This is a genomic window from Methylobacterium sp. WL9, assembly GCF_008040035.1.
Classification (GTDB): domain Bacteria; phylum Pseudomonadota; class Alphaproteobacteria; order Rhizobiales; family Beijerinckiaceae; genus Methylobacterium; species Methylobacterium thuringiense.
Genome location: NZ_VRVE01000033.1, coordinates 1 through 40,410, shown reverse-complemented (window position 1 = coordinate 40,410; position 40,410 = coordinate 1). Strand labels below are relative to the sequence as shown.

Sequence of the window (40,410 nt, the reverse complement as noted above, 5' to 3'; positions counted from 1 at the left end):
CCTCCTGCCTCCTCCCCACAGGGGGGAGGGGAGACGCCCCTGCGCCCGACAGATTCACGCGGACAGCGGCCCACCTGGCACCCGCGCTTCGCCATCCGCCCCTATCCGGTTGAGTGGGAGCGGGAGATGAGCCTGAAGGGCCGCGCCATCCGCGTGCGCCCGGTGCGCCCCGAGGACGAAGGGCTATTTGCCGCCTTCTTCGCCGAGATCGACCCGGAGGACGTGCGCCTGCGCTTCTTCTCCCCCATCCGCCACTTCAACCACGCCTTCCTCGCCCGCCTGACCCAGCTGGACTACGCCCGCGCCATCGCCTTCGTCGCCCTCGATGCGGACGACGGCGAAAGGATGCTCGGCGCGGTCCGCCTCCACGCCGACGCCAACCACGAGAGCGGCGAATTCGCCATCCTCGTCCGCTCGGACATCAAGGGCGTGGGGCTGGGTTATGCGCTGATGCGGATGATGCTGGACTGGGCGAAGGCGGAGGGAATTTTGCGGGTGGAGGGAAGTGTGCTGGCAGAGAATCGGGCGATGTTGGCCGTTTGTCGGCGGCTGGGATTCAACTTGAGCGTCGACGAACAAGATTCTGGTTTGTTTTTCGTAATTATAAAAATAAACTAATGCACGTTTTACAGTTGGTCGATTTGTTTGTATTTTGTTGCAATGCTATCTAGAGAACACCATGACATAAACTCAAGCAAAACCACTATTATAAAGTAATAAAATGACGAAATAAAAATTATCATATTTTGAAATATTTCGCTAATTACGGTTTGAGCGCTCGTTGAGGCCTTAATTAATAAAATTAGGTTGGTGACAGAACCAAGCAAAGCCAACATCAGGAAGGGTTTTTCAAATATTTCTAATTTTTGTCTTTTAATTGTCAATCTTACCGCTAGGAGATTGAGCTGACTGATCTTGTCGTCAGCTATCCGACTAGGGACGCCTCGGATAGCGGCGAGATCTCGGTCAATCTGTCGCATCAGCCGGTTTGCGCGTCGGAGAATCGGTGCACGAAAGACCGAAAGCCCCGCTCCTATCCCAAAACCCAGTTGCAATAAGCTTCCAAACTCGCCCATAGTGGCCACAGGCAACCTCCGTTATTTTTATGCAGATTTACAATATACTCAAACAGGTCAGAGAGCAAAGAAACTTCGAGATCGCGGATGTCGCGAATGCCTCGAAGATAAGCTTGTCATCTCTTGAGAAAATTGAATCTGGGGAAAAAGATCCAAGCTTTAATCAGATTGAGAATTTGGCGAAGACATATGGAGTCCAGCCGTATTTATTTTACGACGCAAATTCTCCAAATATACCAGAAGGTCTGACCGATTTCCGGCGGACGACCCCCAGCCCAGCTAAAATTTCTCCTGCTGGATTCCGGCGGATCTGGACCTCGGAAGCGATTGCTGGTTTCGCCAACCAACTCCTGGAGGTTACGGGATATCAAAGGCCGCCATGGACGAATGAACCACTGCGCGGAAACATAAGCCTCGAACGCGCGACTAAGCTACGAAATTTCTTTGACAGTTGGTTTTCAAATAAAGAGTTGGGATTTGGATTTCTCGGCTCCGATGAACATTGCTTTTTGAGCGGCCTTAGAATTTTTATTGAATTAACAGGAATAACTATAAACATAAATGATGCGCCTCCAGAGGATTTTATAGGTTTTTACAACAGTAACCCAAATGAAACGCCATCAATTTTTGTAAATAGAAAGATAGCTTCAAAAAAAGCTCAGTTATTTACCCTTGTCCACGAGCTAGCTCACCATCTTCTGGACAAAGATGGGATTTCGAATCCGTTTCGGGCGAAAAATCAAATTGAGCGGCGTTGCAATGAATTTGCTGCAGAATTTATAGCTCCTATGGAGAGCTTTCAGCTTTTGGTTGAAAAGCATATTTCTAGATCAAATCAAAATGCCATAGAATTAATAAACATTATATCCAGTAAATCTCTTCTAAGCCGGTATGCTACAGCTATTCGGCTAAAGGAAGCGGGCTATTTAAAAGATGCAGACTTAAAACAATGGATAAAAATAAATAGCAATCTATACTTTGCACTAAGGGAGGAAAAATTAGAAGAAAGTGAGTCGGCAGGCTCAGGCGGACAAGTGCATGCAAAACGTTTGAGCGAATTAGGGTACTTACCCACTTATTTAGCTGCCACTGCTGTAAGAAAAAAGATCATTGATCGAATCGATGTTCAACAAGGAATGTTTTTAGCTGAAAGCATTCAAGATAAAGCTTTTTCGCTTGCCAAGCGCCGCGTAGAGGTGGCTGAGGCATGACTTCTTTCTCCTATGTGAAGGGCTGGATAATCGACTTTCGTACTGCGAGCAGCGTATTTGCCTCGGGAAGCAATGCTCGCATTAATGCTTTTATTGAGATGGTCGAAAACTCTCAGTTGTGGATTGCGCACTGTGAAAAAGACCTATTCAAAAAAGATACTAAACTTCAACCCGTTTTCGTCGATGGACAATAATGTATAATAGTACCAGATAGCGACATATATACTAGAAGTCTCGCTATCACGAAAAAGAAAATTAGCAAAAAATTGCTCAATGGAAACAATTCAGCAATTATGCTTGGTGCCACAGCCGCATCATATCAATATGGAATACTGTCGGACCACAAATCAGGTGACTTTCTTACAGTATCGGACATCTGTGATAAGTTAGGCATACCAACGTCTTCTACTGATAAATTTTTCGGAAATTAGCAGTTTGTTATGTTTGACTGGAGGCATGCCGACTATGCCTTATAAAATAAGGAATAACTCCCATTAGGGGATACGCTTCCTGCATGTTGCGTCATGCACAATCGGAATGAACTCGGTAGCTTCTCCTTGCCTTCCCGCCCCAGCACCCCATCTCCTACCCATCGATCTGTGGCCGGACTTTCCGGGCCGTGACTCCTTCGCAGGGCGGTTCCGTCGTTTCCACCCCTATCGGTATCTCCGGCTTTCCGCGTTCGCGCGGGGCGCTTACACGTTGCAAGCCTGCGAAGATTCTAAGGATTCTACATGACCACCGGTACCGTGAAATGGTTCAACGAGACCAAGGGCTTCGGCTTCATCCAGCCGGATGACGGCGGACAGGACGTGTTCGTGCACATCTCGGCCGTCGAGCGCGCCGGCATGCGCAACCTCGTCGAGGGCCAGAAGCTCTCGTTCGAGCTCGAGACCGACAAGCGCTCCGGCAAGAAGGCTGCCTCGCAGCTCCAGTCCGCCTGAACCGCGAAACCGCGCCGAACCCCTCGGGGCTCGGCGCACGACAAGAAAGCCGCCCCTCCGGGGGCGGCTTTTTTCGTTTCGGGGGTGAGGTCGGTCTCCCAGGCGGGGAGGGGCCCCTGCGAGCGCCCATGAAAAAGCCGCCCGGTGAGGGGCGGCTCCTGATTGTCCGGTGGTCCGTCGCAGGCGGGGGCCTGGATCGCGCCGCCGCGCCCGCGAGGACGGGGAAGCGGCTCAGCTCTCGCTTGATTCTGCGCTCTCGCCGGATTCGGCGCCCTCGTTCGTCTCGGTCTCGGGCTCACTCTCGGCCGGCTTCGGGGCGGCGGGGACGCCGCCATTGGTGTCGCGGCGGAAGCGCGAGGGCGGCGAGCGGCGGGCGGAGCCCTTCTCGACTTCGCCGGTGGAGAGGGCGATCTTCTTGGCGCGGGCGTTGAACTCGGCCATCGAGAGGCCCGGCGTCCGACCGTTCGGGGTGTTCTGTGCCATGGTCAGTCCTCCAGGCGCCGTGCGGCGCGCGCTCATCCGGAGCGTCGCGTGACGGCGCGGCAAATCAAAAGCCGTGAAGCCGCGGATCCGAGCGTGGCGGATGGTGGCGGTCCCGGCGTCGCCCAAGGCGCCGAATTGCGCAGAGGGTGCGTGGAGATAACACGTCCGGCCTGCGATGTGCCGATAAAATCCCACAGGGTTGCGGGCAACCTTCCCCTCGCTCTTGCCGCGCGGAGCACAAAGGTCTACTGATCCACCATCGATCTAAGCCCGAAATTTGGGCCGTGTACGCCTTCGCAGGGCGGTTCGGAATTTCTCGACTTCTATCGGTTATCGGACGGTTCGCCCCCCTCGGGTGGCCGATGCACTACGCATGATTTCCTGCGAAGCGACAAGGACGACTATGAGCACCGGCACCGTCAAGTGGTTCAACGATCAGAAGGGCTTCGGCTTCATTCAGCCTGACGACGGCTCCAAGGATGTGTTCGTGCACATCTCCGCCGTCGAGCGCGCCGGCATGCGCAGCCTGGTCGAAGGCCAGAAGATCTCCTACGAGATGGAGACCGATCGCCGCTCGGGCAAGCAGTCGGCCGGCTCGCTCCAGAGCGCCTGATCCGACAGCCACTCCGAAGCCGCTCCGTCCGGGGCGGCTTCTTCGTTTGTTGCAACCGTTCCATTCCAGGTCGGGCCATCCGGGCCGCGGCCGCTACAAGGACCCTACGTGAGCTTCATCAGCCAGAACAAACTCGACGACCGTCTCTCGGCGCAGCAGAAGGCCCGCGAGGCCATGGTGGAACGCTTCCGCAAGCGCCCCAGTGCCGACGATCCTGCCGTCATCGCTCGGAACGCCGAGCGCAAGGCGATCGCCGAGGCCCGCGAGGCCCGCGCCGAAGAGCGCGAACTGGCCCGGATCGCCGAGGAAGAGCGCAAGGCCGCAGAGGTCGAAGCCGCCCGTCAGGCCGAGATCGCCCGCAAGGCCGCCGAGATCGAGGCCGCCGCCGAACGCGCCCGCGAGGCCCAGGCCGCGCAGAAGGCTGAACGCGACGCCCGCTACGCCGCCCGCAAGGCCAAGATCAAGCTGCGCCGCTAAGGCGCTGTGATGCGCCGCTTCCGGGCGGCGCCCGAACCATGTTGGAACAAGAAAGCGAGGGCTCCGTGCCCCACAAATTCAAGCTCGGCCAGCGCGTGAAACGCACGCGCCCGTCGTTCTCCGACGACAAGGCCGGCTTCGGCGACATTTCTGAGGTCGTGCGCCTGATGCCGGCGGACCAGACGGGCGAGGTCTCCTACCGCATCCGCTCCGGCTTCGCCGAGCGCGCCGTGCGCGAAGACGAGATCACCGAAGCCCACTGAGACGAAAGAAGCCCCGCATCACCGATGCGGGGCTCTTTTTTATCCGGTCGCTCATCCCGCTGGGGGAGGGTGGCTCAGTGGCCGCCCTGCGTCCCGTCGCGGGTGGATTCGAAGAGGAACCACGTGCGTTCCTCGGACTGATCGATCCACTCCTCGAGGAGGCTCGTAGTCGAGCAGTCGCCGGCCTCGTCGGTGACGCCGTGCAGCTCCCGCATATTGGCGGTGAGGTTCTTGTTGTCGTCGCGCAGCTCCTTGAGCATGTCGAGCGGCGAGACGTAGTCGGCATTATTGTCGGCAACCCGCTTCAGACCCTCGGCCTGACCGAGCGAACGCAGCGTGGTGCCGCCGATCTTGCGGGCGCGCTCGCCCACGGCGTCGATGATCCCGAAGATCTGCTCGGACTGCTCGTCGAGCAGCAGGTGATAATCGCGAAAATTCGGGCCGCTGACGTGCCAGTGGAAGTTCTTCGTCTTGATGTAGAGCGCGAAGAGATCCGAGAGCAGGACGGTCAGGCCCTCGGCGATCTTCTTGGTGTCGGCCGGATCGAGATCGGTCGGGGTGTTGAGGCGGTCGCTGGCGACGCGCAGGTCTGGCTTGGCCTTGGCCATGTATCGCTCCATTCGGGTTGCGGTGTCGGGTTCGGGGCGCCCGCCGTCTACGTTCCGGCGCGGCGCTTCATCCCAAAAAATGACCGGCAAAACCGAATGTTCCCCGTTGCATGCCCGCACCGCACAAGGCGCACAGCTTAGAGTCGTTCTAATAATCTCAACCGTTCGAGACCGCCCTGTCGTCCGGCCGCGGCATCGCGCCCGAGACGAGGCGTAGGCTGTCGACGGTCAACTCCGCGCTCGGGCGGGCGAGGGCGGCGAGGCGCTCCGGTGTGGGGGCAGGCAGGCGCACCATCACGATGGTGCCGATGCCCTCGTCCGAGCGGATGCGTAGCGAGCCGCCATGCAGCTCCGAGGTCGAGCGGGCGATGGCGAGCCCGAGGCCCGACCCGCGATGGCTGCGGGTGAGATTGTTCTCGACCTGCTCGAAGGGCTGCCCGAGCTTGGCCAGCGCACTCTTCGGGATGCCGATGCCGGTATCCTCCACGAAGAGGTGGACGAAGCTGCCGCAACTCCGGCCCCGGATCGAGACGCGGCCGCCGGCGGGCGTGAACTTCACGGCGTTCTGCAGCACGTTGCCGAGGATCTGAGTCAGGGCCCGGTCGTCGGCCAGCAGGCGCAGGCTCTGCTGCATCTCCACGCAGATGCGCAGATTCTTGGCCTTGGCCTCAAGGTCGATGAGCTTCACCGCGTTGCGCACGGCGTCGGCGGCGGCGATGTCGCGGCAATCGAGGCTGACACGCTTGGCCTCGATGCGGGCCATGTGGAGGATGTCGTCGATGACCGAGAGCAGGTAAGTGCCGCCCTCGCGGATGTCGCGGCAATAGGTGGCGTAGCGCGGGTCGCCGAGTCGGCCGTAGACCTCGCTCTCCATCAGGTCGGCGAAGCCCATGATGGCGTTGAGCGGCGTCCTCAATTCGTGGCTCATGTTGGCCAGGAACTCGGATTTCGCCTGGTTGGCGATCTCGGCCTTGGCCTTCTGGTCGAGATGTCGCTCGGCGAGGTCGGCGAGCTGGTGGGTCTGGAGTTCGAGGGTCCGGCGCGAGCGCTTGAGATCCTTGACGGTGGCGATCAGCTCGCGCTCGGAGACGACGAGCTTCTCCTGCTGGCGCTTCAGCCCGGTGATGTCGGTGCCGACCGAGACGTAGCCGCCATCCTTGGTGCGGCGCTCCGAGACCTGGAGCCAGCGACCGTCCGTAAGTTCGACCTCGAAGGTGCGCGCAGAGAAAGAACGATCCTGCGGGCTGGCGCGGCCGACGTCGGGGAGTTCGCGTCGCACCGGCGGCAGCACGCCCCGGCCCATGATGTCGGCGTAGCGGCGGCCCGGGATCGCGTCCTCGGCGGCGAGCGCGTGCAGGTCGCGGAACTTCGAGTTGCAGAGGACGAGGCGGTTCGAATCGTCCCAGAGCACGAAGGCTTCGGAGATGGCCTCGACGGCGTCGCGCAGTCGCATGTCGGCGGTTGCGGTGGATTCGGCAAGGCGGCGCTGTTCCGTGACGTCGACGGCGATGCCGACGAGGTGGCGGCTGCCGTCGGCCTCGTCGTGCACGATCTCGGCGCGGGTGCGCAGCCAGATCCATTCGCCGGAGGCTCCGCGCATGCGAAATTCGTGATCGATGGTGGCCTGGGCGGCGGCGAGGTGGCGCGCGAGGCTGTAGAGGTCGCCGTCGTCGGGATGCACCATGGCGTTGACGTCGCCGAACGAGAGCAGGCCCGTCTCGGCCGGATAGCCGAGCATCGCGTACATCGAATCCGACCAGAAGATTTCGCCGCGCGGGATGTCCCAGTCCCAGAGGCCGCATCGGCCGCGTCCGAGCGCCGTGTCGAGCCGGCGGCGGACCTCGTCGCAGACCCGGTCGGCAGCGTGGGCACGGCGCGTCTGCAGGGTGTAGGCGGCCCCGATGCCGACCACGACGAGCGCCGTGGCGCCGAAGAGTACCGCGAGCGTACAGAGCCGTTCCCACCAGGCGGCGGTGACCTGCGCGATCGGCCGGATCACCGCGACCTGTCCGGTGCCGTCGGGCAACCGATGCACGGCGGCGATCGCCTCCGCACCGTCGGCGAGCCGCAGGATCATCGCGCCGGCGGATTCGGCGAGGGCAGTGAGCACTTGGTCGGCGCCGAGGACGGCGGTGAGCGTCGCCGGGATGCGGACCGGGGCTGGATAGGCCGCGACGATCCGGTCGTCGCGCCCGACGACGAAGATCTGGCGGCCGGGCTGCGTGCCGGCAGGCATCAGGCGATCGAGGCGGTTCTGGGCGGTGGCCCATGTGCTCTCGCCAGTGATGCCGTTCTCGCCGAGGGCCGCGGCAGAGAGCCGTGCGAACCCCTCGACCTCGGCATGTGCCGCGCGCACCACATCGGTGTGCTGGAGCCGCAGGTGCAGGGCGATGACGCCGAGCAGGCAGAGCAGGAAGCCGGCCAGCATGCCCGGGACGGCGAAGCGCAGCCAGGTCTCGGCCCGCATCATCCGTTCGTGAGCTGCGGTTCGCGGTCGCCGGATCCCGAGGATCGTATCGGCGCGCACGCGCGCGGCCAGGGAAGCGGAAACCGCCTCCGGCATGTCGAACTCCTCATGTGTACGGCTGGTACGGCCCGAAGCGGTCACGAACGCTCGCTTCGATTCGCATCCATATTGAGCACTCGGAGCCCCGATTTGTCCACGCCTTTTACGCGTGTTTTTATTGACTCCTTAACTGGGATGAGACTCACGGCGAGTCGTGGGGTCGCGAGAGAAATCGGTTATCCGACAATATGTTAGGTTGTATTTTTCCGGGCCTGTCGCAGGGATGTCGCATACAACCGTCAGATTCCGGGAAAGCGATCGCGGGAATCAGCTCGGAGGCGTGTCATCGGCGCCGCGTGGCGACGGGATCGCGGCCGATTACACCACGCTGTTGCCGCTCGGTTCTGTACGCCGCCGCCGGGATTTTTTCGCGGAGTTCGGCGCTGCCAAACCTCTTGTTTCCGCCGCGTCGAAGGCGGGACAGCATCTCCGCCAGCCGGATCGCCGAATTTCAGGAGTAGACGATCGCGCATCGCCTGGCCGGCGACGAGGAGGCATCGCCGCGGGCAGGCCGTCATCATAACGGTCTTCTACCCGCCGCGCCGGCTTCGATCGGCGAAACCCCGTACGCCCCGGCATCAGCGCCCTACGGCCGCATCCCCCTCAGCCGGCGAGGCTGCGTCCCGCGATGTCGGCGACGTCCCGCGAAAGGCCGCCCGCCGACGCGATCCCGCGCAGTGCGGCTTCGGCTGCCGCGCGGCGCACCGGCTCCAGCTGCCGCCACGAGCCGAAGGCCGTGAGCAGGCGTGCGGCGATCTGCGGGTTGCGCTTGTCCAGCGCAAGCACGGTGTCGGCCACCAGCGCGTAGCCGGCCCCGTCGACCCGGTTGAACTGGGTCGGGTTGGCAAGGCTGAAGACGCCGACGAGCGAGCGCACGCGGTTCGGGTTGGTCATCGAGAAGGCCGGGTGCCGTTGCAGCCGGCCGATGCGCGCGATGGTGTCGTCCTCCGCGATCGCGGCCTGGATCGCGAGCCACTTGTCTAGAATCAGCGGCTCGTCGGCGTAGAGTTCGGCGAAAGCCGCGAGTTCGGCCTCGCGGGCCTCCCCCGGGATCTGCGCGAGGGTAGCGAGGCCGGCGAGCCGGTCGGTCATGGTGGCGGCCGTCGCGATCTGTTCGCGGGCCAATGCGGCGCCGCGCTCGGGATCGGCGACCGCGATCAGATCGAGGGCGGCGTTGCGGAAGGCGCGTCGGCCGGCGGCAGCCGCGGCGGGGCTGAAGGCCGCGCCCGCCGGATCCGCGAGTTGCTCGCGCAAGACGGCGAGCTGGTCGCGAAGCCGCGCGGCGAGGGCCTGACGCAGGCGGCGGCGGGCCGAAAAGATCGCGTCCGGATCGATGTTCGCGCCGATCTCGCTGGCGACCTCGCCCTCGCTCGGCAGCGCCAGCATCAGCGCTGCGAAGGCCGGATCGCGCAGGGCCTCGCCGTCGAGGAAGGCGGCGAGGGCGGCGGCGAGCCCCTCCGAGCCGTCGAGAGTCTCCGATCCGCTACGGGCGGCCTCGATCAGGATGCGGAGCGCCACGCGCTGCGCCGATTCCCAGCGGTTGAAGGCGTCGGTGTCATGGCGCAGCAGCGTCAACTGCTCAGCGTCGCTCAGCGCCATCTCGACCCGCACCGGCGCCGAAAAATCGCGGAAGAGCGAGGGCAAGGGCTGCGCTGCGATGTTCTCGAAGGTCAGGCTGTCCTCGGCGCTTTCGAGTACGAAAACGCCGTCCCGCACCCGCGCATTGGTAGCCGTGAGCGGACCGTCCGGCCCGATGAGGCCGAGCGCCACGGGGATCACCAGCGGCGGCGCATCGGCACCCGCGCCGGGCCGGGTCTGGCGGAAGTCGAGGCGATAGGTTTTCGCGGTCGCATCGTAGTGGCCGGAGACGGCGATGCGCGGGGTACTGGGGCGCTCGTACCACTGGGCAAAATGTGCGAGGTCGCGGCCGGTCTCCGTGGCGAAGGCCGCCAAAAAGTCCTCGACCGTCGCGGCGGTGCCGTCGTTCTCGGAAAAATAGCGGTCCATTCCGTTGCGGAAGGCCGCTTCGCCGATCAGCGTCTTCAGCATCCGCACGATCTCGGCGCCCTTCTCGTAGACGGTCGCCGTGTAGAAGTTATTGATCTCGGCATAGTGCTTCGGCCGCACCGGATGAGCCAACGGCCCGGCATCCTCCGGAAACTGGCGCGCCCGCAGCGTCCGCACCTCACCGATGCGGTGGACTGCCCGCGAGCGCATGTCCGACGAGAATTCCTGGTCGCGGAAGACGGTGAGGCCTTCTTTCAGGCAAAGCTGGAACCAGTCGCGGCAAGTGACGCGGTTGCCCGACCAGTTGTGGAAGTACTCGTGCGCGATGATCGCCTCGATATTCGCATAGTCGGCGTCCGTCGCCGTTTCGGGGGAGGCGAGCACGTATTTGTCGTTGAAGATGTTGAGGCCCTTGTTCTCCATCGCGCCCATGTTGAAGTCGGACACGGCGACGACGTTGAACACGTCGAGATCGTAGGCGCGGCCGAAGACCTCCTCGTCCCAGGTCATCGAGCGGGCGACGGCATCGAGGGCGTAATCGGCGCGGGCCTCCTTGCCGGGCTCGACATAGACGCCGAGGGCGACCTCGCGGCCTTCGGACGTCACGAAGCTCCGCCCGACATGGCCGAGGCGTCCGCCGACGATGGCGAAGAGGTAGGCGGGTTTCGGGTGTGGGTCCTGCCAGATGGCGTAGTGGCGATCCGTGCCGGGGACATCCCCGGTCTCGACCGGGTTACCGTTGCCGAGCAGCACCGGGGCTTCCTCCCGCGCCGCCTCGATGCGCGTGGTGTAGACCGAGAGGATGTCGGGCCGGTCGAGGAAATAGGTGATTCGCCGGAAGCCGTCGGCCTCGCATTGCGTGCAATAGACCCCGCTGGAGCGATAGAGGCCCATCAGCTTGGTGTTCGCGGTTGGGTCGACCACCGTCTCGACGGTCAGCGTGAACGGGCCCTGCGGCGGCGCATGGAGCGTCAGCCCCGCGGGCGTCGCCGCATAGGCCTCCGCCGGGAGTGCTTTACCATCAAGGGCCAAGCCGACGAGGCCGAGTTCGTCCCCGTCGAGCACCAACTGCGCGCCCGGCGTCCCGGCCGGGTTGGGGCGCAACGCCAGCACGGCCGTGATCCGGCTCGCATGCGGATCGAGGCGGATGTCGAGGTCGACGCGGTCGATGAGGTGATCGCTCGGGCGATAGTCTTGGAGACGGATCGTCGGGGGCGTCTCGGTGCGCATGGCGGCTCGACCTCGGGCTCGGACGGTACGGACAGCCCTCTATCGGGGCCGCCGCCGCCGCACGCAACCGCCCCGCGCCGTTGAAACCCGCCGGCCCGGGCCCGATAGTCGGTCCATGAAATTCGCCAATCCGGCTTATATACCAAATATTTAGCTCTGGTAAAATCTACGGTGCGGAGATCAAAACTGCATCACGGCCTACCGCTCCCGCCACGCCTTCGCGATCTGATCGGTGAGGGGTTTGACGAGATAGCTCAGCACGGACCGGTCGCCGATCTGCATGTAGGCTTCCACCGGCATGCCGGGGACGAGCCGCAGGCCACCCAGGCGCTCGGTTTCGCCCGGCGCGATCTTGATCCGGGCAGTGTAGTAGGTCGTCCCCGTCTTCTGGTCCTGCGTCACGTCGGCCGAAACGCGTGAGACCTCCCCGCCAAGTTCCGGCGTGGTGCGGGCGTTGAAGGCGGGAAAGCGCAGCATGGTCAGCTGGCCGACGCGCACATTGTCGATGTCCTGGGGCTGGACCTTGACCTCGACGAGAAGCTGGTCGGCATCTGGCACGATCAGCATGGCCGGCTCGCTCGGGGTCACGAGTCCCCCGATGGTGTGCACGGTCAACTGGTGGACGGTGCCGTCCTGGGGCGCACGCATGTCGATGCGCTTGAGCTGGTCCTCGGCGGCGACACGCTTCTCGACGAGTTCGGACCACTTGCCGCGGATTTCGGCAAGGTCCTTTCCGACGTCGCTGCGCATCTCCTGGTCGATCTGCAGGATCTGCAGGTTGGTCTCGGCAATCTTGCCGCGCGTCGAGGCCGTCGTCGCGATGAGCTGGCCTCGCTCACCCTGGAGCCGAGTGCTGTCGCGTTCGAGTGCCGTAACCCGCTGGAACGGTACGAGGTTCTTGGCGAACAGCTCGCGGATCCCCTTGAGCTCCGTGGCGATCAGCGCGATCTCGCGCTCCTTGGCCGTGGCCTGCTGGGTCAGGCCGTCGATCTCTTCGGTGAGCTGGGCGACCCGCTCACGCAGCTGCGCCTTCTGCCCTTCGCGACCGGCGATTCGGGAGATGAACAGTCTGGTCTCGCCGTCGACGAGATGGGCGACGGCCTTGTCCTCGTTGGCACGGGCGAGCAGATCCGCGGGGAAGTTTACGAACTTGGCGCTTTCGCGCTCGGCCTCGTCCCGGGCGCGACGCGCCGCAAGCTCGTCGAGCGCCTTGAGCACGATGTCGAGATTGGCTCGGGTCTGGGTCTCGTCGAGGCGGATCAGCACGTCGCCGGCTTTCACATGCGCGCCCTCACGCACTAGGAGCTGGCCGACCACGCCGCCGGTGGGGTGCTGCACCTTCTTGACGTCGGACTCGACCACGAGCTGTCCCGACGCGATCACCGCGCCGGCGATCATGGTGTAGGTAGCCCAGCCGCCGACACCGAAGACCAGCACCGCCGAAAGGCCGGCCGCCACCCTCAGATTGTCACGGATCGAGCCGAGGGCGGTCTTGTGCAGCTGGGCGGGAGCGAGGGGAGCAGTCCCGGCGCTCAATGCTGACGACATCAGGCGCTTTCCTGGAGGATGATCGCGCCGGCTCCCGGACGCGATCCCCCGATCTGCATGGAGTGCGGCACGGAGGCAGGGCGCAGCACCTGCTTGAGAATTTCGTCTTTCGGCCCGAAGGCCTGGATACGGCCGTCGGCCATCATCAGCACGAGGTCGACGGCGGCGAGCGCGCTCGGCCGATGGGCGACCACCACGCAGATGCCGCCACGCCGCCGGATACCGCGGATCGCCTCGGTCAGGGCACTTTCACCATCGGCGTCGAGGTTGGAATTCGGCTCGTCGAGGACGACGAGGAAAGGATCGCGGTAGAGCGCACGGGCGAGGCCGATCCGCTGGCGCTGGCCAGCCGACAAACCAGCGCCGCCCTCGCCGATGCGGGTGTTGTATCCGTCGCTCAGCCGCAGGACCATGTCGTGCACGCCAGCGGCGCGTGCGGCGGCGATCACCGGCTCGAACGGGGCGTTCGGTTCGAAGCGGCCGATGTTGTCGGCAATGGTTCCGGCAAAGAGTTCGACCTCTTGCGGCAGGAAGCCGATATGCAGGCCGAGTTCGCTCTTGGGCCATTGGCCGAGCGCGGCGCCATCGATCCGCACCTTGCCCCGCAGCAGCGGCCAGACGCCGACCAAGGCCCTTACCAGCGAGGACTTGCCCGAGGCCGACGGCCCGATGATTCCGAGGCCTTGTCCGGCCTGAAGCGCGAAGGTCGCATCCTGCACGACGAAGCGCGACGTGCCCGGAGGGGCGACGCTGATGCCTTCGATCGACAGCGAGCGCGTCGGCGCCGGCAGCACCAGGGAATGACCCGCCTGAGGAAACTTGGCGAACAGATCGGAGAGCCTGCGCCAGCTCTGGCGGGCTCCGACGAATCCCTTCCAGTTGGCGATGGCGAGTTCGGCCGGCGCCAGCGCCCGCGAGACCAGGATCGAGGAGGCGATGATGATGCCGGCGCTCGCCTGGTTGTTGATGACCAGCCAGGCTCCGAGGGCGAGGACGCCCGATTGAAGCGCCATTCGAAACACCTTCGAGCCGGCACCGAAGCCGCCTGCGATGTCGGCGACGCGCTGCTGGGCGATCATATAGTCGCGGTTGGCCATGCCCCAGCGGGCCGCCAGACGCCCCTGCATGCCCATGGCGGCGAGCACCTCGGCGTTGCGGCGGCCCGCATCGGCCAGCGCGTTGCGGCGCAGCCCGTGGGCGGTGGTTGCCTGGGAGGGCGCACGCGTCGCGCGATCCGTGATCAACGTCACGACCACCAGGACCATCGCCCCGGCGATCGCTGCACAGCCGATCAGCGGGTGGAACAGGAAGCAGATCAACACGTAGATCGGCATCCAGGGCAGATCGAACATCGCTGACGGGCCGCTGCCGGACAGGAACCCCCGCAATTGGTCGAGATCGCGCAGCGGGAGCAGGCCATCGCCGGGCAGGGCACCGTTCAGCGGCGCACGCACCACCACGTCGAAGACACGATCGCTCAGCGCCTCGTCGAGCGCAGCACCGACCCGCGCCAGGATACGCGTCCGGATCGTTTCGAGAAGTCCCTGGAACGCGAACAGCACCAACGCAAGAGCGGCGAGGCCGATCAGCGTCGGCACCGACCGGCTCGGTATCACGCGGTCATATACCTCCAGCATGAAGAACGAGCCGGTTAGGTAAAGGACGTTGACCAGACCGCTCATCACCGCGACGCCGATCAGCGCAGTGCGGCATTCCGACAGAGCCGAGATCAACTCGGATTCTTCAGCTTGATGCAAAACCCGCCCCAAGATCGGCACGATTGAGAAAGTCCACGCGATCACTAGCTCTGTTTTTAGATATTTCTATTAAGACGGTGTCCTAAAATGTGCGTCCCATCCATCAATTATCTAGCTGGTCAACAGGCATTCGCCGAAAGGTGCCGCTCAATCCAAATTATTTCTAAAATAATTCAGTAACTCTATATATCTGTCTTTTGCCTAAAAACAATAACGGAAAAACACTCTCTCAGAACTAATTCTGATCAATAGAAGTTTATTCTTCCTGTAGCAAGTAGGGCACAGAAGATATTATTAACGTCAGTATCAGAATTGTAAATGCAGCAATCAATTGATTCGGCGAAACCATCGCGAGCAGAATGCTCGCAATACCCCACTCGCCACGAGGCGGCATAACTGAAATCAAGCTCGTCGCTACAACGATATTTGCGATGACTACGATCCGCCAGTTCGGATGTATACTTAGATTCGACCTGCTTGCATCGGGTGCGCGTCGCTAAGCCTTCACATTTCCGTGCATTCTTTCGACCGACCGGTATCCACCTGGGCGCAAAGCGCTCGAGAACCAAGTCTCTCTAGCGTTCGAAAACTAAATCTAACGATTCCAAAAACTAGGAGAGCGTCTGGATCTCCAGCGCGGCCGGCAGCAGGGAAATGCAGGCTGCCCTTTGGCATTGCTCGTCTTCGTAATGCTGGATCGTTGGTTTATAGATAAATGTTAGGATTTGGACTGCTGTAATTCCAAAGCGTTAGAAATCTCCTAGGTAATAATCGCAGTTAATAATTCGCTAAAAAACTTTCCCAATGCTGAATTTTTGATCACCATGCTTATAGGTCATATTTCCTGGGAGACGACGTCCATGACAAACCGGATCGGCTTCAAGATTTCGGAAGATAATTATCTTGGCGATGCGCAGTTCGTCGTCAAAGTCGACGGCATACAAATCGGGGATGTATTGACTGCCACAGCCGCTCATGCGCTGGGCGATACCGAAGAATTTTTCTTTTTCGGTGACTTCAGTTCGGCTCATCGGGTCTCGGTTACATTCCTCAACGATCTCTATACTGGACCAGGACAAGATCGAGACCTCTATGTCGACAGCTTTACGTTCGACGATCACACGCAGCTTGGTGCCGATGCCTTCTCCAACACCGGATTGCCTGTCGCTACGTCAGCAAACCTGTACAGAGCGAACGACACGGCCACCTACGATGTCAGCCAATACACAGCCGGCTCAGCTGAGCAGCATCAAAATGCGGTGTATCGGTTATACGATGGCATTTCGGGAGACCATCTGTTTACGACAAGCGAAAACGAGCTTCATCAAGTGCTCAAGAACCTGCCCAGTTATCATCTTGAAGGTGTCGTCGGATCTACGCCCGATATCGGGCCGGGTACCGAGGACGTTTTTCGATTCTTCAATACCGTGACAGGCGATCATTTCTTGACCACGAGTACAGCTGAACGCGATCAGGTTCTCAAAGCCCTACCGGATTACCACTACGAAGGCGTCGCGTTCCAAGCCTATGTCGATCCGAACGCGGTTGGATCCGGTGGCGAGACCATGGAGCGGTTCTTCAACACGAAGGCGGGCGTGCACATGTATACCTCTGACGCCAACGAGATCAAAATGATCAACGCCGGTCAGGAGGGACCGGGCTGGATCGACGAGGGCAAGGCTTTCACAATTCACGTCGCCGCCGAAGGGCTGTTGCACGCTTGATATAACGCTATGCTGCGATTTTCTATGCCGTATCGATTTGTTTGAAATTGCGATATCTGGAGCTTTAATGCTCCGGATATCCTGAAACGATCGAATTGCAGCGGCAACCTGATCGTGATGCGCATGATTGCCCCGAGGCTTTGAGCAACTGCGGTGAGCGACTGATTGCCGGCTTCATCGAGAACGTCCACGGGGCCTGTCCGCGCGTCTCCGGCGGATGAACGAAGGTCCGTATTTCAGCCAAAAAGCGGCGTCCTGTACCTGATTGCGCAGGGGATGCCGGTGTCCGATCGGGCCGCCCGGATAGGCCGAAGTACCGCGCGATCGGCTGGTACGGCCCACAATTTGACGACGCCAGCCACCTCGACGGGATCGGACTGGCATTCCGTCGGTCTGGCCGCGTGTCGTAGAGCGAGCCTCTGAGCCCGTCCCGAACTTCCTTCAGCCTGCTACAGGCCGGGATTTGATCCAGGCGAAGCGCTCGAGCAGGCTGCTGGCAAAGTCTCGGCTGGTCGTGTTTCGCGAGATAGGTTCCGTGAGCCTTCGAGCGGTCGGCTCAGACCTCTCTCGCCGGGTTGGCCGGATCGAAGAGCCCCGGCGGTTGCGCCCGGTGATCGGTGGCTGCGCTGGTCAGGAAAAAGCACCGGACGAACCCGTGTTTGCAGCCGATCGAGACGGGCGTCTTTTGGCCGAGTGCCGGAACGGCAATCTCAACCTTGGTTTTGGTGCCGGCCGCTTTGGCCGGCCGCGCCTTGGCGCCTCGGCCATGCGCCTGATTGTCCAATGGCAGTCCGGCCCTGTTCGGAACGTAGAAACTTGCCCCTCGGCAACACTTTGCCGTTGTCGTTTTTCAGTTCGGACACTCGACCCTCCCAGGCTGCCGGCTTGTCGACGACGCATAGGATGTTCCGATGAGATCGGTGCGCCGACCGTCGGCCAAGGTTGAAGTCCTCGCGTCCAACACAATCACGCGCTATCCCGCCCCGCATGCAGACACCGCCCCTCCCGGACCCGGAAGACTTGTCACGCGAGCAACTCGAAGCCGAAGTGCGGATGCTGCGCGCCCGATCCGCTTCACTTGCCCAGATGTTCGAGCAGGCTCCGGGTTTCATCGCCCTCCTCAGCGGTCCCGATCACCGCTTCGCGCTCACGAACGCCGCCTACCAGCGCGCCATCGATCATCGCGCCGTGGTCGGCGGCACGGTTGCCGAGACGTTGCCGGACGCGGCCGCACAGGGCTACGTCGACCTGCTCGACGCAGTGTTTCGCTCGGGCAAGGCGCACCGGGCGACAGGCGCCAGATACGACGTCCAGGCCGTGCCGGGCGGTCCGGTCAACGAACGCTATCTCGACTTCGTCTACCAGCCCATCACCGATGCGCACGGGGCCGTCAGCGGCATCTTCGTCGAAGGTCACGACGTCACCGAGCGTACCCTCGCCGAGGTCGCCCTGCGCGAGAACGAGGCGCGCTACCGAACCCTGTTCGAAAGCATCGAGGTCGGTTTCTGCATCGTCGAGATGAGGTTCGAGGGCACCCGCGCCGTCGATTACCGCATCCTGGAGGCCAATCCAGCCTTCGTGCGGCAGACGGGCGCCGACGTCGCCGGCCGGTGGGTGAGCGAGTTCGCGCCCAACCTGGAGCGACACTGGTTCGACACCTATGGCGACGTCGCGCTGACCGGCGAGCCGGCGCATTTCGAGCATTACGCGGACGTGTTCGGACGCTGGTTCGAGGTGCGCGCCCTGCGGACCGGCGACCCGGATTCGCATCGCGTCGCTATCTTCTTTTCGGACATCACCGAGCGGCGGACCGTCGAGAAGCGTGCCGAGGCGGGCGAGCGCGAGCTCCGTCTCATCACGGACGCGCTGCCGGTTTTGATCTCCTTCATCGGCGCCGACCACGTCTATCGCTTCGCCAACAGGGCCTACGACGACTGGTTCTCGATACCCGCCGAGGACATCGTTGGCCGGGACGTGAGGGACCTCCTCGGCCCGGAAGCCTACGCGGCCCGCAAGCCATACATGGATCGGGCCTTGGCGGGCGATACGGTCACCTTCGAGCTCGACTGGCCACGCCGCGACGGGGAGCCCCGCGTCGCAGAGATCCGCTATTTGCCCCGCCGCACGGCGGCTGGTTCGGTCGACGGCTTCCACGTGTTCGTCCACGACGTCACGGCGCGCAAGCAGACCGAGGTCGACCTCGCGCGTCAGGTCGCCGACCGCACGGCCGAGCGCGACCAGATCTGGCAGGCCTCATCGGACATGCTCTGCGTGGCCAACCTCGACGGATACTTCGTCAGCCTCAACCCGGCTTGGCCGGCGACGCTCGGTTGGAGCGAGGCGGAGATGAGGACCCGGCCCTTCCTGGACTTCGTGCATCCCGACGACGTCGCCTCCACCTTGGCGGCCGCGGCCGGCCTGGCACGCGGCGAGCCCCAGATCACCTTCGAGAACCGCTACCGGCACAAGGACGGCAGCGAGGTCTGGCTGTCCTGGAACGCGGTGCCGCGCGACGGCCTCATCTACGCCTCCGTGCGAAACGTGACCGAGGCCAAGCTCCAGGCCGAGACCCTCGCCAGGACCGAGGAAGCCCTGCGCCAGAGTCAGAAGATGGAGGCTGTCGGCCAACTCACCGGGGGCCTGGCACACGACTTCAACAACTTGCTGGCCGGCATCTCGGGTTCGCTCGAGCTGATGCAGACACGCATGGCCCAGGGCCGCCTCACCGAGATCGACCGCTACATGACGGTGGCGCAGGGCGCGGCCAAGCGCGCCGCCGCCCTGACGCACCGCCTGCTCGCCTTCTCGCGCCGGCAAACCCTCGACCCGAAACCCACCAACGTGAACCGTCTCGTCGCGGAGATGGAAGAGCTCGTCCGGCGAACGGTCGGCCCGGCGATCCATTTGGAAGTGGTCGGCCTTGCCGGAATATGGCCGGCGCTGATCGATCCGGGCCAGCTCGAGAACGCGCTGCTGAACCTCTGCATCAATGCCCGCGATGCGATGCCGGAAGGCGGCCGCATCACCATCGAGACCGCCAACAAGTGGATGGACGAGGCCGGGGCCCGCCAGCACGACATGCCGCCGGGCCAGTACCTCAGCCTGTGCGTCTCCGACACCGGGACCGGGATGTCCGCAGACCTCATGACCAAGGTGTTCGAGCCGTTCTTCACGACCAAGCCCATCGGCGAGGGCACCGGCCTTGGTCTGTCGATGGTCTACGGTTTCGCGCGACAGTCCGGAGGGCAGGTCCGGATCTATTCCGAACTCGGCGAGGGGACGACGGTCTGCCTCTACCTGCCGCGCCACTACGGCGATGCCGACCAGAACGACGTCACGCGACGGCTCGACGAAGTCGGGCGTGCCGGCCAGGGGGAGACGGTGCTGATCGTCGACGACGAGCCCTCGGTACGGATGCTCGTGACCGAGGTTCTGGAGGACCTCGGCTACACCGCCATCGAAGCTGCCGACAGCGTGGCAGGCCTGAAGGTGCTGCAGTCCGACGTGCGCATCGATCTGCTGGTCACCGATGTCGGCCTGCCGGGCGGCATGAACGGCCGCCAGATGGCCGATGCCGGCCGGGAGCGGCGGCCCGACCTGAAAGTGCTCTTCATCACCGGCTACGCCGAGAACGCCGTGCTCGGGAACGGGCATCTGCGTCCCGGGATGCAGGTCCTGACCAAGCCGTTCGTGCTGGAGACGCTCGCCACCCGCATCCGCGACCTGATCGAGGGAGCGGCCTGACCGGGCGTCACCGTCGCGTCACGCGTCGATCTCTAGGAACGGTGGCCGCCCGTGAGCTCGGAATCGATGGGCGGGTGAACCTACGGAATCAAAGCCCCCCGGTCGTACCTTGGATGCGGGGACGGAGTGCGTTTCATTCGAAGAGCTGTCTGGGCAGCTCGGCCATAGGATGCAGGGGTTTTCGATCACGGAGATCTATGCGGCCTACTCGCCGGATTATCAGGCCCTAGCTACCGAGGCGATTGACGAACTTCTGCAGGCCGTCGCGGCAGAGAGTCACTCTTGTCAGTTTTTGATCAGACCGAAGAAAAATCCCTCATAAAAACAAAGAGATAGCAGCCTGATGAAATACCTGCACACGGGATCAACGATATCAGTTGCTTAGTGCAGGGTGGGGCACGCGAGGCCGGGACGAATCACTATCCCCTCGGGAGAAGGCAGACCGGTGCAGTTGGTTTGCTGGCTAGAAGCTGGCCAGTTCCAGTCCGACCAATCGAGCTCGTGTTTCGCTCCCAGTCCTCCGGTGTCGGGAAACCGGCGATAAAAATTCACCGGCGTTGCGCTAAGCAACAGCCTGGGTGGCAGCCATCATGGCGAATGCGAGTATGACGAGGCTGAAGTATCGGTGCCAGCCCTGCCAGGAGCGGGTTTCGTTATGATCGAGCCCGAGTTCGTTCTTGGTGGTTTCGAAGCTGTCTTCAATCGCCCAGCGATGGCCTTCGACCCTGATCAGCGTGGCGACGTCAGTTCCGGCAGGGCACCAGGTCGAGAAGGCCAAGGTGCCATCGGCGATGGTCTTGCGGATCAGGAGTGCGGATGCGGCGCAGCAGGTCAACGCTCACGCCGCTAATCGTGCCCAACGTTTCGATGGTCTCGGCCAAGGCGACCTCCTATGTGGCGTTGACAAGGATCAGCCGCCGGAACGCCGCCGGTCGGGTTTGGATGGGGCGGGACGATGGACGGCAACACGGTGCTCGACTTCGGCAAGGTCGTGCTCGGCGCGCTGCTCGGGTCAGGCGCGGCTTCGATCGGGTTGGCCTGGTGGAAGCATCGAGGTGACAGTCGCTATCTTGCGCTGCGGCTGGCGGTGATCTTCGAGGGCTATGCGAGTGCTTGCTCGTCGCTCATCTCGCGCAATGGGAACGCTGAGACGCCCCAGGGCCACGAATTTCCGAACTGGGATGTGAACTTGCCGACGCTGCCCGAACTGCCCTCGGATGCAGACGGGTGGAAGGCGCTGGACGTGGAAGAGGCGGCGCTGTGCCTCGGGTTCGCTTCACAGATCGCAGGCTGTCAGAGCGTCGTCGGCGAGACGATCGAGCACTCGCCTCACGATATCGACGACGTGGTCGCAGAAGAAGCGTGTTGCCTCGGGCTACAGGCTTGGGATCTTGCCGTGCGGCTTCGGTCAACCCACAAGCTGCAGCCGCTCGCCCCCCGATATGACTATGCGCAGCACTTGCGCGAGGAGCAGGCAGCGGGGACGAAGCGCCGGCAGGAAGCCGCGCGCGATGCTGAGCAATTCGGGAGGGTCATCGCCGAGGCACAGCAACGAGTGCTAGACGCCGAGGCGAGAGAGTAGCTGCGGCACCTATGGCCTATGCCGATACGGGGTGCCGAAGCCCGCTCGTGCGGAACAGGATGCGATTGACGATCGTCGCCTCTTTGCACGTCGCCTGTCCGATTTCGCGAAGGCTGGCGCCATCTTTTTGCATGCGCACCATCGTCTGGAGCACCGGCTGCTCTTCGGTATCTTCGACCAGACGGCCATCGACAATGCGCCAGCCGAACGGACGCTTTTCGCCACCGTAGACGCCTTCAGCCGCAAGGTGCCGCTTCACCTCCTAGGTGCACTCGCGCTCGCTCCCGGTCACCGCCGAGAGGATCGTGAAGACCAATTTCGAAATGGCGTTGCCGCATACGTCGCCGCCGAGGTCGATCATGTGAAGGGTAGCCGGATGGGGTGCGCGCCCTGATCGACGTGGACGCCCCCGCCATCGCCTACCTCGAAACCGCCCACGGCGATGCTGAGCAGGCGCTGCGGTGGGCGGTCGTGGCCCTTATCCGTACAGAGGTCGCGTTGGCGGAAGCCCGTAATGCAGTCTCGCGCGGCTATGTGCCGGCATCCCTGCTTGCCGGCGCAATCGACTTAACCTTTCGCTCTTGCCACTGGCGATTGCAGCCGTGACATTACGGTGAATGTCGCCGGTTGAAAGCCGGTGCCGCTAAGGGTGTGGGATGATACCTCGGCCACCGACTTTGAAAGAATTTCTGGAAGCAAGCAATCTTGAGATTGCGAAGGAGCCACCTTGGACGCACAGCGCCAGTTGCGGTTATATCTGGGATTATGTGGAAGCCGAGAAAATCCTGGCTTTTGAGTGCCGGGTCTTCAAGCCAGATAACCTCTGCTATTTTTTCGTCGGAAGGCCTGCTTACAAAAGAAATGAAATACATAGTCCCGGCGATTGGGAATACCCTCTCGTTTTTGTAATGCGATTTGGTATAGCTCCTAAAATTAAAAGGATATTTCCGTTCGATAGCGGCGCATTTGTAGATCAACGGTTTCCGACTTACCTAACAATGTTTGATGTGAATCGTTTTGACATTTCGGGAGATCAGCGCAATATCGGCCGTCTTATCTCTCTGGTTTATAAAACACCGCAACTTTACTTCGAGCGGCGGCCGGTGGGTCAGGAAGAGCTTAGACGCGAGCACGAGCTCACGCCTAGACATAGAGAAATTGAAGCGGTCGCCAAACTTGCGCGAGAAAATGCTACGCCAGAAATGGATGATCGGGCTGCGGCCATTGAGGTGTCGGTGGGTGAAGACGTTCCGATTCTACCCGAGAACCTACTGGGCATCGTTATACCGGACCAGTATGAGCTTGAACGGGAGTTATTTGATCGGCTCAAGCAGATGACGACATTCATTGAAACTTATCGTCATTTGCCCAGTACCTTACATGGGTATCATGCTCGCATTGTAGACTGTGTAGACCGTATCTATAAGCGGGCTGGAATAGTACTGTGATCGAAGAAGGAAAGCCACTGTTAGGATCATTAAAGCTGACTCGTGAGGCAGACTCCATTGGTTTGCCAGTGTTTATGGGAGCTGGGGGAAACGTCATGTATGTTCCAGAAATGGACGCAGACTTTCTTATCAGCGACTTCCTAATTTTTACAAATTCAAATAAGTTCAAGATGGACTATCATGTTCCTCCCGAATTTAGTCAAATATTTTACAGATGTGGAGATCCGACCCCTATTCCGTATTGGTTCCACGGAAAATGTTATTTTGTGAGTGGGAGTGCAGAGGCTAGTGATCTAGATCAAATTCATGGATCGGCCGTTCAGTCTACCGACGTACTCCGGTGTCTGAGTCAGTATCTCCACGACGCACGCGCTGGAGTCTTCCGCCAAGAGCGTGAGCAATGGGTAGCCCGAGATATTTCGGCCGCGTACGGCGACGTGTTTTTTGAGACGCCAGTGCACTCCGTCTATTGGGTGAGGCGTTTTGTAGAAGCAGTCAAATATGCTCGAAATGTTTCTCAGCCTCCGCATCGAATTGATGAAGAATTAAGACGGGTTGGGCTAGAATGGATTAAACGCTTCGCGACAAAAACCGACATAAGTCGCATGACCAGTGTTGTAGGAAGCCTTGTAAGTAGCAAATCACTATCAATAGAGCGCGCCGGTAGCGCATATTTTGCTTTCATAATGCATCGGATGCAGTCGGGCCGGTTCAAAGAAATTGAGCGAGAACTGCCATCCAACAATGAGTTCGCTGCCTTGTTTTCTTATGGCATTTATACTTTTTATAAAGAACACGATGGCTCTCATACGCTCTTTGACTATGCTAAACCGTATGGCATTCTGGACCCCTTTTATAAAGAATTGCAAATTGCTCACGACACAGACGATTACACGCGACTGGAATTGATGTCGTATGCGTATTTTAATCGCGCCGACGCTCCAAGAGAGGTTGGAGATGCAATTGTCCCTATGCTCTATACGCTTAATGACAATTTGCTTGAGGCCCGAGACGAATTACGCCACCGAATTAGCCGAAAACAAAAATTTGAAGAGGAAGCGTCGGAATTAGTATCGATATATAAGTCCATGCAAAGCTTAGACGGTTGTGTTTCTGGTATGTATAGGCTCTCGAAAGTGATTTTTAATGATCGATTTGGTATGGATGCGCGATTCATGCGATCAATATTTTCTATGGTTGGCCAACGATACGATTAGACGGGAGCGTTGATGTTTGTTTATATAACTTCATGCCCGCAGGACGCCCAACGGATTTCAAGCCAGATTATAGTGAGCAAGTAGAATTACGCTGCACGCTTGCTGCGACGGATGGCCATTTAGCTACGTTCTATGACGTCACTGAACAAACGATCAACAATCGAAAGAAGGCTCATCCCGAATTTTTGAGTCCGTAAAAAGGGGCAAGCTAAAAACCGATACCCGGGTCGCCGACAGCCTTCTGCAACGTGCCATAGGAGCGAAGTGGATCGAGCAAAAAAAGGTGAGTTCAAGGAGACTCAGTAAGAGAACGGGAAGAAGGTGCACGAGGAAGAGCAGGTTGAGATCGTGGACATGAAGAAGGCCGCTCCGCCGGCCGCCACGGCTGGGGTAGCGCCGGCCGCGCCGCCGGTCTCAATCGTCGATGCCAACGACCCGCAGGGACGGACACGTCAGGATCCCGCGACGGCGATCAGACGCAAGACCGTATCGCCGCTCACCGGCATGGCCAGTCGCCGCGACAGCCGGGCGCCGGCCTCACCGCCGAGTACCATGCCGATTTCGGTCTGTGCCTCCGCTAGACGACCGTTGCGTCGCATCCTGGCACTGGCCAGACGCGTTACGCGCTCGGCGAAGATGCGCCTTTGGCAATGACCGCAACGGAAGCGGTGTACCCTCACCCGCTATGTCACGGCGCGATCCTGCCAAGGCAGGTCATGAAGCATCCGCCAGTAGGAACTGTGCACGCGCGCCGACAGCCGTCCGCAGATCGGGCAGGCCACCTCGTTCGCTCTCGTCATGGCCGCAATCGTCAAATCAGCCGCATCCAGCTTCAGGTCATCGACCTGAACACCAACGGGAACGGACGGCAGAGACGAGTTCGAGTCCGGCATCGCGCTGCCCTCGGTCATCGCGAGAGTCAGCGCCCGAACGAATCACGTGCATCGAAAGTGCACAAGAGCCATCTTTCGACGCTGGTCCACATCAGGCTCATGCCCGAACATTAAGCCACCAACCCGAAGGGTCCATAACAGCCCAAAGCCGCCGAAATCGGCGGCAGAAATCTATTCAACTGAGCTTTCACCTGGAGTGATTACTTTAATCCAAGTATATCCATGTGTAATTGAGACTGTAACAATATACAGCAATATTAGCCAACGGTCCATATAGATAGATGCTTATTTTATGTTAATTTTGCTGGTATAGCGTATATCATTGTGTTTTGTACAGAGTCGCGGTACAAGTCATCAGCCATCCGCGTGTCAGGCTCGGGTTGCATAAAAATTTCATAAGTTTTGTCAATATAGCTAAGGAGTTATATAGATGTCAAATACAACTTGTATTTATAAGTTTGTGTATATAGCTTTATCCTTATTCGTTTTTCCATCAACAGCCTTCGCAGAAAGTGGTTATCAAACCATTCGCGGGACTAGAGTTTATACAGTTATTGACCAGAGTGCTGGTGTCGCCACATTTAGCAATGAATGTGGGAGTCAAACCCTTACCCAAAGACAATTGCAATCTGGATCCATACCATCGCAAATTATCCCCTGCCCACGCGACGCGGACCCACAAGACTCTAACGATACAAATATAAAACTTGCTAATCTCTCTATTGATAGAATTCATAATCTTTTGGTAAAGGATGCATTCGGTCGTGCAATAAAGGAAGCAAAAGACACTTTATTAGGCACCCCTGAGAGATCGCAGCAATATAAAATACTATCTGAATTATACGAAATGGCGATTTGCTTTGATGCTTTTTACGACGCAAGTACTCCGGTTGCGATTGTAAGCGCAATCAACCGCTGTAAACATACTTCAGTAAAAAACCAATTCATCAAATATTCAAGTTATTTGGCTAAAGAACCACCAAAATATTCGTTCGCCACAAGGGGGCTATCTAGTCCAACCTTCAATTGTAAGGATATCGAACCTGCAAGAGCACGCGATAGCGATTGCGACTCCTCATCTGGAGGTATGACTTCAGGAGAGCCTTGGAATCATGGATCGCAAGATCTCAAATTTCGTGACTATAGTGGTAAAATATGGACAATCCCACCTGGTCACAGCATATTCAGAAATAGAGATGGCGGTATTGGGGTTACGGATCTGCGAGATTCGTCAAAAAACCAACTTGCTGTCTCACAGGACGGCAAAGTCCAATGTAAAAATCTTTCGGCTAGCTACGGAGTCGTTCTTTTATCTTGTGAGAGAGAACGACAGGCAAAATACTGGTACGGCGCAAATGAAAATGAAAACGTGAATGATGCATATGATAATTATATGAAATCTAGAAATTCTAATACTAGCGGCAGAAATAACGGAGATCTGAACTAGAACTATTTTTTTGCAGATTGCTTTTAAGGTGGATGGTCGACAGCAGTATCACAGTGCACGCATCGCCGCTGTGATGGCAGCTTGAGGTGATCCAGGTTGGCCGACTGGATCGTCGGCATTGAGGGCTGGGGCAGTGGGCGGGCGAGTTTTTCCGCCCGCCTCTGCGATGCGCTAGGACTGGAGGATGGCTTAGGCCATCATAGTCATCAGCGCGTGTCGAGGCAGCCCTGTCGAGGATCGGCTCTTGAAGTGTTCGGGGCCGAGTTCCTCCTTCATCTGCTGGTGGGGCTGCTCGCTGATCCAGCGCGCTGTAATTGTAGCGGCGAACTGCTTGAGGTCCGTGTTGGCGGCCAGGTTCGCGAGGTAGAGCTTCGCTCGCCCCAGACTCGCTTCTCGCAGAACAGTCAGACGGCTTACCTGAGCAACCACTGGTTGCCATTTGCGCCGATTTGCTGGCTCGGACCATCGGCCATTCTCTAAACACTATAGCGAACGGCCGGCAGCGAAGGGTTCAAGTCTGGCATCGCGCTGTCCTCAGGCAACGCGAGAATCAGCGCTAAAAGGAATCACATGTGACGACAGCGCGAAAGAGCCACACATCGGTGCTTATCGACATTCGACGCCGATCCACACATTGGGATTTGTGCCGTATAAAATTCTAATCTGCTGCCTCTCCCATTAGAGCCGCGCCTGATCACATTTGATCGTAAGCGTCGTATCCAGCGGCGGTGATGTGGTTTCGGCATTCTTGCAGCCGGAAGGCTGTGAAGGCTTTTCGGATTGAATCCCAGAGGTCGGAGACGGTGCGCGCGGCTGCAGTTCGCAACCGGGCCTTGAGCTTGGCGAAGGTCTGCTCGATCGGATTGAAGTCGGGTGAGTAGGGCGGGAGGTAGAGCAGGCTCGCACCGGCCGCTTGGATGGCCGCGCGCGCGCTCGTGACCTTGTGGGCTGGCATGTTGTCGAGGATGACGGTGTCGCCCTCGCGTAGGGCCGGAACCAGCGTCTGTTCGACATAGGCACGGAAGCGGGCCCCGTTGATGCTGCCGTCGAGGAGGGAGACCGCGGTCGGCCCCGTGGCGCGCAGACCGGCGGTGACGGTGGTGGTCTTCCAGTGATGGGGTGGACGCCCCCCGACGGCATCGACGTGCCAAGGTGGTGGTGTTGAAGAGCCACCAGAGGGAGGCGTCCATGACAGAGGTTAGCACCATCGGCCTGGATCTGGCCAAGAACGTCTTTCAGGCTCACGGCGCAGATGCCGGCGGCGCTCCGGTCTTCCGCAAGAAGCTGCGACGCGATCAGGTGCTGGCCTTCTTCGCTGCCCAGCCGCCCTGCCTCGTGGCGATGGAGGCCTGCCCCGGCGCACATCACTGGGGCCGGGAGATCGGCAGGCTCGGACATACTGTGCGGTTGATCGCCCCCGCCTACGTCAAACCCTTCGTCAAACGGCAGAAGAACGATGCGGCCGATGCCGAAGCGATCTGCGAGGCCGTGCAGCGGCCGACCATGCGCTTCGTGGCCGTGAAGACCGAGGCGAAGCAGGCGTCTGCGGTGATCTTCCGGACCCGCGACGTACTGGTCGGCCAGCGCACCCAGATCATCAACGCGATCCAAAGTCATCTTGCCGAATACGGCCTGATCGCGCCGCAGGGCCCCTTCCACGTCGAGCGGCTGATCGGGCAGATCGAGGATCCCGAGTCGGATATTCCACCAGCTGCTCGTACCTGCATGAGCGTCCTCGTCGGCGCGCTACGACATCTTCAGGAGCAGACTGCAGTGCTCGATGCCGAGATCGCCGCGCGCGCCAAATCCAACGAAACGGCCCGGCGGCTGATGAGTGTGCCCGGCATCGGTCCGCTGATCGCGACCGCCATCGAGGCGTTGGCTCCGCCAACGGAGACGTTCCGCTCGGGCCGCGACTTCGCCGCGTGGGTCGGGCTGACGCCGGTGCAGCGCTCGACAGGCGGCAAGCAGCGGCTCGGACGCACCTCGCGGATGGGCGAGAGAACGCTGCGTCGTCTGCTCATCATCGCAGCCAGCTCAGTCGTGCGCTGGGCCAAACGCAAGGGCGTGTCCGCCGACTCCTGGTTGGGCCGGATGCTCGCGCGCAAGCCACCAATGCTGGTGATCGTCGCCGTGGCGAATAAGAACGCCCGGATCGCGTGGGCCCTTCTGACGAAGGGTGGAATTTATCGAGCTCCGGCCGTCGCCGTGTAAGCGGGACGGACGCGAGGCTGCCGGAGGGCGTGAGGAGGTCGACGGACAGGTATGGCGCAACGTCGGTGAGGCGGGGTTGGGAGAACCAGGCGCGTGGGGAGTGCTTCGAGCACGTTCCAGTGATGTGGACCCGACCCTCGCATCCCATACGGGCCCGCGGCATATGAACCGCCGCATCAGAGGCCGGACACATGGCAGCACCCGATCACGCGCAGCGCCCGTCCAGAGATTCTGCTTGCACCCGCAGGGGCGTCCACACATGTCCATGCGGGACCGCCATGCGGCAGCGTTCGCCACAGGGCGCACGCCCGTAGCGTCGGGCCATGGCGGTGTTGGCCGAGGTCTCGTCGAGAAACACCAGACGGTCCGGGTCGAGGTCGAGCTGGCCTTCGAAGCAGTCCTCGCGCTCGGCCTTTACGTCGCGGCGATCCTGCTCGGCCGCGTGTGCGGTCTTTTTTTACGCGTGATGGCGTGGCGCGCGAAGAACCGCGACAGCGAACTCGTGCTGATCTGGACGCCGTGATGCGCCAGGACCTCGCACAGTTCCGACAGGAAGATCTCCGGATCCGCCTCGTAGAGCTTCAGGATCAATGCGGCATGAGCCTCGGTCTCACCCGAGCGCCGGTCGCCGCCCTGAGGCTTGGCCGCGATCCGGCCCTCCTGCGCGAAGCTCTCCTGCCAGCGAACGGCGCTCGACGCGCTCACGCGAATGCGTTTGGCCGCCTGTCGGCGCGAGCATCCAGCCCCAAGGGCAGACACGACCCGCTCACGCAGATCGGCAGACAACGGCGACGCCATGCAACCCTCCTGTCTCACCGCGACAGGGAATCAGATCAGACCGCGCGTGAAAACCCCGACCGACTCAGCACGGTCGGGCGCCGCTCTAGTTCGGCATCACCGCGATCTGCCTGAGGGCTCCAGCTAAAGTTTTCCGAGTTTCTGTATCAGAGGTTGATTGCATAACGCTTTGAATGACAGGGATAGCGTCCGCGGCTTTGGTTCCAAGCCGGCCGAGAGCATTCCCGATCGCCCGCTGCCGATCAGCGTCGTGCGTTGCCTTCAGGCGCTCAATGAGCGGGGCCAAAGCTGGAGATCCAATCTCAGCAAGAACGAGTCCGAGCCGCCACAAAACGGGAAGAAAAGACGACTTGTCGAACGCCACAATGAGCGAGTACAGGTGACCCGAATTCGGCTTTCCGAGCCGTCGGAGGTCATCGATGATCTGCAGGCGGACCTGATCGCTCGCTGCCTTGGAAAGCGCATCCATCACGTCATCAATCGCCGCGGCGGCCGTTGCGCCGATCCGACCGAGCGCATGGACGATCAGCACACGGGCCTGTTCAGGTGGAGCCGCCGCAAGTGCTGACAGGAGCGGTTCGTACGCAGCATTGCCCATCGCCCCGAGAAGATCGGCCATACGTCGGCCGAAGGGACGGTGGCTCCACTCGTGAAGGAGCGTGGTTAGGTCACCGATGGCCGAGGCCGAAGGCACGACGCCCGGAACCATCCGCCCGAGCATTCTCTCGACGTCGTAGGCATCCCGCATCGTCCGCAATGCCGCGACTTGGACGGTGGCCGTCCGCGAGGCCGGCGCCCCGATCTTAAGGAGTGCATCGGCAAGCTCGACAATGAGATCGCCATCGCGGCTTGTTTCGGCGGCTTCGGCGAGAAGCACGGCGGCTGATGCGGCCGATGTCCCGACACTTCCAAGCGCGCGGGCGAGCGCGACGCGGGACGATGCGGAGTGTGCGTCGACGAAGTCCTGCATCAGCGGTTCGACCGCATCGCATCCAAGCGTTGCCATCGCTGCTGCCAATGCGATCATGACGTCCCGATCGGCCGTCTGACGAAACGTCGCGCGCATGGGCTCGAGCGATACTCTCGCGCGCAAGCCAATCGCCGCCAAGGCTTCGGCGATGGCCCTGCGCAGACGGTCGTCCTGCGTCGCCTCAAGTGCATCCAGCAGGCCCGCGAGCGCCGCTCGGGCGTCCGGTCCGATCTCTTCAAGCGCGCGTGCGATGCCGATGCGCTGCTGGTCGCTTGCGCCGCCAAGGACTGTGACGAGCGGCGGAACAGCTGAGGCGCCGATTTTGCCGAGCGCGTAAGCGATCTGATAGCGCGTCGCGGGTTCGCGTGTGATCAGAAGCGCATCGATCAGCGGCTTAACTGCTTCCGCAGCCATAGGCCGAAGTTGGCGGATCAGCGTCCCGACCTGATCGGTCGTGGCATGGCCACACCGCCTTTCGAGGAGCGCAACGACCGTCGCCAGTCGCGGTGCTACCGCTGCACCGATGCCACCCAGCGCATAGGCCGCCGCTTTTAGAACATTCTTATCCTGTGCCCGGCGGAGCATATCGAGGAGCGCGGGAATCGCGACGTCGGCGTCCGGGCCGATCCGTCCCAGGGCGTAGGCGATCCACCGGGCAACATCTGCCTCGATGGCGTGGGGCAGGGCCGAGATTAGGACGGGGAGATCGGCTGCCCCGGCCTGCCACAGGAGGTCTGCCAGCTGGGACGGGGCCGTTTCGCTTACCATCGCGAGACCGTCAGCGAGGCCCGGCACCGGAGGATTCGCGATACGGAGCGCTACGCATCGACTGGTTCGAAAGTGCGAAGCCGTTCGCTCGGCCATGACGTACGCGAAGTCGATATCCGTTATGTGCTCTTCGTTCTCGAAGGTCGCCGCGGCGATCACCCGCCCGCTGACGACCCTGAACACGCGGAAGCGGCAGGGTACGTGCTCTCGGTACGGGTCCGCGATGCACTCGACCGAGGCGCCAAAGAGGTCACCCGATATCCACGTTGCCGGGATCGGTCCGTCGACTTCATGGACGTCCCGCATCTGAATTTGGACGCGGCCCTGAGCCGGCCAGCCGATGTCGACGCTACCACCGAACGACGTCAGGAGCAGCCGCTCACCATCGATCGTCCATGTCGCCCCATAGCCCCGTTGGTTGGCTGTCGTGTGACCCGGAGCGAAGCGGCATCGTTTCCAGCGGGGATCGTCCGGCGGCAGGATGGGCGGAAAAGCATGCAGGGAATAGGACGATGCGCCATCGACCAGTCTGTCCGGCATTTGCCGAGTCATGCGATTGCCTGCCACTGAGCGGCTACTGAAGCCGCGTCGCCCCTTGCCACGCCGTATTCCCCAGCGATTTCCCGGCTGACAGTATGCTTAATTATGCAGAACTTGTGAGCGCTGCTAAGCCAGAGCATGCGTGGTGCGTGTTTGCCGGGGGGCAAGATGATTTTCCGATGGACAATGCTCATCCTGCTCGCAGGTCTTTCGCTTCATGCCGTTAGTACGACCACAATGGCCCGCGAGCAGGCGGGTGTTGTCCTACCGGCTATCTCTGCCGGTGCCACGCCGCTCGGGGCGGCCCGGCCGATCCTCGCCTGGACGGAGTTCTGCAAGTCGCATGTCGCCGAGTGTGAGGTTGATTCGACTGTCCCGTCTCGCATCGCGTTGACCCCATCGGTTTTGTCGCTCGTCGTGTCGGTGAACCGCCGGGTCAATCGCAGCGTCCGGAACCAGACTGATCAGGAGCATTGGGGTGTGCCGGACCGCTGGGACCTCGCCGAGGACGGCGCTGGCGATTGCGAGGATTTTCAGCTGCTCAAGCGCCGTCTGCTGGCCGAGGCCGGTCTCCCCCGACGGGCCATGCGCTTGACGGTGGTGATCGACGAGAAGGGCGAGGGCCACGCCGTGCTCACCCTGATCACCGACCGCGGCGACTACGTCCTCGACAACAAGACGGACTCCGTGATGGCTTGGCATCATACCGGCTACGTTTTCATCAAGCGCGAGAGCCAAGATACTCTGGCGTGGGTGTCGCTGGGTGGCGTGACCTCCCCAGTTGTCGCCGCCAACCGCTAGGTCAGCAGCAATGCTACGGGTGCTCGTTATGGCAGCGGTCACATGCATAGGACCGGCATCGAACCATGGCCCCAGTACATTTTCGCCAAAAATTGATTATATGAAATATTTAAATTTCGGTTGGGTTTACAGGCAGTACCTCCGGCAACTACAATTCTCCGTGCATTTCGAATATAGCCAAAATAAATCAATCAAATCGTTTTTCAAAAATCATTCGATGCAAATCCAGCATCATTGGCTTGCGAGTCCATTGATATCTCTAAATGGCGTTAACTGCGGTACAGTGCGAGCTTGGCGTCGATTGCGGCTCGATCCCGTTCATAATCTCTACCGCCCGGCCGACCCATAACCTAGCCTAATCTCAGCAGATTCGTTATCTGCTCGGACGAAACCATTATCTGCCTCGCTCCCTTTAAAATATATAATATTAATAACAAGCGAAGTCATTAGCGTGGAATAGTGCTAATCACGAACTCAAATAGTTCGTTGATGGATTTGATACGTGCACCCGCGAAGCTTCCAACTTCTGTATCTCCGTCCTTGCGCAAGCAGTGCCGCATGAGATCAAGTCGTCCAGCAAGCGCCGCTTCGCGCGTCAGGATTTCTGCGAATGACTGGTAGGATTCCAGGCTGCTTACGTTCTCCTGATCCTTGAACGCTGGAAAGAGCGCGTCGTGCACTTCCTTCTTGCTATCTCCACCATCCTTTGTGATCTCATCGAGCCAAGCCTTTGCCTTCTCCCAGTCCCGGTTCGTCACCGCAACGTTAAAAGGGTGGTCTGACTTCCGATGATATAGCTCTGCTACCCTAGGGGGCGCCTTATAGGGCTCCTCGTCGTTCCAGTCCGCAGGACAACCTTTCCAGAAACAAGCTGCCATAAGTCGCTGCTCCGCAGTCGCCGCCCGGTAGGTAGCGATCTCGCCCTTGATCTCCTTCAGTGCGTCTAAGCCATCGATGGCCTTGTCGACTCGCGCCATCAAGTCGTCGCGTTGCCGATCAAGCCCGCCACCATCGGCCAGTTTGATGGCCTCAAGGACGAGAGGATGCCACGCAATTCGAGTTCGAGGTGCGTCCAGATCGAGAAGCGCCGTCGCGAGGGTTTGAGCCGTAAAGAACATGGCGCGGCGTATATCGGCGCGCGTCGTGCAGGTCTTGAGTCCGTAGGGGCACCACACGCTTGAGAAGTCACCCGCAGCGCGTACGAACTGAGTGTGATCACGCCATGCCTGAGCATAGTCGCCGACGACTAGGCTCATGTCGCGAAACTCGGATAACCCGCTCAGGTCATATCGAGGCGCATCTTCATCGCCACCCGCGGCAGCCATCTTCGTGAGCCGATGCTGGCGCGCCAGCTTGAGGCGCGCCGAAGCTGCATCCAAGTCACCAAGGTCACGATAGGCGCGGACCAGCCAACGATCGACGGATGTGACGTCGAAGAACGCGGAGACGCGAGGGCCATCGGAATCTTCCGTGTAAATGGCCGGTGACGACAGGTCGATGCCTGCTAGCTGGTCGACGAGCCGTCTATTCCATCGGCCATCGATCATGGCTGCGGCATCGGCAATCCGCATGATCTGGTTGGCCGTGCGCAATAGCTCGCGCGGTGTGGCATCCTGGGGAGGGAGGGCAAGCGCGACCGCCCTGTCGACGGCGCTTCCGGTGCTCTTCCATGGGAGCAGCGATGACCATTGAGCTGAACGCGCTTTGGCAACGTTGAGCCATGCGTCGATCTGATCCTCGCAAGCGCTGCCCTCGCGCATCTCTGGCGGGCAAGAACGGACGTCCTTTAGGATGGCCATGAGCTCGTCGCCGAGCGCCGCCGCGGCATCCGCCGCCTCCACCCTGAGCTTAGACGGTTGTTGTGGCTTGAGATGTCCAAGCGCCAGACCCGAAGGCTTCGGCGGAGGCATCCGCTCCAGAGCGTCAGCGAGTTCGAGACGCAACTCAGACCACGCGTCGGCGAGTTCGCCCCTGCCGTCCGCCCGATCCGACGCCTCACGCTTGGCGTCCTCTCTTGCCTTCTCTTCCTTATCACGGCGATTTGCCTGCCCTTCCAAGAGGCTCTTGCGCTGCGCCGGCTCAACCTTGTTGATTAGGCGCGAAGGGCGCGCCATTGTAGATGGCCACGCGAGATCGACGATCGCGTCGAGCGCGTCGAGATCGAGGGCGAAACCGTCCATGTTCATCCCGGCGATCCAGCCCGCAGCAGCGAAGGCCGCGCGGTTGACTGGCACGACCGGGACTCCTCGCTGGCGCATGCCATCGACGACGGCCTCCTCTGCCTTCAGCACGGCATCGCTGCACTGGAGTGAGACTGCCTTCATCCAGCGTTCGATGTCCGTTCGCTGGCGGCGAGAAGCGCGCTTCAGAAGAGCAGACCCATCGATCAGGATCGGTTCGACCGTTGAAAAGGTAAGATTGAGGAAGCTCGTGACTGACGTCAGGCCGAGAAGTGGCGCTTCGAGGAGTGGCATCTCGACGGCCGCCAAGGCATTGCGGTCGCTGCGGATCGCGGTGATGTTCGTGACGGCGGCACGGACTTCTTCCGGCACGGTGTCGGACTCATCGAGCTGGCGGCGTCGTAGAGTGATGCGCCAGTTCGGTTCGGGCTTGGACCCAAGGTCCTCGTAAACCGATCTGGCGGCTCCACCGCCGATCAATTGCCCCGCAACGTGGCGCGGCTCGCTTATCGCCGTACGGAACGAAAAAAGATGGGATGCGCCCCCGTACGCCACAGTGCCGCTTTCCCCGATACGCCCCGGCACTTCGCTCAGCTGGAAGCGCCGGAAATGCTCAGTGTCCTTGAACAGGAACGGGGTCCGGATCGTGCGCCACGGGGAGTACGAGTCGTACATCGGGATGCCGCCCGGGCTCCGCATGCGCCACAGCGAGACGACCGGCCCCTTGGCGCCGGCTGAAGCAGCCTCTCCGTCGGCAAAGGCTGCAAGTGCCACCTTCTCCGCGCCGATGCGGGCGTCGCCTTCCGAGATCCCGCGGATGCAGGCGTCAAGCGCGGGCGTGTGTTTGTAGGAAAGGGTAACGGGAATGCCGTCGGGCGAATGATCGGCGCCCGTTATGGCGGAAGCAGCGCCTATGCAGACGAGAATGGCTACGAGGGTGAAGAGGAAAACACGCATGGACTAGCGCCCGGTCTGCTGCGAAGATCCTCCAGAGATGCCGGAGCTCGGCACGGGAAGCGTACCACGCTCGCTGAATTGCGGCAGCCCATCGAGTATTTCGCGCTCTCTGTCTGCGCGTGATTTTGGCGGATTATTAGGTGCGGGGGTGGTTCCGGGAAAGACCGCCGAGCCGCTGTTGACGACTGGTGGTGCTACAGTGTCGACCGGAGCTGCGCCGGACGCGTTCACAGCTTCAGACGATCCGTTGAGCTGCTCGCGCAACGCATCGCGAAGACTTTTACCTTGTGGCTTCCTAGGACGAGTGCCTGTTATATCATCGTAGACATAGTCCTCGGTTGCAGCCTTAACCACACGGACCCGCCCCTGTACCGTGTTAATATACCGGTTATTGAGGCAGTCGATCCGATCTTCAGCCTCACCGAACGCCCGGCAATGACCGGCAACATCAGGTTCAAACTTGGCGATGACAGCCGCTTGGGCGCGTCGAATACAAGCTTTCCAGGCGTCCGTTTCTCTTTCCGCCTGCCCCTCGCAGAGCTTGCTCGCTTCTCCGTAGAGAACGCTGAGTGGAAGCCGTGGCTTGGCCCGTTCCGCCTCCGGCAGTCGGTCGCCCTCGGAAACCGCGAAGGGATTGTCGCCCTTGTAGGGAGTAGCGCCGGCATAGTTTGCCTGGGCAGCCGTGACTCGGCCCGCTTCGTCCTTCAGCATGGCACCGAGCTTTTCGGCAAGCCCCAGATTATGGCGCGCAGCCCCCACGTTGCGCGCATCGCCGCATAGGCCGAACTCTCCCGCCGCCCTGGTGTAGCGGGCGACAGCTGAACTTGGGTCGAGGGCATGCATGTCTTGCTCTGCGGCCACGAAGTCCGTTTTCGCCCGCTCGCAATGCGAGAGTCGGACTACTTCCTTCCGGCGTTCTTCCTCGGCGCGCCGTTGGCGCTCCTCCGCCGCGCGTTGCTCGCTCTCCTGTCGATCGACAAGCGCGAGGTTCCGAGCATTGTTAGCGATTGCGCTCGTGTTTCCGCAGGACGCGAATTCTTTGTGCGCCGACCGGAATGCGGCGCGGGCGGCAGTGAAGTTTCTGTTTCGAAGTGCAGCGTCAGCCTCGTGGTGGTGACCCAGACCACGGTCGAATGACGCCGTGCACTCTCTGCGTCGCTGCTCGGCCCGTTCGGCCGCCGCTTCGCGCTCAGCCTTCTGCCTTGAGAGTTGATCTGCTTTCGCTGCATTGCTCCGCATGTTTTGCGCGATATCAGACCTACCACACCCATCATAGTAGCGCGCTGCCGATCGGTAGTCGTTGGCAGCATCGCTGTGGCTACCGTCCGACCACAAGCGACGGGCCGACTGTTCTTCGTCATGTCCGAGGCTGCAAAGGCGCTGTCGCCGCTCCGTCTCTTCTTGCTGTGCTTCTTCTGCAGCAGCCCTTCGGCGACGATCATTCTCGCGGTCCTGCGCGATCATCGAGTCCATAGTGCCAAGGAGAGCTCCGGCGAGTCCAAGGCCCGCACTAATGGCAGCACCATAGTTTCCGCCCCCTCCATTAGAGTAAGACGGTGTATTTGAAGAGCGATTGTCTGGCCCACAGGCGAACTGATTGTCGACTAGTCTGCGTCCTTGTCCACAAACGGAGTCTGCCAAAGTCACAGAGGGAAGAAAGATCAATACAACGCAGGCGGCCAGTGCAGACCTGCTTGGAGTTTTTCTCGGCCGCATGCTTCGAATCCCGCCTTCCGAAACGACCGTTTTATACGGCGAATCTGCCTGAACCATTACCACCTGACCCCACGGAATCATCATGCGTAATCGCGAGACCGGTGTACATAGAGACGATATAGGACGCCCATGAATTCGGACCTGCTTGCGCCTTCGTCTCGGGCCGGTCGCGTTGTGCTCCTGATACCTCCTCTACATACAGCGGCATGAATCCCGTACGTTTCGCTACGTCACTCAGAAGCTCCGGGTTATGTTAACTGTGGGTTACGGCGCGTAACCGATCAGCACGTCTCCTCCGTGTATCAACCGCAGGCTACACCACGCACTTGCCATCCCTTTCCAAGAGACAGTTTAGTGAGCCAATGAAGTCTGCGTTGGCCGACACAATTATATGGCGGATGGCGGTCTCCAAAACACCCTGGTTTGTCTGAGTCCAGGATCCGCGCGGATCTGGTGGCAGGGTTTGGATGGGAGAAGGCCGATGGGACGCAAGAGCGGGTTCGTGGCGTTGCTGTTGTGGAGCTGCGGGTTATTCCTGCTTTGCGGCTTGCACCGGATCTACGTCGGGCGGTTCTGGACTGGGCTGCTGTGGTTCTTCACTCTCGGCTTGTGCGGGATTGGACAGCTGATCGACCTCTTGCGCCTCAGCGATATGGTTCACGTCGCTAATAGCGAAGGCGGCCGAGGGGCCCGGCAGATTGCCCCGGCGACTACCGTCGCGCCGGTCTTCAACGTCACGATCAACGCTGCACCGGCTGGCGTCGAGCCGATAACGCCCGATCAAATCGCTGCCGGCATGACGCAGCTGCCGCCCCGGCGGTAAAACGGGCTTCAATAATGGCAATTTGATAGAGCGGGGGTGCCATGTGGGCATCGCACATACGTTATCGGGTACTCGCCTCGTCACTCGTGGTGTGGAGCGCTTGGGCTACGGTCCCCGCCTCAGCCACCGCCGACGGCCCAGATCGGTTTGCGGTCCGAAACGTACGGGCAAACGACACGCTGGCGCTTCGGGCGAAGCCGAACGCTGAAGCGCGAAAGATCACCGCGCTGCCGCCCTTTGTCCGGGGTCTCGAGAATCTCGGCTGCCTGGACGGGAAGACCGGGCGAGAGCCGGCAGACATCGGGCTAGGCGGCATACGACCGTGGTGCAAAGTCCGCATCGGCAGCCTCATCGGCTGGGCATCCGCCCGGTTCCTGCGCGAAGACGGAGAGATCCTGAAGCCTTACAGCGTCTCCGGCGCCCCTTCTGGACCGGGGCAGTTCGTTGCTACCTCTTTCGCGATCGAGAAGACGGCAGCTGGTGACGAGCGATGGAAGGTCGTCACGCAAACAGTCATCAGCAAATCGACGACGGCCGACGTTCCGAACGAGGTGATTATTACGTCACAGCTCGTCAATTGCCGCCATGGGCGCAGTGAAGTGATCCGATTGGACGGAAGCGCCCCAGGAAGCTCCGGCCGTATCGAAGAGACACCGGAACCGGGCTACCATCCAGCCTTGGCTGGCTTTGACGAAGAGAACCTATGGTGGCTCACGTGCCGGAGTATCTATCAAAAATATCGTTGGCCGTGAATGATCGACCATAAGCTACAGCATATCCGAAGATCCAGGGTTTGGACAAAAGACGGCAATAACAAGCTTAGTTTTTATAACGGTTATTCGACACAGTTTTTAGCAAGCTGCCTGTTGAGCATTTCGGGAGAACAGTGAGGATCCCCAGGTCAATAAGACTTGGAGGAAGACTAATGGCTCTAACAATCGAAGAATTGTCTGTTCAGACGAAGGTCAATCCCTCGACCATTCGCTACTACGAACGACGTGCCGTACTTCTCATACCCCAGCAATCCAAGGCGGGATCTCGGGAATATGACACCGTCGATATTAAAAGGGTGAGATTTGTTCGTTTCAGCCGGCTCTTAGGGATGGAATTGGACGAAATTCGTGCCTTGATTGAGATGATTGGCGAGGGCAACTCAGAGGAGATCGATATCGTAGAGCAAGTCATGCTTGAACGAGCTTCACGTCTAACGCGTTTCTGCGTGAACCTCAAAAATGTCTCCGCTGCGATTCGCACTGGTGAAATCGATGAGGCTAACGCGTTCAGCATACTTTCCACAGATGGAGAGACGACAAACGAAATCAATAGTAATAATCGACCAGAAAAAAATTCATCAGCTGAAGGTATGGGAAAGAAGTTAACTACTCAAATCTCAAATTTAAAAGGTAGGCCCGCAAAGTCCTAGTGATTACTTCGGCGGTATCCCCGACAATTCCTATCCCCTCAAACGTTCCACATTGTTGGTGCGTTGGGCTGCCATCGTGGGTCCGTTCCTGATTTTATGGACCTTTCACGCCCATAGCGACCGTTCGATCGCCACACGTATGTTGCGAGGCGGACGTACGACCCCGAACGTCAATGACATCGATGGTTAGGTAGCAGCTGGTCCGCTTTCAGGCAGCGATGAATGGAAGTGGATATCGTCGTCGAGCCCGCTCTCGACCCTGGCTGTGTCAAAACCCCGATGATGGTACGTTCCTTCGGTCTGACCGGAGGTAGACATGGGCCGGTTTGTTGTCGGTGCCGAGCGCGATCAGACGACGCTGTTTCCGCCTTGTCTCGAGGAC

The 40,410-nt window shown here is 60.4% G+C and carries 30 protein-coding genes and 6 pseudogenes; 18 read left to right on the top strand and 18 right to left on the bottom strand.

What is annotated here, in order from left to right:
- Positions 1–63: 63 nt before the first annotated feature.
- Positions 64–618: pseudogene (locus FV217_RS11885) on the top strand (GNAT family N-acetyltransferase); the annotation flags it as partial.
- Positions 619–626: 8 nt separating this feature from the next.
- Here FV217_RS11885 and FV217_RS11880 read toward each other — a convergent pair.
- On the bottom strand, positions 627–1,085 hold the full coding sequence (locus FV217_RS11880) for a hypothetical protein (protein WP_147817392.1): 459 nt from the start codon (positions 1,083–1,085) through the stop codon (positions 627–629).
- Between the two features lie 20 nt (positions 1,086–1,105).
- Between FV217_RS11880 and FV217_RS11875 the strand changes: the two genes are divergently transcribed.
- Together FV217_RS11875 and FV217_RS11870 are read left to right on the top strand one after the other, a co-directional pair.
- Positions 1,106–2,287 carry an XRE family transcriptional regulator gene (locus FV217_RS11875; RefSeq protein ID WP_147817391.1) on the top strand — a complete coding sequence of 394 codons (1,182 nt, stop codon included), beginning with the start codon at positions 1,106–1,108 and terminating at the stop codon, positions 2,285–2,287.
- A 734-nt stretch (positions 2,288–3,021) separates the two neighbouring features.
- Complete coding sequence (locus FV217_RS11870) at positions 3,022–3,231, top strand: cold-shock protein (protein WP_147817390.1); 210 nt, start codon at positions 3,022–3,024, stop codon at positions 3,229–3,231.
- Between the two features lie 231 nt (positions 3,232–3,462).
- Here the strand turns inward: FV217_RS11870 and FV217_RS11865 are convergent, their stop codons facing one another.
- On the bottom strand, positions 3,463–3,714 hold the full coding sequence (locus tag FV217_RS11865) for a hypothetical protein (RefSeq protein ID WP_147817389.1): 252 nt from the start codon (positions 3,712–3,714) through the stop codon (positions 3,463–3,465).
- A gap of 403 nt (positions 3,715–4,117) precedes the next feature.
- Between FV217_RS11865 and FV217_RS11860 the strand changes: the two genes are divergently transcribed.
- The 3 genes from FV217_RS11860 (at position 4,118) to FV217_RS11850 (ending at position 5,067) form a co-directional block, all read left to right on the top strand.
- Positions 4,118–4,327: a cold-shock protein gene (locus FV217_RS11860; protein ID WP_147817388.1), complete on the top strand. Its 210-nt coding sequence runs from the start codon at positions 4,118–4,120 to the stop codon at positions 4,325–4,327.
- A gap of 108 nt (positions 4,328–4,435) precedes the next feature.
- Complete coding sequence (locus FV217_RS11855) at positions 4,436–4,804, top strand: DUF6481 family protein (protein ID WP_147817387.1); 369 nt, start codon at positions 4,436–4,438, stop codon at positions 4,802–4,804.
- Between the two features lie 65 nt (positions 4,805–4,869).
- On the top strand, positions 4,870–5,067 hold the full coding sequence (locus FV217_RS11850) for a hypothetical protein (RefSeq protein WP_147817386.1): 198 nt from the start codon (positions 4,870–4,872) through the stop codon (positions 5,065–5,067).
- 74 nt (positions 5,068–5,141) lie between these two features.
- Here FV217_RS11850 and FV217_RS11845 read toward each other — a convergent pair whose 3' ends face one another.
- The 5 genes from FV217_RS11845 to FV217_RS11825 all read right to left on the bottom strand — a co-directional run bounded on the left by FV217_RS11845 (position 5,142) and on the right by FV217_RS11825 (position 14,759).
- Positions 5,142–5,675, bottom strand: a complete 534-nt coding sequence (locus FV217_RS11845) for a DNA starvation/stationary phase protection protein (RefSeq protein ID WP_147817385.1) — start codon at positions 5,673–5,675, stop codon at positions 5,142–5,144.
- Between the two features lie 157 nt (positions 5,676–5,832).
- Positions 5,833–8,238: an ATP-binding protein gene (locus tag FV217_RS11840; protein WP_147817384.1), complete on the bottom strand. Its 2,406-nt coding sequence runs from the start codon at positions 8,236–8,238 to the stop codon at positions 5,833–5,835.
- 606 nt (positions 8,239–8,844) lie between these two features.
- Positions 8,845–11,478 (bottom strand): aminopeptidase N, encoded by a 2,634-nt coding sequence (gene pepN, locus FV217_RS11835; RefSeq protein WP_147817383.1) that lies wholly within the window; start codon positions 11,476–11,478, stop codon positions 8,845–8,847.
- A 198-nt stretch (positions 11,479–11,676) separates the two neighbouring features.
- Complete coding sequence (locus FV217_RS11830) at positions 11,677–13,026, bottom strand: HlyD family type I secretion periplasmic adaptor subunit (RefSeq protein WP_147817382.1); 1,350 nt, start codon at positions 13,024–13,026, stop codon at positions 11,677–11,679.
- On the bottom strand, positions 13,026–14,759 hold the full coding sequence (locus tag FV217_RS11825; protein WP_281407165.1) for a type I secretion system permease/ATPase: 1,734 nt from the start codon (positions 14,757–14,759) through the stop codon (positions 13,026–13,028). Before FV217_RS11825 ends, FV217_RS11830 begins: the two co-directional genes overlap by 1 nt.
- A gap of 884 nt (positions 14,760–15,643) precedes the next feature.
- On the opposite strand from FV217_RS11825, the gene FV217_RS11820 reads away from it, so the two are divergent.
- Positions 15,644–16,507, top strand: coding sequence for a carbohydrate-binding domain-containing protein (locus tag FV217_RS11820; RefSeq protein ID WP_187272533.1), 864 nt, complete (start codon positions 15,644–15,646; stop codon positions 16,505–16,507).
- Here the strand turns inward: FV217_RS11820 and FV217_RS11815 are convergent.
- Together FV217_RS11815 and FV217_RS11810 are read right to left on the bottom strand one after the other, a co-directional pair.
- Complete coding sequence (locus tag FV217_RS11815) at positions 16,474–16,698, bottom strand: hypothetical protein (protein WP_147817379.1); 225 nt, start codon at positions 16,696–16,698, stop codon at positions 16,474–16,476. The two genes, FV217_RS11820 and FV217_RS11815, sit on opposite strands and share 34 nt — an antisense overlap.
- 365 nt (positions 16,699–17,063) lie before the next feature.
- Positions 17,064–17,291, bottom strand: a complete 228-nt coding sequence (locus FV217_RS11810; protein WP_147817378.1) for a hypothetical protein — start codon at positions 17,289–17,291, stop codon at positions 17,064–17,066.
- Between the two features lie 236 nt (positions 17,292–17,527).
- On the opposite strand from FV217_RS11810, the gene FV217_RS11805 reads away from it, so the two are divergent.
- Positions 17,528–20,251, top strand: a complete 2,724-nt coding sequence (locus FV217_RS11805; protein ID WP_246682771.1) for a PAS domain-containing protein — start codon at positions 17,528–17,530, stop codon at positions 20,249–20,251.
- A gap of 562 nt (positions 20,252–20,813) precedes the next feature.
- On the opposite strand, the pseudogene FV217_RS11800 reads toward FV217_RS11805, so the two are convergent.
- Positions 20,814–21,062: pseudogene (locus FV217_RS11800) on the bottom strand (IS701 family transposase); the annotation flags it as partial.
- Between the two features lie 144 nt (positions 21,063–21,206).
- Here FV217_RS11800 and FV217_RS11795 point away from each other — a divergent pair.
- Positions 21,207–21,833, top strand: coding sequence for a hypothetical protein (locus FV217_RS11795; protein ID WP_147817376.1), 627 nt, complete (start codon positions 21,207–21,209; stop codon positions 21,831–21,833).
- Between the two features lie 16 nt (positions 21,834–21,849).
- Here FV217_RS11795 and FV217_RS22865 read toward each other — a convergent pair whose 3' ends face one another.
- Complete coding sequence (locus FV217_RS22865) at positions 21,850–22,092, bottom strand: hypothetical protein (protein ID WP_187272532.1); 243 nt, start codon at positions 22,090–22,092, stop codon at positions 21,850–21,852.
- A gap of 122 nt (positions 22,093–22,214) precedes the next feature.
- Between FV217_RS22865 and FV217_RS11785 the strand changes: the two genes are divergently transcribed.
- From FV217_RS11785 to FV217_RS11775, 3 genes are all read left to right on the top strand, one after another.
- A complete protein-coding gene (locus FV217_RS11785; RefSeq protein ID WP_147817374.1) occupies positions 22,215–22,439 on the top strand; it encodes a hypothetical protein in 225 nt (74 codons plus the stop codon).
- Between the two features lie 71 nt (positions 22,440–22,510).
- Complete coding sequence (locus FV217_RS11780) at positions 22,511–23,281, top strand: hypothetical protein (protein ID WP_147817373.1); 771 nt, start codon at positions 22,511–22,513, stop codon at positions 23,279–23,281.
- Entirely contained in the window at positions 23,278–24,498 is a 1,221-nt protein-coding gene (locus FV217_RS11775) for a hypothetical protein (protein WP_147817372.1), read from the top strand. Before FV217_RS11780 ends, FV217_RS11775 begins: the two co-directional genes overlap by 4 nt.
- Before the next feature lie 417 nt (positions 24,499–24,915).
- On the opposite strand, the pseudogene FV217_RS11770 reads toward FV217_RS11775, so the two are convergent.
- Positions 24,916–25,370, bottom strand: a pseudogene (locus tag FV217_RS11770) (transposase family protein); the annotation flags it as partial.
- A gap of 451 nt (positions 25,371–25,821) precedes the next feature.
- Here FV217_RS11770 and FV217_RS11765 point away from each other — a divergent pair.
- Positions 25,822–26,838 (top strand): hypothetical protein, encoded by a 1,017-nt coding sequence (locus FV217_RS11765; protein WP_147817371.1) that lies wholly within the window; start codon positions 25,822–25,824, stop codon positions 26,836–26,838.
- Positions 26,839–27,030: 192 nt separating this feature from the next.
- Here FV217_RS11765 and FV217_RS23415 read toward each other — a convergent pair.
- Positions 27,031–27,218, bottom strand: a pseudogene (locus FV217_RS23415) (IS701 family transposase); the annotation flags it as partial.
- A 314-nt stretch (positions 27,219–27,532) separates the two neighbouring features.
- Positions 27,533–27,952: pseudogene (locus FV217_RS11760) on the bottom strand (IS630 family transposase); the annotation flags it as partial.
- Between the two features lie 74 nt (positions 27,953–28,026).
- Between FV217_RS11760 and FV217_RS11755 the strand changes: the two are divergent.
- On the top strand, positions 28,027–29,052 hold the full coding sequence (locus FV217_RS11755) for an IS110 family transposase (RefSeq protein WP_147817394.1): 1,026 nt from the start codon (positions 28,027–28,029) through the stop codon (positions 29,050–29,052).
- 253 nt (positions 29,053–29,305) lie between these two features.
- Here FV217_RS11755 and FV217_RS23410 read toward each other — a convergent pair.
- Both FV217_RS23410 and FV217_RS11745 read right to left on the bottom strand, forming a co-directional pair.
- Positions 29,306–29,850, bottom strand: a pseudogene (locus FV217_RS23410) (IS630 family transposase); the annotation flags it as partial.
- 85 nt (positions 29,851–29,935) lie between these two features.
- Positions 29,936–32,128 (bottom strand): HEAT repeat domain-containing protein, encoded by a 2,193-nt coding sequence (locus FV217_RS11745; protein WP_187272531.1) that lies wholly within the window; start codon positions 32,126–32,128, stop codon positions 29,936–29,938.
- Positions 32,129–32,365: 237 nt separating this feature from the next.
- On the opposite strand from FV217_RS11745, the gene FV217_RS11740 reads away from it, so the two are divergent.
- A complete protein-coding gene (locus FV217_RS11740; RefSeq protein ID WP_246682770.1) occupies positions 32,366–32,929 on the top strand; it encodes a transglutaminase-like cysteine peptidase in 564 nt (187 codons plus the stop codon).
- Positions 32,930–33,375: 446 nt separating this feature from the next.
- Here the strand turns inward: FV217_RS11740 and FV217_RS11735 are convergent, their stop codons facing one another.
- Together FV217_RS11735 and FV217_RS11730 are read right to left on the bottom strand one after the other, a co-directional pair.
- A complete protein-coding gene (locus FV217_RS11735) occupies positions 33,376–36,066 on the bottom strand; it encodes a hypothetical protein (RefSeq protein WP_147817367.1) in 2,691 nt (896 codons plus the stop codon).
- Positions 36,067–36,069: 3 nt separating this feature from the next.
- The gene (locus FV217_RS11730) at positions 36,070–37,539 is read right to left on the bottom strand and encodes a hypothetical protein (RefSeq protein ID WP_147817366.1); all 1,470 of its coding nucleotides are present in this window, start codon (positions 37,537–37,539) and stop codon (positions 36,070–36,072) included.
- A gap of 724 nt (positions 37,540–38,263) precedes the next feature.
- On the opposite strand from FV217_RS11730, the gene FV217_RS11725 reads away from it, so the two are divergent.
- The 3 genes from FV217_RS11725 (at position 38,264) to FV217_RS11715 (ending at position 40,028) form a co-directional block, all read left to right on the top strand.
- Positions 38,264–38,605, top strand: coding sequence for a TM2 domain-containing protein (locus FV217_RS11725; protein ID WP_147817365.1), 342 nt, complete (start codon positions 38,264–38,266; stop codon positions 38,603–38,605).
- A gap of 41 nt (positions 38,606–38,646) precedes the next feature.
- Entirely contained in the window at positions 38,647–39,357 is a 711-nt protein-coding gene (locus tag FV217_RS11720; RefSeq protein ID WP_147817364.1) for a hypothetical protein, read from the top strand.
- 173 nt (positions 39,358–39,530) lie between these two features.
- A complete protein-coding gene (locus tag FV217_RS11715; protein ID WP_147817363.1) occupies positions 39,531–40,028 on the top strand; it encodes a MerR family transcriptional regulator in 498 nt (165 codons plus the stop codon).
- Positions 40,029–40,410 lie beyond the last annotated feature (382 nt).

Coding starts and splice junctions, on each gene's coding strand:
- FV217_RS11875 (WP_147817391.1), top strand. CDS start 1,106: ATGCAGATTTACAATATACTCAAACAGGTCAGAGAGCAAAGAAACTTC.
- FV217_RS11870 (WP_147817390.1), top strand. CDS start 3,022: ATGACCACCGGTACCGTGAAATGGTTCAACGAGACCAAGGGCTTCGGC.
- FV217_RS11865 (WP_147817389.1), bottom strand. CDS start 3,714: ATGGCACAGAACACCCCGAACGGTCGGACGCCGGGCCTCTCGATGGCC.
- FV217_RS11860 (WP_147817388.1), top strand. CDS start 4,118: ATGAGCACCGGCACCGTCAAGTGGTTCAACGATCAGAAGGGCTTCGGC.
- FV217_RS11845 (WP_147817385.1), bottom strand. CDS start 5,675: ATGGCCAAGGCCAAGCCAGACCTGCGCGTCGCCAGCGACCGCCTCAAC.
- FV217_RS11840 (WP_147817384.1), bottom strand. CDS start 8,238: ATGCCGGAGGCGGTTTCCGCTTCCCTGGCCGCGCGCGTGCGCGCCGAT.
- pepN (WP_147817383.1), bottom strand. CDS start 11,478: ATGCGCACCGAGACGCCCCCGACGATCCGTCTCCAAGACTATCGCCCG.
- FV217_RS11830 (WP_147817382.1), bottom strand. CDS start 13,026: ATGTCGTCAGCATTGAGCGCCGGGACTGCTCCCCTCGCTCCCGCCCAG.
- FV217_RS11820 (WP_187272533.1), top strand. CDS start 15,644: ATGACAAACCGGATCGGCTTCAAGATTTCGGAAGATAATTATCTTGGC.
- FV217_RS11795 (WP_147817376.1), top strand. CDS start 21,207: ATGGACGGCAACACGGTGCTCGACTTCGGCAAGGTCGTGCTCGGCGCG.
- FV217_RS11765 (WP_147817371.1), top strand. CDS start 25,822: ATGTCAAATACAACTTGTATTTATAAGTTTGTGTATATAGCTTTATCC.
- FV217_RS11755 (WP_147817394.1), top strand. CDS start 28,027: ATGACAGAGGTTAGCACCATCGGCCTGGATCTGGCCAAGAACGTCTTT.
- FV217_RS11745 (WP_187272531.1), bottom strand. CDS start 32,128: ATGCCGGACAGACTGGTCGATGGCGCATCGTCCTATTCCCTGCATGCT.
- FV217_RS11740 (WP_246682770.1), top strand. CDS start 32,366: ATGGCCCGCGAGCAGGCGGGTGTTGTCCTACCGGCTATCTCTGCCGGT.
- FV217_RS11735 (WP_147817367.1), bottom strand. CDS start 36,066: ATGCGTGTTTTCCTCTTCACCCTCGTAGCCATTCTCGTCTGCATAGGC.
- FV217_RS11730 (WP_147817366.1), bottom strand. CDS start 37,539: ATGGACTCGATGATCGCGCAGGACCGCGAGAATGATCGTCGCCGAAGG.
- FV217_RS11725 (WP_147817365.1), top strand. CDS start 38,264: ATGGGACGCAAGAGCGGGTTCGTGGCGTTGCTGTTGTGGAGCTGCGGG.
- FV217_RS11720 (WP_147817364.1), top strand. CDS start 38,647: ATGTGGGCATCGCACATACGTTATCGGGTACTCGCCTCGTCACTCGTG.
- FV217_RS11715 (WP_147817363.1), top strand. CDS start 39,531: ATGGCTCTAACAATCGAAGAATTGTCTGTTCAGACGAAGGTCAATCCC.